Below are 57,671 nucleotides of genomic sequence, written 5' to 3'. Positions count from 1 at the left end.
ACCTTTCAAATGGCGTAAAAAGTGGGAGAAGGTATGGGATGAGGTAAAATACTGTTCTGATAAATGTCGAAATACACAATTGAAATGAGCGTAACGTCAATCACAAAGCTCCCTCGAATGCAAAAAGGGGGCAGCAAGCAAGCGTAGGTCGGGCGCTTCGCCCGACGTTGCATCTAATCTCTCTTCTTTAGTTCATATTAGATAGTTTATCTTATAAAAGTATGGACAAAAGTTTTGATTTCAATGCGCCCAAAGAAATGGAAATGTCGGGCGAAGCGCCCGACCTACGCTTGCTAAGTGATATAATCGAATTATATTTCATAACAGGACTTTATGATGAGTAAAGCTTTTACAAAAGAAGATGAATATACAGAGCCTGAGCGTCCAGACTTGGAGATACCAACCATTAAAAATTATATGACCCCAGTTGGTTTTTCAATGCTGCAAACTGAATTAAGGAATTTAGTGAGTAATGAACGGCCTGAAATTGTGAAAGTAGTCAGTTGGGCGGCAAGTAATGGTGATCGCTCGGAAAATGGGGATTATATCTATGGAAAAAAGCGCTTACGAGAAATCGACAGACGCATTCGTTATTTGACGAAACGATTAGAAAGCGCGGTAATAGTCGACCCTAAACTTCAAGTGGGTCTTACCCAGGTCTTTTTTGGGGCAACTGTTCAATACAGCAATGAAAAAGGGGAAATTCATTCTGTCAAAATTGTAGGTCTTGATGAAGCGGATATAAATGTCGGAAAAATAAGTTGGGTCTCACCGTTAGCGAAGACATTATTGAAAGCCAAAGTAGGGGATAATTTGACCTTGCGCGTTAGTGATGGGGAACATAAATTAACTGTATTAAAAATTTCTTATGAATGAATCACTGTAGTGTTCTTGTTGGGCACATGAAATACTGAGCTACCTTTTTCCTAAATGAAAACTATTTTTGAAATATTATGGATAAGAGATCTAACGCTACTCCCCAAGCCCATAAACTCCCCCCCCGTGCACTGAACATGAATAGAATAATCATGTCTTTTTGCAAGTAGAGAATTGGGTAGACGGAGTGTCGCAACCAGTTATGGATGATAAATTTGGGGGGACTTTACACAAGTTGTTCCCAAAACCGCATCTTATCAAATCGTCAGTAACGCATTACTACATGCTCTTCACCCAAAACATTAACTAAAAGTCCGAGCAACTCATCACTGGGCGTTACATGCCATTGCTGAGCAAGACTTAAATTAGCCCTTGCATGATCATTCGTATATGAAAATTGCACCACACAACAGCCAGAGTGAGCTTTCAAAATGGCTTGGATGGCTGGCAGCACAGACTGATTTGATTGATTCAATCTTAATTCCAGGCAACGGGCAAATTTGGTTCGGGATGATGAAATGCTATGCAGTTGATTTGCCGTCATTTTTACCCCCCCATTATAATCATCATGGGCTACTTCACCCTCTACAACCAGCATGTTTCCTGTAGCCAATGGCTCATTAAAAAGGTCAAATATCTCGCCAAATACAACAACATCCATGCGAGCAGTAGAATCATCCATACCAATGATCACTAATTTCTTGCCCCGTTTAGTAATGATTTTGCGAATAGCTGTAACCTGGGCACAGATGTTCGCCTTTTTATGCATGGAAGGATTCAATTGACTAATAGGAACTATAAAATCTCCAAACTCACGTCGGTACTGATCCGCAGGATGGCCAGTAAGATAAAAGCCCAATACTTCTCGCTCACCTTCCAGTCGATGGGCTTCAGACCATGGCTTGGACTGGATATAATCCTGTTCATCTGCCTTATCATCCAAAAGGGAAAATAAATCAAATTGACCGCTCGACTGATTCTGATGCTCTTTTTCAGCCACTTTTAATGCTTTTTCCAAAGAAGCGGTTAATACTGCCCGCTCAATCTGCCAATCATCAAATGCACCACTTTTAATTAACGCTTCAAGAACTCTCCTGTTAACCTTGCGTAAATCCAGTCGTTGGCAAAAGCTAAATAAATCAGTGTATGATCCACTCAGCGAGCGTTCCTGAGTAATGCAATCAATCGCGGACTCCCCTACTCCTTTTATGGCTCCAAGCCCGTATATAATTGTTGAATCATCACTCACGGTAAAAGGATACATGGAATTATTAATGGATGGCGGTAATACTTTAAGTTTCATATGCGCACATTCATCAATAAAAGTGACTACTTTATCCGTATTATCCATATCAGAAGACATTACAGCTGCCATGAATGCGGCTGGGTAATGGGCTTTTAACCATGCGGTTTGATAGGCCACTAAAGCGTAAGCTGCTGAATGCGATTTATTGAAGCCGTATCCAGCGAATTTTTCCATCAAGTCAAAAATGTGAGTCGCCACCTCTTCGGCTACTCCCCTTTCGGTTGCTCCCTTGGTAAAAATTTCGCGTTGCTTGGCCATCTCCTCCGGTTTTTTCTTACCCATGGCTCGACGTAACATATCCGCGGCGCCCAGGGTATAATTTGCTAATACCTGAGCAATCTGCATGACCTGTTCCTGATATAAAATAACCCCATAAGTTGGTTTTAGAATGGGTTCCAAATCAGGATGAGGATAATCCACCGCAGCTCGACCGTGTTTTCGATCAATAAAATCATCCACCATCCCTGACTGTAAAGGACCGGGACGGAACAAAGCAACCAACGCGATGATTTCTTCAAAACAGTCTGGTTGCAATCGATTGATCAACTCCTTCATACCACGTGATTCAAGCTGAAACACAGCGGTTGTCTTGCACGCTTTCAGCAAATCAAAGGTAATTTTATCATCGGTTGGAATATGGCTGATATCAACTGGTGGCAAACCAGCCAGATCACGTTGCTTATTTACTGTCGCCAATGCCCAATCGATAATAGTAAGAGTTCGCAAGCCCAAAAAGTCAAATTTAACCAGTCCGGCAGCCTCTACGTCATCCTTATCAAATTGACTTACGATTTGGGTCGACCCCTCTTCACAGTAAATAGCTGTAAAATCAGTAAGTTGTGACGGAGCAATTACTACCCCTCCAGCATGTTTGCCCGCGTTTCGTGTGATTCCTTCAAGTTTTAAAGCAAGATCGATTAATTCTTTAACGTCTTCTTCCTCTTCGTAACGACGACGAAGTTCCGGTTCCTGCTCCATTGCTTTGCTTAAGGTAATGCCAATTTCAAACGGAATAAGTTTGGCTAATTTGTCAACAAAACCATAAGGATGACCAAAGACACGCCCCACATCACGTACCACAGCCTTAGCGGCCATTGTACCGAAGGTGATAATTTGCGACACACTTTGTCTGCCGTATTTTTCAGCAACATATTCGATAACTCTGTCGCGGCCTTCCATGCAAAAATCAATATCAAAGTCCGGCATTGAAACCCGTTCTGGATTCAGAAAGCGCTCAAAAAGCAACTCAAATTCCAAGGGATCAAGATCAGTAATCTTTAATGCATAAGCCACGAGCGATCCAGCTCCGGATCCACGGCCAGGACCAACAGGAACACCGTTTTGTTTTGCCCATTGAATAAAATCAGCAACAATTAAAAAATAACCCGCGAAACCCATGTTATTAATTACTTTTAACTCAATTTGCAGACGTTTATCGTATTCATCTCTTGAAGCATTTAATTCTTCTTCGGATTTATTTCTGAACAGATGTTTTAATCGTTCCTCCAGACCCAGTTCTGATAAGTGAGATAAATACTCCTCAACCGTGGATCCTTGAGGTATAGGGAAATTGGGCAGATAATTATTTCCAAGATTCAGTTTGACATTACACCGTTTACTGATTTCCACCGTGTTTGCTATAGCGCTCGGCAAATCAGCAAATAAAGCTTCCATTTCATCTGCAGAGCGTAAATATTGCTGTGAACTGTATTGTTGAACTCGGCGAGGATCTGCCAAAGTATATCCTTCATGAATACACACTCTGGCTTCATGAGCATCGAAATCTTCCCGATCAAGAAAACGTACATCATTAGTTGCCACTATGGGTAACTGCAATTTATCGGCTAAAGCAATGACTTTCTCATTATATAAGTCTTCATCTGCCCTACCCGTACGTTGAATCTCCAGATAAAAACGGTTGGGAAATAAGTTCATCCAGTGTAATGCCCGTTCAGTAGCCAGGGATTCATCATTAGCCAGAAGCGCCTGACCAATATCACCCGACTTGGCTCCTGACAGAGCGATTAATCCATCAGAGTAGTCATCAATCCATTGAAATTGTACTCTGGGTTGGCCATGATATTGGCCTTCCTGATAGGCTTTGGATACAAGACAGGTTAAATTTTTATAACCTTGAGCATCAAGGCATAATAAAACCAAAGAACTGGTTATATCCGGGATTTCGGGGTTATGACAAGGAAGATCACTTCCGATAATGGGTTTGATTCCGGCATCGACACCATTTTTAAAATGCTTTACTGCGGCAAATAAATTACAATAATCAGTCACCGCTACCGCACACATCCCCCTTGCCGGCAACGCTTTCATTAAAGGTTTAACCCGAACCAAACCATCTACCAAAGAAAATTCAGTATGTACACGTAAATGAACAAAACGTTGTTGCATAAGTGGATAAACTCATTAAGCCTAATTAAGGAACTTTAACCTAAATAGCGGGATCGAATCCACTAGCTGTATCAATTTTTCTCTGTACTGCCCAATTTTTTAAAAACGTGTTCCTATCTCCTGGTTTATAAATTGAGTGCTGAGGTATCCCCTCATAATTCTAGTGAGGATAATTATCTACTATTCAGTATAAGCTGTCGTCTTTACGAACGAAGTGAAGTAATCCAGAATAAATATCCAATAAGGCTCCGTTGTGGATTGCTTCGCGTTGCTCGCAAAGACGGGTGTTTAATTGGCCATTAAGACTTAAATAAGTACATTTCCGGCGTTATAAATTATGAGGGGGATACCTCAGAACTGAGTGTACTTCCACTACGCTAAAGATTGATGAGGATCAAATGCATCTCTCACTGCATCGGCAAACAAGTTAATTGCCAGAACCAGAATAAACATAAAAAGAAATGCAGCAAAAATTGGCCACCAGACCAAAGGATCACGAGCTAACTCCAGTCGAGCACCATTGATCATGTTTCCCCAGCTAATAGTCATTGGAGAGACACCAACGCCAACATAAGACAGCACGGCCTCTGCCATGACCAAAAAGCTGAAATCCAGCACCAACGTAATCACCACTATATGCATCACATTAGGCAGCAAGTGTTTACGAATGATCGTAAACCAGCTGCTCCCCAAAGCTCGGGCAGCAATCACATAATCTACTTCACGCAATTTCAAAGCCTCTGCCCGCAACAAACGACATAAACTGGTCCAACTGGTTACGCCAAGGATCAGGCATAATGCCAATAATCGGGCATCAGCGCTTTGCGCCAAAGTAGCGAATTGCTCCGGATGACTGGCAATATAGGTTTGTAACGATAAAACTGAAGCAGTGATTAATAAAACACCTGGAATAGAACTTAAAGTGGTATAAATATATTGAATGATGTCATCCACTACCCCACCAAAATATCCAGCGACTATGCCCAAAAATAAAGCCAAAGGAAGCATGAACAAAGTAGTTAACAATCCAATAATTAATCCTGTTCGAATACTTTTCACACTAAAATAAAAGATATCCTGTCCAATCTGACCGGTTCCAAAGACATGGAATGAACGTGATAACCAATAACTCAAAAGCACGACAAAAGTGAGCAGTCCTACGGTCAATAAAACACTGATGCCTCGAGCGCTTAATTGATACAATCGCTTCGACTGCGTCGCTAATCTAATTAGAAAAACCAGCACCCAACAGGCTAAGGTTATCCCTATACTATACAACAGTGCACGCTCCGCAACAGCTTTTATGACAATCACTTTATCTGCATCTGTGTTGATGGAAGCTGGAGGATACTTTAAGCGAGGATAGACCTGTTTTGTAATCCCATCCACCAGCTCGGTTTCAGTAACAAACATAGTTAAGGCCAAAGGAGCAGAGTAGGTTTTTTCATAAGCAGTATCAAGGGGAGCTAAAATTTTATCCAAAAGGGATTCAGCAATATCAGAGCCACTTTCACCCGATTTAAGATGGATTGAATCCAGCACGCCAATAGTTAAAAACAGCAATAATACAATCGCAGCGCTTAGCGCTATCGGTCGGTGTAATATGATGGAGAAGGATAATCTGATGTGTTGTTTTCGTAAGCTGAATAAAGTGATAATCACCCCTAATACCAACAGGGTAAGAAAACAGGTGTCTGTCCATAGAAATTCAAAGCTCATGATTCAACTCTCGAGTGATATTCAATGCTCATTAAAATAATGTTCCTCATGACAATCGTACACGTGGATCTACCAGCATATATGAGAAATCCGTCATAACCAGTCCAATCATGTAGAGAATCGACCCCAGAAATACCATGGCACGAACGATGGCAAAATCCTGCTGCTGGATTGCGTCTATGATATAACTACCCAAACCGGGCACTCCAAAGAATGACTCCAGTACCAGACTTCCCATAAATAATGAAGGGATAATAACCACGACTCCTGTCAGAATGGGCAGCATGGTATTTTTTAACACGTGTTTAAATAATACCTGTTGATCCGACAAACCTTTGGCTTTAGCCGTTTTAACATAGTCCTTATGTATTTCCTCCAAAAACAAAGTTCTATACCATCTGGCCCCAGCTCCTAATTGACCTAAAACGGCAACCAACACGGGAAGAATAATAAATTTAAGCGCCTCAAAACCCCCATCATAACCAGAGATAGGGAACAAACGCAGTATTTTTCCAAAAAGATACTGACCACCGATGATATAAAAAAGACTGGATATGGACATTAAAATGATACAGATAACCACTCCAGTCAGATCAAGATAAGAGGTCCTGAAAAACGCCATTCCCATTGCAAAAAATATGTTAATTAAAATTCCAAAAATTAAAATAGGAACAGCAATCGCCAAACTTGGCCACATTCTATAGGTAATGTCATGACTGATGTCCCGTCCTGCATCAGATACACCAAAGTTAAAGGTAAACAACAGCAATGATTTCTGATAAAACAAAGTCTGTTCAAAGCGACTCATTCCTTGTTTATTCTGATTGAAAAATAATGGCAAATCATATCCGTGAGCCATCTTCCAATCATCAACCGTACTTTGCTCAACATGCTTGTTCCCCAGATGCATACGCGCAATATCGTCAGGAGTGTTGACCATAAAAAAAAGAACAAAGGTTAACAAATTAATTCCAAACAAAATGGGAATCGCGTAAATTATTCTTCGAAATAAATAAATAAGCATTATAATTTAAACCTCGTTGCAGGTTGCTTCTCTTTTTTCCGATATGCCACTATCAATGGGAGAGTTAATGCCACCAACAAAAGTATAATGACAATCAAAGGCCAAAATACAGGTTGATTCCAGACATCGCGTAATGTATTGCGTTCCTTGGTATTTATAGAAACATATTTTAAAGTACCGAGCGCTATGGCATTAGGTTTTACATTAGAAACCCAACTTTGAGATAAAATAAAATCTTCTGGATGCATACCCCATACCCAGGGCGCATCATACCGGACTAACTCCACCATCTTATCTATATATTTCTGCCTGAGCTCATCATTACTTCGATTTTTCATTAAATCAAATAAACGATCAAACTCAGGGTTATAATAATTCGCTGCATTTTCGCCCCCAAATTTCACTTTTCCATTTTTACTGTAGAGTTGAAACAGGAAGTTTTCAGGATCCGGATAATCCGCATTCCAACCCCAGCTGAAGATTTGCGCATCTCCAGTTCGCATTTTCTCCTGAAATCGGTTATACAAAGTCGCTCTGATGTTCAGATCAATACCGATACTGGCGAATTGCTTTCGCATCCAGTCCAACATGGATTTATCTTCAGGACCACCTTTGGTGGTCACATCGTAATGCAAAATCAGAGCATTGCCAGTTTTGGGATCAATGCCATCAGGATATCCTGCCTGTCTCATCAATTGTTGTGCCTCAACCAATGAACGCCGTTGACGCGCATTATCTGTCCATTGATAAACATAGGGATTAATGCCCTCTTTTCCTTCCTTATAACCGAAAATCCCAGGGGGAATGGGGCCTTGAGCAGGAATACCACGACCATTAAAAAATATGGCTATGTTTTCATCGTAATTCACTGCAATGGATATGGCTTGCCTTAATTTACGTGCCCGTTCGCTTCGTCCGCCGACTACACTATCGAGCATATTAAAGCCCATATAAAAAATATAAGGCTCAAGGGTTTGCGTTAAATGTAATTTTTTATCTACCATTTCCTGGCTTAAAATCGCTTCTCCAAAACGGTTTATATGGATTGCCTGATCAAAACTGTCGGCACTGACCCCAGAAATGTCATAGTATCCTTGCATGAATTTGTTCCAACGAGGAATGGATTCTTTTTCAAGGGTATAAACTGCCTTGGCAATCAAGGGTAACCTTTTGCCTATATTCGTTGTAAATCCTTCTCGTCTATCCCTCTCAGTAGCATCTACTGGAAAATAGACTTCACGATAATTCGGGTTTTTTTCTAAAACCATCTGTCTGTTTGGATTATTTTGAGCCAACATAAACGGGCCCGTACCCACTGGATACCAACCGAAAGATAAGTTTTTATCATCCATACCTTGTTGTGAATAAAACAAATCGGCTTCCCAGGGAACCGGGGAAAAAAAAGGCATAGCCAACCAGAATAAAAATTGTGAGTACTGCCCTTTCAAAGTCAGTTCAAAAGTATAGTCATCAATTTTTTTTATTCCCTGCAAGGGGTATTTTCTCAAATCGATGTAGCGATAATTTGATAAGGGTACCTGGGGAACTGTTTCACCATACTCCTTAAAACCTTCTATATAATGACTCATTAATCCATAGATTGGTGAATTCACCACAGGATTAGCCATCCGTTTAATTTGATAAATATAATCATCAATGACCAGTTCTCTGGTATCTGTATACTTAAAATCAGATAATTGATTAATATCGTGATCATCAAGATAATCTTCTGACAAATGATGGTAGCGATAGGTGCCTTTTTTAGTTCTGGCAAAAGCGGGGTGAGGTTGATAAAAAATTCCTTTCTTAATTTGGATGGTATAAACACTGTACGAGGGGTTAATCTGTTCACCAGACGGAATTGGATTTCGTTTATCATCCAGATACCTAATCTGGGGTAATTGAGTGGCCGTTAACGGAATTAATTGATAAGGTCTTAGATAATAATCGTATTCAAGTAATGGTTCGTAAATCTGGGCAATAAAAACATACTCATTGGCGGAATAGGATTTTGCCGGATCCAGGGTTTTAGGTTGCTCATTAAAAGATGAATAATAAATATTTTCATTGGATTCATTTTCAGGATAAGGATTATTTAACACCCAGGAGCTGGCATTAGCCAAGCCCAGGCTGTAGTGCAATAAAACCAACAACATCACTTTAACAGAAAGTCGCCGCACTTAAATTCCCTGTGCCAAAAATAATAGAATATTCATGAAAGTATATCCTTATCTCGTAACTTCTCAATAACCCCGGAAATTTCGTAATCCTGAACGTAGTAAAGGATCTTCAAATGCAGGCACAGTACCACTATCAGGAGATCCCTCACTGCGTTCGCGGTGACGTTTCCCAGGATATTGAGAAATTACCTTATCTCACACCGATTAGCGAGGGTCATTTTTAAGACGCTGACAGCATCTCTTTAAATTCCTCTTCGTCCAAAACTCTAACGCCTAATTCATTAGCCTTTATCAATTTGGATCCTGCCTCGCTGCCCGCTATGACATAATCTGTTTTAGCAGAAACGCTGCCGCTCACCTTGGCACCCATTGTTAATAACTGAGCTTTTGCTTCTTCCCGCCCCATACTTTCCAAAGTTCCAGTTAATACGACCGTTTTTCCAAAAAATGGATTATCCTGATTAATCTGTTTTTTCTCAGTCTTCGGCCAATGAACCCCAAGCTCCAATAAGCGATTTATAACTTCCAGATTATGAGGTTGAGCAAAAAAATGAACAATGTATGAAGCTCCAACTGGTCCTATATCATGAAGAGACATTAGCTCGTCAACAGAGGCTGATTGAATCATACTAATATCCGAATAGTGTTCTGCTAATACCCGCGCGCTGGACTCCCCTATTTCTCTAATTCCTAAAGCATAAAGAAATCTGTTGAATGTTGTATTCTTACTCTGCTCCAAAGCCAACAGAAGATTTTGCGCAGACTTTTCACCCATTCGGGGTAAATTTGCCAAAGTAGGTAAATCAAGCTCATAAAGATCAGCAAGATGACGCACCAAACCTTCATCAACCAATTGTTCGATTAACACTGACCCTAAACCTTCAATATACATGGCTTTACGCGAAGCAAAATGCCACATCATCCTCTTTAATTGCGCTTTGCAAAACAAACCACCGATACATCGTGCTATAGCTTCTCCCTCTTCACGCACCACATCCGAGCCACACACGGGACAATGTGCAGGAAGCACGATGGCTTCGGTGAGTGCAGGACGTTTGGCTAATACGACAGAAACCACTTCAGGTATGACGTCACCAGCTCGACGCACAATGACCGTATCGCCGATGCGTATATCCTTACGTGCTATTTCATCCATATTATGTAAAGTAGCATTGCTGACTGTAACACCCCCTACACTAACAGGAACCAATCGAGCTACCGGAGTTAAGGCTCCGGTACGACCCACTTGAAAATCTACGGCCAGCAACTGGGTCATTTCTTCGGATGCAGGAAATTTATGCGCACAGGCAAAACGAGGGGCTCGTGATACAAAACCCAATTGCTGTTGCAATGGAATACTATCGATTTTATAAACAACACCATCAATTTCAAAAGGCAATTGTTGCCTCTTCTCTAACATACGATGATAATACTCAAGACAACCGTCCATCCCGATTTCTTTTTTTGACTCAGCAGACACTCTAAAACCAAATGCCTTAAGCAACTGCAACTGCTCCCAATGACTGTCAGGTAATTTATAGCCTTCACATGCACCAATACCATAACAATAAATTGCCAATGGGCGACTGGCAGTCACCGCCGGATTCAATTGCCTTAAACTACCTGCAGCAGCATTTCGAGGATTAACAAAAGTTTTTTCACCTGTTTCCCTGGCCTTCTTGTTATACGCCTCAAAACCCGCCTTGGGAATATACACTTCTCCTCGAATTTCTATCAAACGAGGGGGATTCGCTGTTCTCAGTTTTAAAGGAACGGAACTGATCGTTTTTATGTTCGCGGTAATATTTTCCCCGGTAGCTCCATCACCCCGAGTAGCCGCATGGGTTAATACTCCATGTTCATAAGTCATATTCACCGCTAAACCATCAAGCTTGGGTTCACAGGTAAAAATTAATTGTTGATCGGGTTCATCCAGCTTGTCTGTAGCCCTTTTTATAAAAGCTTGCAACTCTTCATCAGTAAAAACATTGGATAGGGATAACATGGGCTGTTTATGGGACACCGGCATGAACGCATCAGCAGGTGTTCCGCTGACTCGCTGGGTTGGTGAGTCCGGGGTTAAAAATTGAGGGTACTCAGCCTCCAATTGCTGCAATGTCCTGAAATTTCGATCGTATTCAACATCAGGAACCAAAGGTTCATCAAGAACATAATAATGATGATCGTAGGTTTGAATTAAATCTCTGAGAGTTTTAATTTGCTCTTTAATTTCATCATTACTCATTGAAAAGATTCCCGATTTTTAAAAATCCAGTTTATCACTTTTATTCCTACTTTCGAACATCAAAAAAGTACACTTTACACTTCATTTTATACCGCTTGTATCCATGAACCTAATTATGATATAGATACGTTTCTGATTTAATTGGGGTATTTTAGAAATGGACCTTCAACGCAAAATAATAGCTCTCTGTTTGTTTTTATTCTCAACTTTAATCCAGGCTCTTCCAGAAAACACACCCAATCCAGGCATCGCTTTAGTACATGGTACCCGTGATCATAGAGAAGACGCCTATGGTGGTTATTGGAAAACAGATTTTGTTGACAGTATTTCTAAAGCCCTGGCTAAACCGGAAAACCTGTTAGTAGTACATTGCGATTTTAGTCAGTATATGTGGCATGAAGACGCTGCAAACTGCGTCGCAGACCAACTCCTTGAGTTTATTAAAGGAAAAAACATCAGTTCCATGACCGTCTACACCCACTCTGATGGCGCCAATATTATTCGCTGGATACTCTCCAATCCTACTTATGACGGTCGCTATCTGGCACTGAAACACAAAATTAGTCAGGTCATCGCCATAGCACCCTCCAGTTCAGGAACACCATTGGCGGATGAAGTTCTTGGCGGTGGAGTATTTGAAACCAGCCTTGCCTGGTTGCTGGGTTATCTCTCTGATGCAGTCAAACAACAACGTGTAGGCGATATGCTCATTTATAATGAAGAATTACTATTAGGCGGTAAAGGACGCCCTTCTCTGTCAACTCCATTTAAAGTCATTGTGGGGACCGATGTTTATGCCTCTCCCTTTTCTACATCAAGTTATTGCAATGGTTATTTACAAAACAGTGGTTTGAAAATCACTAAACTGTATCTGGACACGTGCGCGGATGGTTTTTTAAATTGCACCTCACAACTGGCTGCTGGAGAACTGTGGTTTTACGACCGGGATAAAACCGAAGATAATGCGCCCTTAAGCCATAACCAAAGCCGTCACTCCTGTTTTGGCTTTGATCAAATTCTGATAAGTGCCTTATCTACAGAAGGAGCTGTACAATGAAAACGACTCAACTCGTACTAATCTCTGCATTGTGTTTTACCCAGGCACATGCACTGACCTTACCAAGACAACCTGTCAAATCCTATGAGTGTGATGTGTGCAGTCAATTATCTCATGAAAATTTGCAGGATAAATGGAGCATATCCAATGAGCCATTGAATCGTACAATCAATAACAGCCAAAAAAGTTATGGCTATAAAGAACGCATCAGCCTGGAACAGCTTCGTGCTGGAGTCCTGATCACCACAACAGCCCCGGGAGCAGTTGTGCGCATTACTCCCATGCAAAATAAACTGATTCCACAGTTAAAAATCAAAACGCCTAAAAATCAATTATTGAGTTTACAGGAAGCCTCAGCCTTATTCAGTCAGGATGAACCTTTTGGTGATAAAACCTTATCGACAAAACATCAAACCATGCTGCAAATAAAGCCTGAGCTAGGTTTTGGAACATTCATTCTTAAAAGCGAAGAGCACTCATCAAATGATGCAGACGCCTATCTGATTAACGTGTATGACAAATTTTCCCCAACCTATCTGGATGTCCAGACGGACTCAATCCATTATCAATATGGCGATAAGTTAACTGCAAAAATAACGTTGGTCGATGATTATATCGATCATGATATTTATGATATTAATGCATCGCTCATTGGACCCGGCGGACAATATGTACCTCTGAAATTAAGCAAGGTTAAAAAAAACCAGTTTGAAGCCACTACAGTATTAAACTCGGAAAGCAATGACCATGGCGAGAATTGGTATCTTGAAACGAACATCCAGTCTGAATATGGACAACAACTGATTCGACGTAGCGGACACACCGCGTTTTCTTATTCTGTTCCCTCTGCCAGTATGATAAGTGTCAAGAAATTATCATCAAAACCCTTAACCTTTGTCGCAACCCTTGATGTAGCTACTGCAAGCCGCTACGCACTACAGAGTGTCTTATATCGAAAAAATGGTAAAGGTGAAGTAACCCCTATTGAGACCTCCCAACGGGCGCAATGGCTTGAACCTGGAAAACAGGTTATTCAATTTACCTTTGACAATTCCAATCAATTAGCAGACGATAGTCTTTATTTAGGTTATTTACGTTTGATAGATTACGGTCAGCTAAAAACTGTTTACCAATATAATCAACCTATCAAGCTTACCCAATTAGTGGAATAATGCATGATATCCTTTTCTTCCTTCACCCTTATTGAGGGCATAGCATGCGCTATTGCCCTGCAAGTGATCCTGACACTCTGGTTTATCAAAAAGCAACATCAACAAAAAGCGCTGAGCGAAAGTATTAACGAAAAAATCCAGCACGCTCTGACCACTCAATTGCACCAGTTGCATATGGATCTGGCTCAATCATATCAAAGCAGCCAAAACAGTATTAATGAGAAAATAGCTCATGGACAACTGATTACTCAACAAATCATCAGTGATACGATTCAAAAACAAATGACTGATGTTCGTGAACAAATGAGTCATAGTTTTCAGCAGCATGCAGGCTCACTCACCTCTCATTTACACCTTCTTACGGAAGAAATACGCAATCATCTGCACAGCCTGACTCAGCAGGTTAACCATAAATTAACCGAAGGTTTTGAAAAGACATCATCAACATTTATTGATGTAGTCAAACGACTGACCATTATTGATGAAGCGCAAAAGAAAATTACCGAACTGTCCAATCATGTGGTCAGTTTACAGGATGTACTGGTGGACAAAAAAGCCCGAGGCGCCTTTGGCGAAGTGCAACTTTCGACATTAATCAGCAATATGATCCCAAGCGCTCATTATCAAATGCAATACACTCTGAGCAATCAAAAACGGGCAGATTGTATTTTATTTTTACCAGAACCTACAGGCAATGTAGTAATCGATGCCAAATTTCCCCTGGAAACCTATCAACGCTTAATCAACACGGATGCCATGTCCGTTGAAAGAAAATCCATCCAACAGCAATTTCGTCAGGACATCCAGAAACACATTAAGGACATTGCAGAAAAATACATCATCCCCAATGAAACCACAGATGGTGCCATGATGTTTATACCTGCTGAATCCATTTTTGCGGAAATTCATGCTAATTACCCAGATCTGATTTCATTATCACAACGATTAAAAGTTTGGCTGGTCTCACCCAGTACCTTAATGGCTGTATTGACTACTGCTAAAGCAGTACTTAAAGATGATGCCACACGAAAACAGGTACACATTATCCAAAAACATTTACACGCTCTTGCAGATGATTTCCAACGTTTTGAAAAACGTATGGATAAGCTGTCCAAACACATTGATTTAGCACATCAGGACGTCAATGAAGTGAATACTTCCGCCAAAAAAATTACTTCGCGCTTCCAAAAAATTGAATCAGTAGAAATTGAGTTGGATGAGCTGGAGCTGGCTAAAGTAGAATTAATCGAAACTGAGTAACCAAGAGGAATTATCCTTGTTAAAACGTGATATCTCAACTATTAATATATTGGTCGCCTCTGCTGGCGGAATGATTGGTTCAGGTTGGCTTTTTAGTCCTTATATCAGCGCCCAGATGGCGGGAAGCAACGCATTGATAAGCTGGATCATTGCCGCTCTGTTCATGCTATTCATCGCTCTTCCCTTATGTGAACTGGGTACTATGTTTCCCGTTTCCGGAGGGATGTCAAATTATCCAACTTATACTCATGGACAGGAAGTAGGTTTTTTATTTGCCTGGACTTCATGGCTTTCATACGTCGTAATGACTCCCATTGAAATACAGGCAATCCTTCAGTATTCCAGTCATTTTTTCCCCACACTGATTGTTGACGATCCGGCAACGCTTAAACTGTCAGGAACAGGCTATATTGTAGCCATCGGCATTATGCTGTTTGTCGTCATTCTCAACTCATACGGCATCAAGTTACTGGCAGAATGTAACAAATATGCCAGCCTCATCAAATTTGCCCTGCCCAGCGTGGCAATCATCGCTCTTCTGCACAGCGCCCCTGACATGGGAAATATTAGTCTGAGTCTGGGCGATAAAAGCAGCTGGGTGAATATTTTTTCCGCACTATCAGCAGGTGGTGTTATTTTTGCGTTTACCGGATTTCAAAATGGCCTGATTCTGGCAGGAGAAGTTAAAAACCCACAACGCAACATTCCAATTGCCATACTGGGTGCTGTTCTGATTGGTTTTCTTCTTTATTTCATGTTGCAACTCAGTTTTATTGCAGCCATGCCGCAAAAATACTTGACCCACGGATGGAGTGCATTAAGTTATCCTGGTGATAGCGGTCCCTTGGTTGGACTGACTTTATTGCTGGGTCTTGGAGTCGTCGCTACTCTGTTGATGATTGATGCCGCCTTCTCTCCTTTTGGAACTACCCTTGTATATACCGCCGCAACGTCAAGAATTGTTTACGGCATGGCTTTGAATAATCATTTACCCAAATTATTTTTAAAAGTAAATCGTCACAAGATCCCTTATGTAACCCTTTATGCCAATTTTTTGGTTGGTATTTTTTCCTTTTTACCCTTTCCCGGTTGGCAGAAACTGGTGGCGTTCCTATCGTCGGCAAGTATACTCTCTTATAGCATTGGGCCTATTTGTCTTTTGGCAATGCGCAAATTGCAACCCAATACACACAGACCCTTTAAACTGTCAGGCAGTCTGGTGTGTTCTCATCTCGCATTTTATTTTTGTAATTTAATGCTGTATTGGTGTGGATTCTCTATTTTATGGAAACTTGATGTCGCTTTATTGATCGGTCTATTAATCAGTTTTGCCTACCATCGTAAGAGTTTTATCCTTCATAACTACTCCTTATATTGGTTTATATTCTATATGTTTTCACTGCTTTTGGTTTCGTACCTTGGATCTTTTGGCGGAATTGGTGTCCTTAAATTTCCAGTAGATCTCATGTGCCTGCTGCCTTTAAGCATCATTATTCTCTATATGTCTCAAATCGTATTAAATCCTGAGGAGCATAAAGAAATAACCTTTGAACTGGAGTCCATGCCGACTTAGGGACTAATCCTCTTTGCGATGTTATTCCCCTCTGCAAATCCTTAGTAGCCTGTATTAGCGAAGCGTAATACAGGATCGATTTGGCAACAAACTCCATTGTTTCCCCGTATTACGCTTCGCTAATACGGGCTACGAGCGGAATTGGTGTCCTTAAATTTCCAGTAGATCTCATGTGCCTGCTGCCTTTAAGCATCACCATTCTTTATATGTCTCAAATCGTATTAAATCCTGAAGAGCATAAAGAAATAACCTTTGAACTGGAGTCCATGCCGACTTAGGGACTAAGCCGCTTTGCGACGCTTTTACCCCTCGGCAAAGCCTAAGTAGCCTGTATTAGCGAAGCGTAATACAGGATCGATAGAGCAACAAACTCCATAGTTTCCCCGTATTACGCTTCGCTAATACGGGCTACGAAATGAGCCAATCTACAATAAATAATCCTTAACTTAATGGCAACAACCTAGTTCGAAAATTAGACACGTTTACCCTGATGTGTGTCTTTTAGGATGCAGAATAGAAAATATACAGGTATAATAACCCTCTTTTCGGTTTTGACTGCTTTATAATCCCATGGTTACAGAAACACTGCTTTACCATCCAACAAAAAATAAACAAATTTGGGGGCAACTATACGGTAGCAGTCTGGCTCTTGCCTTGGCTGAATATTGCCAGGAAACACCTGGAATTAAATTACTGATTGCGCAAGACAATCTTAGTGCAAGCCAGTTACAGGACGAACTGCTGTTTTTCCTGAACCCACAAAAAAAACAACAAGAACTGTTATTTTTTCCTGATTGGGAAACATTACCCTATGATCAGTTCTCACCACATCAAGACATTATTTCAGAACGACTTTATACCTTAAGCCGTATGCAACAGGTAAAGGATGCTGTAGTAATTACTTCAGCCAGCACGTTAATGCACAGACTCTGCCCTCCCGAGTTTTTAAATCACTACGCATTGATGTTGAAAGAAGGTCAAAAACTTGATCTGAATACGTTTAGAAATCAATTACAGCAAGCAGGCTATCACTGTGTCAACAAGGTTCTGGAACATGGAGAATTTGCCTTACGTGGCTCCATAATAGATGTTTATCCAATGGGAAGCGGACTTCCTTTTCGAATTGAACTGTTTGATGATGAAATCGAAAGCTTAAGACAATTCGATACAGAAACACAACGAACCATAGAAAAAATTTCAGAAATCAATGTATTGCCGGCACGTGAGTTTCCTTTAAATGAACAGAGTCAAACCCTCTTCAGGAGATCCTTCAGAGAACTTTTCCCAGGAAATCCCAGTCAATGCCCTATCTACGAATCCATTTCTAATGGTCAGTTTCCTTCAGGTATAGAATATTATCTTCCCCTGTTCTTTGATAAAACCGTAACCTTTTTTGATTACCTCCCTGAAGACTCCAGAGTATGTCTTATTGAAGACATACAGGAAAACGCAGAACAATTCTGGCAAGAATTAAATGAACGATACGATCAAAGACGTTATGATGTAAGCCGCCCAATTCTAACTCCAGGTGCATGCTTCATCAATCCTACTGAATTACTAACCTATGCTAATACGTACGAACAATTGCGCGTATTCCATAAACCCTCAGAGAAAAAAGGTGCAGTGGTAAATTTTGATATTTCCAAAGCGCCTCAGTTACCTATAGACAGAAAAAATCAGGAACCTTTACTGCAATTGCGCCAGTACTGCTCGATAACTTCTTCCCGATACTTAATCGTTGTTGAAAGCGCCGGGCGACGTGAAGTACTACTGGATCTTCTTAAAGCGAGTGGGATATTCCCAACGGTACAAAATACCTGGGTTGATTTTATTAATGATAATTCTCCAGTCAGTATTACCACAGGACCACTGATTTACGGCTGTGAATTAAATAATAAAAATATTATCTTAATTGTAGAATCCCAGTTATTTGGTGAACAAAGTACGCCACAGCGCAGAGCGACGCAAAAAACGGTAGATCCTGATTTAATCATACGTGATATGGCTGAATTAAGACTGGGCGCTCCGGTAGTCCACCTGCAATTTGGCGTAGGAAGATATCAAGGGTTGCAATACATCACCACTAATGATACTTCCAGCGAATTCCTGGTACTGGCCTATGCTGGTGATGATAAAATATACGTCCCCGTCACCTCGCTTCATTTGATCAGCCGTTATACAGGTGTTGACAGTGACCATGCTCCACTGCATAAACTCGGTACGGATCAATGGCAAAAAGAAAGAAAAAAAGCAGCTGAAAAAATTCATGATGTGGCTATTGAGTTACTGGATCTGTACGCCAAAAGAGAAGCACAACCAGGACATCAGTATGAGTTTAATCACAGCGAATATATAAAATTTGCCAGTGCCTTTCCATTTACTGAAACGGTAGACCAACTACAGGCCATAGACCAGATCATTAAAGACATGCAATCCCCAAGGCCGATGGATAGATTAATCTGTGGTGATGTAGGTTTTGGTAAAACTGAAGTTGCCATGCGGGCAGCATTTGTGGCCGTACAAAATGGAAAGCAAGTGTGTGTTCTGGTACCTACTACCCTTCTGGCTGGTCAACATTTCGAGTCATTCAGAGATCGCTTCGCGGATTTCCCTATCAATATTGAACTCTTATCCCGCTTTCGCAGCGCTAAAGAATCAGAGTCGGTGCTCCAGTCATTAACATCAGGCAAAGTTGATATCGTTATTGGAACTCATAAATTATTCCAAAGTAACATTAATTTTAAGAATCTGGGCCTATTGATCATTGATGAAGAACATCGATTTGGCGTAAAACAAAAAGAACACATGAAATCGTTACGAACTCATGTAGATATTTTATCCATGACCGCAACTCCAATTCCCAGAACGCTCAACATGGCCATGGCCGGAATCAGGGACATTTCGTTGATAGCAACGCCACCGGCAAAACGGCTGGCGATAAAAACCTTCTGGCAGGAAAAGAAAGACATCGTAGTGCGAGAAGCCTTGCTTCGGGAAATTCTTAGAGGTGGACAAGTATTTTTCCTGCATAATAATGTACAGACCATCGATAGAGTATGCCAGGATTTACAAACGTTGGTACCCGAAGCAAAAATTCGTAGTGCTCATGGACAAATGCGTGAACGAGAACTGGAACGGGTGATGTCTGACTTTTACCATCATCGTTTTAATGTATTAGTCTGTACAACAATTATAGAAACCGGGATAGACATACCTACCGCCAATACCATCATCATTGATAGAGCAGACAAATTCGGTCTGGCGCAATTACACCAGCTCCGTGGACGCGTAGGACGCTCCCATCATCAAGCATATGCTTATTTGTTAACACCTGAAGAAAAATCATTAACCCCTGATGCCGTAAAACGCCTGGAAGCCATAGTGTCTCTTGAAGACCTGGGGGCAGGCTTTACTCTGGCAACTCATGATCTTGAAATTAGAGGAGCAGGTGAGTTACTCGGAGAAGATCAAAGTGGAAATATGCAGGCCATAGGCTTTAATTTGTTTATGGAAATGCTGGATAGAGCAGTGCATGATTTAAAAGCTGGAAAAATTCCGGAATTATCTGCGCCCATGTACCAGGGGCCAGAAATTGATATGCGCATCAGCGCGATTATTCCTGAGGATTATATAGCAGATATTCATAATCGTTTAATCATGTATAAAAGGATATCCAATGCTAAAAGCAATCAACAGATTCACGATTTACAAATAGAACTAATCGACAGGTTCGGTTTATTACCTCAACCTGTTAAACATTTACTACTGATTACTGAACTGAAATTAAAGGCCGCAGAGTTAGGCATTCAAAAGATCAGTGCCAGTGGACAACAGGGAAAATTGGATTTTAACGAAAAACCATCAATAGACCCAGGCGCATTAATTAGTCTGATTCAAGTACATGCAAAACGTTATCAAATGGAAGGTCCACAGCGCCTGCGCTTCACTTTGGATAGCACAGCCCCCGATGAACGCATCTTTGAAATAAGCTCTTTGTTAAGTAAATTAGCTTATAAATAAGTTCGCGTTACTGAGTAATCACCCATTTTGGCACTATGTACTGATGGCAATTTTTAACTATTTTTTACAGGGTTCGAGTATGATGCTCCATCACAGTCGAATTCTATTGAATAAAACCAGAATCACTGCATCCCAAAACAGCGTCGCTGTATTGGGATGGTTAATCACTATTTTAAGTTCCCTGATTGTATTCGATATTACGCAGAATTACGCCATCAGCCTGACTTATTCCAAATTCTCAATCATTCTGGTCGCTGCACTGGTCATGTGGATCTTTAGGCTGGTACCTGAATACATCCCTTCCTTAATAATTATGATTACTGCTATGTTGCTTCACATCGCCCCTGGCACCTTAATATTATCCGGATTTAATTCTGATAGTTTTTATTTTGCAGTAAGTGTTTTTAGTATTGGCGCTCTATTAACCAAGTCAAGGCTCTTTTATCGATTGTCCTTGATCATGTTAATTAAACTGCCATTTAAACAAGCAGTATTGCAAAAATGCTTGTTTTTTCTTGGGGCATTTATGACACCGATGATGAGCGTCCAAAGTTCCAGAGTCGCACTCATAGCTCCATTATTGAATGATATTATGGAAAGCAGTCGCATAAAACCACGCAGTAGTTCGGCAAATGCATTAGCTAATTCTGCATTTAACGGCTGCATACTGCTCTCCACTATTTTTCTTACAGGAAAATCAAGTAATTTTATTATCTATGGATTACTTTCCGAACAACATCAATGGCAAGGCAATTGGTTCAGTTGGCTATGGTTAGCATCATTCCCGGGACTGATGCTTATTGCTGTATTTTTTATTCTGCAATCCCTGCTGTTCAAACCCAATAACACTCTGAATATCAATCGCTATAAGCTTAAAAAAGAACTGTGTTCTATGGGAAAAACCTCGTTAATCGAGCAAGTGGCGATAATAAGTTTCATTGTTTTTTTTGCGGGAACAATTCTATCTACCTGGTGCAATATATCGGGTCTCTGGACTTGCCTGATCATCTTTATCATTCTGTATGTTACCGGTGCTTTAACTTCAAAAGAAATACACCATAAAATAAACTGGGGCTTCCTGTTCTATTTTGGTGCCATTATTGGGGTAATGCGTACCATTCAAAGCCTCGGTGTTGATCTCTGGTTAATTAATCATTTCCAGTGGCTGACTCATCTCGCTCAAAGTAATGTAGCCTGTTTCATTGCCCTGATTTACGCCATCAGCTGGGTTGGCGGTTTGGTTTTAGGAACAATGATTGCTCCTGCTATATTATTTACCGCCATTATCCCCTTCGCTCTGCAAAGTCCCGTTTGCAACTGGATAGTCGCTTTTGTCATTTTATTGGCTACAGAAGCCTGGATATTTCCCTATCAATCCAGTTACTTTCTATGTTTTGAAGAACTACTTAAACGCAAAAATAATTTTCTGCTCAAACCACTGTTAAAGTTAAATGCCTGGTTCACTTTTTTAAAATTATTCGTCATTCTGGCGTCTATACCTTTTTGGTACAGCCTGGGAGTTTTGTACTAATCTCAATTACTCCCAGACCACAGTTTGATGTTTTGTTAAAACTTCCTGAATCAACTTATCGTAGTTTTTTTCAACTACTTTGCGTTTTACCTTGAGAGTAGGCGTTAACATATCGTTATTTGTAGACCAAGTATCCTTTACAACAATGATATGGCTGACTTTTTCGTATTTCATCAGCTTGGCATTTACCTTATGCAAACTCTCTTGCAATGATTGGTTTATCTCATCCTTGTTTTTGCTCAACCGAGCTCCTTCACTTAAGGTGACTAATAACACATTAGTTGGTAATCCCCGTCCAACCAGACATAATTGTTCAATCTTGCTATTCGAAGCAAATCGCTTTTCTATAGGGGAAGGAGCAACGAATTCACCGGTCTGATTTTTAAAGTTTTCTGAAAGTCGTCCCAATATTTTAACTCGATCCAGGGAATCCAACTCCACGACATCTCCCGTACGTAACCAACCCTCAGAAGTAAAGGCATTTTTTGTGGCTTGTTTGTCTTTATAATATCCGGACATGAGACAGGGTGAGTTGATCAATAACTCAGAGTCCTCACCCATTTTAACTGCTACATCCAACCGTGGAGTACCGACATACCCAGCTCTTCTTTCGTTTAACATAGATAAAGTCGCATATGCCAGATTTTCAGTTTGACCGTAACCTTCTTGTATGTTGATGCCAATTTTCTCAAAAAATTCAATAATGGGAATGGGTAAATGCGACGCTCCCGAAAAGGAATTGACACAATCGTTCAGACCAAGACCATGAATTATCTTCTTTTTTACTAGTGAAGAAATAAACGGTATTTTTAATAAAAAATTCAGTTTGGCTGGTGGTACTTTTTGCTCAATTTTTTGTTTAAATACCCCCCAGATTCGAGGTACTGCGGTAAAAAATGTAGGTTGAATTTCCCGTAAATTTTCGGCGAACTTATCCAGGCTTTCAACAAAAGAGACATCACAATGAATCGTCACGCTTGCTAACTGGATGGCAGAACGTTCATAAACATGGGCCAGAGGTAGATAGGAAATTAATTTATAATGGCTCAAATCCCTGACTCTAAGAATGTCTTTGGGAAATAAAGTAAGATAATTCGCTATCACTTTATTCGTATACATAGCCCCTTTAGGAGAGCCAGAAGTACCAGACGAATAAATAATGGTGTATAAATCATCAAGGCCTGGTTCGTTCAAATCGACTAAAGGATTACTTGCCATTACATCAGCCCATTTGTAATTGACCTTTAAATCGTGGTGATAGTTAAAATCGACAGTAATATAATTATCAGGGATGAATTGACGAACGAGCTGGTGATCATCCAACTTGCCTATAAATACCAGTTTCACATCCGCATGTTCCAATACAAAACGAGCACTTTCTGCATTCTGATTTGAAAATAACGGAACATTTACCATACCGGCTAGATGAATACCAAAATCTGTAATAAACCATTCAGCACAATTTTTAGAAATAATGGAAATATGACTTCCCTTTTTAATTTTTAATTGATGCAAAAATCCAGCTACTTTACGGGCTTGAAGCATGACTTCTGCCCAGGTGTATTCATGCCATACTCCATTTTTAGGCTGTCTTAAATAGACTCGATCAGCTGATTCTTTTTCATTTTTTAAAAGCAACTGAAACAATGAATTAGTGGTAGTTTCATTTTGCATGACTTATCCTTAAGCGATTGGTTCTATTAAATTACTATAATACTAGTCTAGACCAACTAATTGTAAAATATTAGTTTTCTCTCTAAATACACAGGCCTCCCCTTCTTTTATTGCTTCTTCGGCTCGATGAAAATCATGTAAAGCAATCTGAGACAACTGAGGAATAAGGGTTAAATCAGCAGGATCACCGACAGCCCTGGCACGAGTGATTCGATCTTGCATTATTTTAATACTTTTTGTTAATACATCGTAATAACCTGGTCCTTCACTATACCCAAAAATTCGTTTTAATAATTTATCAAAGCGAAGACTAAAAGAAGAAAATAATCCCGATTGTTCAATTGGACTAGGAGCTATGCGTAATAATTCGTGATTAAGATTTACTGCAATGACTACTTCTGCACCCATAGCTCGACATAAAGAAATAGGAACGGGATTAACCAATCCACCGTCTACCAGCCAACGATCTTCATGACCTAAAGGTGTAAATAAACCAGGTAATGATATTGAAGATCGAATCGCGGGGACCAATGACCCTTTGTTCAACCAAATTTCGCGACCCGTATTCAGATCAGTAGCCACTGCGCAAAATGGAATTTTAAGATCCTCAATGTTATTTTCCAGGCCAAATTCTTTAAAAAAATTCATTAATCTACTGCCCGAGATCAGACCTCCTCCCGTGAAATTCAAATCAATAAGTTTGCTCATTTTTCTTCTGTCAAGTTTTAACACCCACTGCTCAAATGCATCAAGTGTTCCACAGGCATAGATAGCCCCTACCAATGAACCAATGGAACAACCGGCAACACAATCAATACAAACACCCAGTTGCGTTAATGCCTTGATCACCCCGATGTGAGACCAACCACGAGCGGACCCACTACCCAAGGCCAAACCAATTTTAAGTCGTTTCGTCATCAAGGAGACACCTTTTTAGAAATCAGTGTTTAGTTAATATAATAGTAGAGAACGAGTTACAAGTTAAACTTCCTAATATTCTCTTCAACTAATCCGCTTTATTAATCTGCCCATATCCCTAACAGGAATTATAACTACAGTGTTGCAAGGGCATTAAGATTACTCATAGCAATCATGAATAAACACTCAGCAAAATTAATGTTCAATTAATCTCCAAATGCCAAAATGAAACTTAGAAAAGCTAAATCATCAGTTTATGTACATTAGGAGTGACATCATGAAACACGATACATCTTTAATGACTAAAGATAATAATAAGACGAATACGCGCGTTGCAGCCACCAGTCATCCAGCAGAACAATCCCCTATAAGACATTATCCATTAACGGAGGAATCATGGGAGATACTCAATACCGATCAATTCAAAACAAAATTATCCGCAATAAATCCTGACGAACCAAATCCTTATAGAGATGCGATGAAATCAGTAACAACAGGATACGATAAACCATTTTGCGACTATCCACATAGTTCATTAGCACTGATTCAAGACTATCTGAGACTGTATACCACTGAACACTCAACTGTTCCTGAAGGAAAATTGGGCACTGTAATTGAACCTAATGGACATGGCAGAGAGTTCTACGGTGTTCTGTTTAATCAAAATAAAAATCTGTTAGCAGTGTGTCCTGGCGGAAAAGGGAGTGCTGCAATCATCCTGTTTGAAAAGATGCCTAATGGAATAATAAATACTATCGATTTATCTGTTGGACGGTATTCAACAAATGCAAATAATATAATCCCCTTTGCATATGCTTCTTATTATTGCGCAACCATTGTCCCTAACTTCCAATTCACAAATTCAGAAGTGATTGAATTCAATAAACAATTAATCGAAATTAAAAAATTAATATCAGCAGCCGTTGATGGCACTCTTGCTCCTGAAAAAAGCCTGATTGAACAATTAACTGCTCATATACAAACACATAATCTAGGTTTCACTACAACCCAATTCGCCGAGCCGATAAGACCAAGCCTATTCAACTACCTGGAGAATGCTCATAAACTCACATTCCATATTTTAGATCGGCTGATTAGCAATGGTGCCGCTCTTGAAGAAAGAAATGCGAAAGGTTTTACTCCTCTTCAGGCAGCAATCTATCAACATTCCAACCCTGATTTAATTGATTTTCTGCTCCAAAAAGGTGCCAAACCAATTAGTACAAAAGAACTTGTGGATGCGATCAAAAACCAAAAATCTGTTTTTGATATCACCTTGTTATTACGAGGAGCTGGCCGGTCTCATGAAGCAGTTGAAGCGGCGTTAAGAACAGCTATCGAACACAAACAGATTCACATCGCATTATTTCTCATTGAAGAATACAGCTATAAACTTAAATCACCAGAAGACATAATCGCTTTGATAGTAACAAAAACAACAAACGATGATCATGTCAAAGTTTTGGACGCGTTATTATCCAAAGCAAGCAAAATTTCATGGAATCACGCGGCGATAATAACCGCAATCGAGCAGTTATCAAAAAATAATAATCCGAAATCATTTCAACAATTAAACCAGGCCAAATTAAAAGAATTGTGTGAAGAAGCAGTGAAAAATACTAATCGAGATGCTGTGCAGGAATATCTCAGACAAATAACGGATAGGAACTATCTGGAACAATTAGTTCGTCGTGCCCTATGTACTGACAATATCCTCAATGAAAAGGACTTCAAGGTAATACATCAAAAAGGAATTAAACCGAATTTAGACTCAATTTATATATATTTTAATCCACAATCCAGTAATCCGTTTCCATGGAGGCCTGCTAAAGTACAACCTAAAATGTCAATTACTGAACAAATTCTTAATAGGTACATCATAGCAGGGCTTGATATAAATCAATTTGATGAGCGAATTGGTACAGACAGAAACACCTTTTTAATGAAGGCAATTCTTGCCAATGATTACGATGCGGTTCAATTGCTTATTGCTAAAAATGCATCCGTTAATTTACAAATGTCAAATGGCAACTCTGCCCTAATGCTTGCGGTAATGAAAAGTGATACAGATGACACCACCAAGATCATCAAGGCATTGATTAACGCAGGAGCAGATCTTACTTTACAACGAAAAGATGGCAAACAAGCTCATGATCTTCTACCGACGTCAAATGATCCTGAAGTTCAAGCGCGATTGGATGAGATCGCTCACCTGCTTCACATCAATTACCCCAAATCCGTAAATCCTGATGAAGATAAAAGTGATGCGCTAAGCACAAGTAATGATTTATTAATAAAAACCATTAAAAACAAAAAAGATATAATTGAACGAAGTGCACATGAACGAATACAAGCAATAGAGCGTGCGGAAGCAATAGTTCAACCGAATCAAATTGAAGAGCTATCTCAGCCTCAATTAAAAAAACAAGGTGCCAATGAAATCGAGCTCCAGGATCTGAATAAAGAACATGAGATCGATAACTCGGTCACAAGTCGCTTTGAAAAACCTCTTGAAAAAGCATCAGAAGAAACATCACGTGAAAGTTCGATAAACCCAATATCAGAAGATGTTAAAACAAAATTAATCAATATCGTTTCAATCCTAATCAAAAATATTAGTGAAGGAGCTGGAGGACGATATACTTCAAGTACAGATCATAAAAAAGTAACTGATTTAAAATCCATACTGAAAACACTTAGAAACGATGATGAATCAGGTAAAATTCAAAATGAGTGTGTTGGCAAGATCATGGATGTGTGCAAAATAAAACGTAACTCGTTACATTTCTGGGCGCTACCCCATAGTGTTAATGAATATAAAGCGTTACTAAAAGACAATAACATCATGTTACCTGCTGATCATCGATCGTGCACGATAAGATAAAATTATCAGGTTATCTTGTAACTTACATTATGGGAAGGCCTGGCTTTTTGCTCTTAGTACATCACAGCAGCAAAAGCTAAGGCCTGCCCCAATGCCCCCCGCATTCAGCTTTTTTTCTAACAAACCAAAAGTTAATTAATTAGTACCGCCAACAGTCAAAGCATCAATTTTAAGAGTTGGCTGTCCCACACCAACAGGTACTGATTGTCCATCCTTGCCACAAACACCAATCCCTCGATCAAGCGCCAAATCATTACCTATCATGCTGATTTTTTTCATTACATCAGGACCATTACCAATTAAAGTCGCGCCTTTTACGGGTTGAGTCACTTTACCGTTTTCGATTAAATAAGCCTCACTTGCAGAAAAGACAAATTGACCCGAAGTAATATCGACCTGTCCACCCCCAAAGTTAACGGCATACAATCCATAGTGCACTGAACGAATTATTTCTTCAGGATCATGTTGTCCTGCCAACATATACGTATTCGTCATTCTGGGCATGGGAATGTGGGCATAAGACTCGCGACGACAGTTACCTGTTGATTGCATCCCCATCAATTTTGCATTTAATTTATCCTGCATGTAATTCACCAGGATTCCATTATCAATCAAGGTGGTACATTGAGAAGGAGTTCCTTCATCATCAATCGTTAACGAGCCACGTCTATCTGCCAAGGTTCCATCGTCCACTACCGTTACTCCTGCAGCAGCAACCTGTTGACCTAATCGACCTGAAAACGCAGAAAGCCCCTTACGATTAAAATCGCCTTCTAAACCATGCCCCACTGCTTCATGTAACAACACCCCAGGCCAACCCGGGCCTAATACAACAGGCATAGTACCTGCTGGAGCAGGTTTTGCTTCTAAATTAATCAAAGCCTCTCGGACTGCTTCTCTGGCATAACTTAATGCATTCTCTTTCTCTGTGAAATAGGAATAAGCGACCCTGCCACCTCCCCCGGTTCGTGCTGCCTCACGTCTCCCTTGTTTGTCTTCAACAATAACACTGACATTGACACTGACTAAAGGTCGAACATCGGCGATCATTTGACCATTCATTCCAGCGACCATAACGACCTCATAACAGCCGCTTAATGAAGCATTCACCTGAATCACTCTGGGATCAATGCTTCGTGCTTCTTTATCAATGGCTTCCAATAAAGCAATTTTTTCCTGTTTGCTCATTCCTTCTATAGGATTAAGTCCTTGATAACGGCTGACTGGAGAACTGCTGACATGAATGGGCTGAACTACTTTTGAACCGGTGAGCGCAATGGAACGTGCAGCATCTGCAGCGCGCAGCATGGAAGGTAATAAGATATCATCACAATAGGCAAAGCCTGTTTTATCACCGCTCACTGCTCGTATTCCAACACCTTTATCCAAAGAATAACTGCCGCTTTTTACCTCAGAATCTTCTAAATACCAGGATTCATAGCTGCAGCTTTGAAAATACAAATCAGCATCATCAATATGACGATTCATCATTGTTTTAAATAGCTTTTCGATACCTGACTCATCCAAAGAAGCAGGAGCCAGTAACATTTTTTTTGCTATCGCAAGAGCTTGTGTCATTTCGTTACCTATAAAATTAGTATTCAGGATTAAGCTAAAACATGATGATCTACACAGGGAAAATGCCTTCTTAGTTGCTCTAATCGCTGCAAATCAATATCGGCTGTAATCATGCCAGCACCAATCTGTTTTTGCGACAGAATTTTACCCCAAGGTTCTATCACCATGCTATGACCATAAGTGTGTCGTCCATTTTCATGCTGCCCGCCTTGATTAGGGGCTAATACATAACATAAATTTTCAATTGCTCTTGCCCTGAGCAGAACTTCCCAATGCGCAAGCCCTGTTACTGCGGTAAAAGCAGATGGCACAGTAAATAGTTCTGCGCCTTTAAGCAATAATTGTTGATACAATTCTGGAAATCGCAAATCATAACAAACAGTCAGTCCAATTTTACCTACAGGAGTTTCAACTACGACCACGTTATGTCCACGTTCTATCGTTGACGACTCTTGATGAGCCTCTTGTTCAGAAACACGCACATCAAATAAATGAATTTTATCATAACGCGCGACATGCTGACCTTGATCATCAAAAACAATGCAACTTGCTCTGACTTTTGTACCGTTTCCTTTTATTGGAATAGTACCAGCGACAACCCATAGTCCTGTTTTTTTTGCTAATTGACTGATTTTTTGCTGAATTGGTCCTTCACCATAGGATTCTGCAATGCTCAATTTATCCGTTTCTTTTAGCCCCATAAATGCAAAATTTTCAGGCAATACTACCAATTCGGCGCGCTCGTTCCGAGCCTGCAACATAAACTGTTCTATATGCTGCAAATTCTCATCCACACTGGATGAAGACACCATTTGTACCAGAGCAACCCGTTTCATAGTATTCCCCGAATTAAATTTTTATTGTTCTTCATCTTACTATATCTTGAGTATATAGCACTATAGAACCGATAGTGCACAAGGGACTAAAAAAACAAAATTGACAGGAAACTGTTTTCAACTTAATAATAACGTGTCAGCTTTTATCTAAATTGGATGGTTTACCCTGAAAATTTCAAGTAAAGCCCTTGAAAACAGGAAACTTGACCATAGATATGCTAGACTAAATATAAATAACTGGAGTTCTAAAGATGAACCGAAACGATGTTACAATCCTTACTCAACGTAGTGAGTCTGTACTTGCTACTAATAAAGTATTGCGTAATACCTACTTGTTACTGAGCTTAACATTTATATTCAGTGCCTTTACAGCCTACATGTCTTATGCCAGTGGTGCGGCTCCAATGAATCCGCTGCTTATGATAGTTGGCGTATACGGTTTAATGTTTTTAACTCAAGCTTTGAGAAACAGCGTTTGGGGTCTGGTCAGCGTTTTTGCTTTTACCGGCTTTCTGGGATACACCCTGGGCCCATTGCTTAATTACTATATGACCGGATTTTCTAATGGTCCACAACTTATTGCCACAGCTTTAGGTGGTACTGGTATGATATTCTTCGCTTTGTCAGGCTATGCATTAACAACCAGAAAAGATTTCAGCTTCCTTGGCGGATTTCTTTTTGTGGGCGTAATGGTTGCTTTACTGGCAATGGTAGCTGGAATATTTATTCAGATACCCGCTCTGCAGCTAGCAATTTCCGCAGCTTTTGTCCTAATTTCATCTGGATTGATTCTGTTACAAACCAGCGCAATTATTCATAGTGGCGAAACAAACTATATTTCAGCAACGGTAGGCCTCTTTGTGTCAATATACAATCTGTTCGTTAGCCTGCTTAACCTGCTTAGTGCATTTTCAGGTCGTGACTGATAACGTCTCCTCTACCTGAGTCCCGGCTTTAGCCGGGATTTTTTTATCTGCATCCCCATTGATGCACATCCCTTTTAAACAACTCCATCACTGAATAATCAAACCGCTGTGGCAATTTCAGAGGGTTTCATCAGTTCGGTACTGATTTTTTTCGAGATGAAATAGAGCAATATCGCTCCTGATAGTGACAAAATACCTAATTGTTTGAATACCAGGTGAAAATCATTGTTGGTTATCAGGGGATCAGTGATTTCTGATGTGACCATAGCATTTGAGAAATACTGGGAAAAAGACGCAGCAATTCCAGAGACCAACATCCAGGTGCCCATTAAAATACCCTGAAATTGGGGAGGGGCAATACGCCCTATCATGGCATAACCTACGGGCGCTAACATTAATTCAGCCATTCCTTGCAGGATAATATAACCTAAAACCCAAAATAGATGAGAATAGCCCTGTGGGTTTGCATAACTAATGCCCCAGGATAGAAAAAAGAAAGAGCCGGCTAGGAGCACAAATGCACAGACAAACTGCATGGACACCGAAACATAATAACCTTTAGAATTTAATTTATTCAGAACGATAGCGATAATGGGCGCACCAATGATGATAACTATTGGATTTATGTTTCTAATCCATTGAGTTGCCAACTCAACTCCCAAAAAGCTTTTATCTACATTATGTTTAATAAAAAGAGTCACCCCCATAGGGCCTGTCAGATAAATCATCCAAAAAAACAAAGTGCTCACCGCAAGGATGAGATAAACCATAATTCTGTGTTTATCGACAGGAGATTTTTGTTTTATTCCGATGATCAGAATGACACAGAGCATCATAATACTTAGCACAGCAATTACGGTATTACTTAAATTCGTCGAATGAAAACACAAAAACATCATAGGTATTAGAAACAATGTAATCGTGAAGCCGATACTCTTTTTCAATAACTGATAATGCGAGTCTCCTCCCTGCATCAAGGGAGTATTTATATCTCTAAGAACAGACCAAAATTTTATTATTAAACACAGGGTAATGGTATTGGTGATGATGCAGGCATAAAATAATCTCTGATATTGATTGGAAAAATCAAAAAATCCACTAGCACAATATCCGGCACAAAATCCCAGATTCATTGCCGCATAATTAAAAAAGAAAGCGGTTTCCCGACGATCATCACTTTGTTGAAATCGTTGCGTTAACATGCTATTAAAACTGGTCGTATTTAATCCACAACCAACAAGAAACAAACTCAATCCCAGATAGAGTAAAGAAGACTGAGCCAATGCCAGGACTAATAAACCGATACTCTGGATTATAATAGTGATAAAAAATAATACTCTATTACTTAATAATCGTCCGCCAATCAATCCACCGGTTAATTGCAAAATATAATTGAAGGCGATGAATAAACCCACAATGCTGTTAGAAAGAACATTGGATAAACCGAGTTGCTTAGTACTATATAGTGCTAATGACGAGTACAGGACGGCAAATGAGAACGTTGAAAATCCTTGGATGCAATACAAAGGAATTACACCACCAGGCATCTTGGGTATCAATTTAGACATGCTTCTCTCGAGATCCTCTAATATATGACTCTAACATTATAAAGCCCACAAATTAAATTGTTTTATTCAAGAAAACAGGCATCAACACGTGAAACACTGGTTCAAATATCCCGGATAGGACAGGATGATCCCACACAAACATTATGATATAATATTGAACAATTATGAATGAATACTCAAAATCCATTCCTTAACCCAACATGAGAACTCTTGCATAAGCTATAGATTTTATCTGTAAAGCAAGATACTGGTTATGCAAGAGGTCTATTGAGTTAATGACTTAAAGGAACATGACGAACATGCCTAATTTTTATGAGCATCTTGACCAGATAGAAGCATTATTAGAGAACAATCTCACCATTAATGAATTAGGTAATGGTCTATTAACTGTCAATGATCATCTTATCGATACGAACCAGCAATTTGAAATGTTATCTCCGGATTTTTTTTTCGGTTCTGCATCGGATAACCCCACGGTAAAAGCTTATCAATTATTTTTTCAGAAGATGGGGATACTACCACTAACGACACCCGAAATCCCCCTCATTCGTGATATACCCCTGCGAATGAAGACTCACTCCAATCTATCCTCACAACAGGCAATTTGCGCACGTTTTCTTGAAGATACAATTCTGGCTAATAATTTAAGCATGCTCTTTAGAGATGAATACCAGGAATTATATCAGGAAATTTCCCTATGTATGCGCAACAAACGTCATCCAATAGAGAGAAAAAAAATAACTACTGATGATGAAGGTAACTCATTAGATTCTGGAGGTTATTTTGTAGAATTACATCAGATTAATGGATTGAATTTATGGTTAAGAACCGCGAATAGCACCGAAAATACCGATATAGAATCTGCAATTAAAAACTCTCTTCAGGATTCAATTAATACTGATCGAATTGTAGCATCCTTAAAATTCAAATTATTGGAAAAAAACCGAGTGGCATTTAACGTTCGGGGCGTATCAAAACTACTCGAATCCACAAATGACTTGCGTAATCTTGGTGGTGGTCATCAACACTTCTTAATATTGGACAGAAACACCAAAACAATTTATGCCATTAATAATACTATTGGGGCTACAGATGAAGATCCGCTCTCTTTTAAACATCAAATAGAACTGTTCTTGAAATCGCTTGGCGATCATACTGAATACACATTTCGATTTATTCAAGGCAAATCAAGACAGCCTGATTCTCAATCCTATCTGAGTCAGGTATGTAATATCAGTCAATTTTGCCATTATGCCGCTATTTTATCAGGTATACAGATTAACCAACTGCGCGATACTGTGCCACCCAAAGTTACAACGCTCATGTATTTATTGCAGTATGCAGTCATCAATCAGGATAAGGAATTATCAACTATTCTGGATGGCGTTATCAAGACGATTAACCCTCACCCCATTGAGCAATTGACTGCACATCAGGATGAACCAAACATCGTTCAAACAAGAGAGCAAACGATTAATCCCCAATCAATGTCCCGTCAGTTGGATAGCCAATCGGTTCGTAATGATCAACTGCAACAGGATTCTGCCAGCAGCAATCCTGAGCAAGATAAGCTGATTAAAATAATTGACATTCTGATAAATAACATTCATCACCAGCGCAATGGCCGTCAAACTTCACGAAACAGTCATTGGAAAACATCCCTGTTTGAAAAAATAAAGCAAGAATTGCAAAAAGAAACAGCGTTATCCAATGATAAAGTGCCGCACTGGATCAATGAGATTCATAAAGTATGCTCCCAAAAACGAAATTCATTACATTTTTGGGCTACACCCCATAGCGTCAAAGAGTTTGAACGTTTGTTAGTTGAACAAAAAATCGATGCAGATTGTTGCGACGCAGGTATAAAAGTTAAATGAGCGCGTTAGAACCTGTTCCAAAAATCAACTTAAAACCGGAGGTTCACTGTGAATCTCCTCAAGCTCTACTATGTTGTTATCATTCTTTTTAGCAGGAAAAAATCGATGATACAGCGTAGTAACCTGGTTAGTGCATCGTTCTGCATTAACCAGAAAATAATAGCATCCAACAAAAGTGGTCAGCGCCAACCCAAAAGTCAGGAGTGTAGGATAGGAATCCTTATTATCATTGGCGTTTTCCAAAAAGCCTGCAACAGCTAATAAAATCATACCGACCATACTGATTATTTTAACTCCCAAAAAAGTTCGGTTCCTTTTATATGCCTCTTCCAGCTGCTCCTGCATCCATTGATCTTTGATTATGTGTTTTGAATTTACCGAGTCTAATTTGTGGGTTAATTCTTCAATTGACGGTGGATTTTCAGTAGTACTTATTAATTGATTTTTAAATAAATTGGTAATTAAATTTGCCTCAATTGGATTTCCATTAATATGGGCCTTACAGCGCGTTCGTATCTCTTTTACTAACTGTTTAGTATCAAGGTCATTAGCCAAAGCATATTTATATGCCTTTAGTTTTTCCTCCAGCCAGGTTGGAAAATAGGATTCTCGGTAAATTTTTTGAAAATCTATGGAGGCGCACACCACATCAGCCACCATGCCAATTGCAAATGCAGTACCGGCCAGTGCAATACCTCCTTTTAATTTCAATGCCGCATTTAAGGGTGGATTATAAGAGAAAACAAATAATTCAACTCCTTCAAATACATTGAGTATCCCTTTTACTACATTGTATCTATAACGATAATCCGTTGTATCAGCAAACAAACTGGTAGCAAACATAAAATTAAAGAGTGCATCGATGTAATTCCACCCTACAATTATTTTGGTAATCGTTGCAGGGGATAGCTGCGTACTGCTTGCGCTGTTTTTTAAATTGGTTAAATCAGTAATAGTTGTTCCGACAATGTAATCAAGCTCAGGCCCATGTTCACCAAAATAAAGAAAAATCTTATTCTTGAAAATCTTTAAAAGCATTGTTATCCCTCACAATAAGTACATACAGATCATCTATATGATTTATGAATAGTGTAAATTGATGAAAAATCCATTGGTGCATGGTGAGATAAATAAGGATTAAGTCCTCAAAAAACCTTAACTTTGTTGCCAGCTTGCCTTAGCCCTGTATAAGGCCGGCAAATCATTGATTGATTTTTTAATCTCTTGAGGCAAAGAGAACAATTCTCTGGTTTTTTGATAGTACACCCCTAAAGGAACAGGATAAGCTGGAAAGGTTAATTGAGCCAGGCGCATCGCATCAATCAAATGAGCTGAATCATGAGTGTATAGACCATTCGCATCTGATCCTGCACGCTCAAATTGCCCATCGTTCAAATTTAAAGCATATTCCTTCTCAGCTCCAAACACTAATGGCTTGCCCTCTTCCAATAATATGGTGTTATTTGCCCGGTTGCTTTTAACAGCAAATTCATCAAAGGCCCCATGGTTGAAAATATTACAATCCTGATAAATTTCAACAAATGAACAGCCTTGATGTTCGTATGCTTTTTTCAAAATGGAGCCCAGGTGCGCCGGATCTTTATCCACCGCGCGAGCAACAAAACTGGCTCCGGCAGCCAAAGCAATCATCAGTGGATTAATAGGCTCATTAGTTACTCCCTGAGGAGAGGTTTTCGTAACTTGCCCCTTTTGAGAGGTAGGTGAAAACTGCCCTTTGGTCAGACCGTATACTTGATTGTTAAATAATAAAATATTCACATTCACATTACGTCTTAAAATATGGATCAAATGATTGCCACCAATACTCAGAGCATCACCATCTCCGGTAATTACCCATACGGTTAAATCATCCCGCATGGTTTTTAAACCAGTTGCGACAGCTGTTGCCCTGCCATGAATAGTATGGAATCCATAGGTATTCATGTAATAAGGTAATCGGCCTGCGCAGCCTATTCCTGAAACGAATACGTGTTGTTCAGGTGCCAGTCCCAGTTCCGGCAACACTTTTTGCAGCGCTGCCAAAATCGCGTAATCACCGCAGCCCGGACACCAACGAACTTCTGTAGCATTAGTAAAGTCTTCACGCTTATAATTGTTGTTCATAATTGGCTTCCGCTTTAATGGCGTTGACTAAATGGGTTACGCTAAATGGCTGACCATTACACTGATTAATTGATTGAGCATCAACCAGATAAGCTCCTCTAATAATCTGACATAATTGACCCGAATTCAATTCAGCGACAAATACTTTATCAAAAGACTTCAATAGTGCTGCAAAATCATCAGGCAAAGGATTAAGATGACGCAAATGAATATAGGCGACCGCTATACCCTGCTCACAACATTGAGCTACCGCTGATTTTAAACTGCCATAAGTACTCCCCCAACCGACTACTAATATCGAAGCAGAAACGTCCCCTTCAATAACTGTTTTAGAGTAGGTTCGCGCAATACCTTTAATTTTATTAATACGCAAATTCACCATTTTTTGATGATTTTCCGCATCATAACTTACTCGTCCTTCATCCCCTTGTTTTTCCAAACCGCCTAGTTGATGAATAAATCCGGGAGTACCAGGAATATTCCAACTTCTGCTTAAGGATTCATCACGCTGAAATGATTTAGCAAAACGATTGTATTCAACAGTGGGCAGAGTTAATGATTCAACTGCCGGAATTTCCCAGGGTTCAGCCGCGTTAGCCAGATAAGCATCCAGCAATACAATGACCGGGGTCATGTACTTGATGGCAATATGAAAGGCTTCAAGTACTGTATAAAAACAATCTGATGGTGATTGAGCAGCAAGTACAGGCAAAGGAGCTTCGCCATGACGACCATATAAAGCCTGCCGTAAATCACTTTGACTTGTTTTAGTTGGCAATCCTGTTGAAGCGCCTGCTCTTTGTACGTCGATTAAAACTAAAGGTAATTCAGTAACAACTGCCAGTCCCAAACTTTCACTTTTCAGATCAAGACCAGGACCTGAAGTACAGCTTAATGCCAGTCGTCCGCCAAATGCGGCACCGATACAACAACATAGGGCAGCAATTTCATCTTCAGCCTGAATTAACTGAATGCCATAATCAGAAAGTCGGGCACACTCATGTAAAATAGCCGATGCAGGAGTTATGGGATATCCAGATACCAGCATAGGCGTTTTAGTGTGAGTCGCAAGAGTAGCGAGAGCTAAACCAACAGCCTCAACTCCGGTTATCTGCCGATACTCCCCAGCGTGTCGGTTGACTTCGCCCAGCATGTATTCACGACGGGACAACTCAAGAGTCATGGCATAATTGTACCCTGCTAATAACGCCAGTTCATTGGCTTTGGCTACTTCGGGCTTAGCTTTAAATTTCTTACTGATAAAAGACTGGCAGGTTGTAGTGGGTAAATCGAACAACCATAAAACCAATCCTAAAATATAAAAATTCTTGGTTTTTGATGCTTGTGGTTTTGTCAAGGCTATAGAATCTACTGCTTGCAATGTCTGAGTAATTAAAGGAAAAGAGACAACCTGATATTGTTCAGCGCAATGATCCAGGAAGCTCCTGTCCATACCTGCTTTTTGCCAGTCCTTATCGGTATAACTGTCTTCATTGATAATCAATAAACCGCCTTGATTAAGGTGTTGAAGAGAGTTTTTCAAGGCCGCTGGATTCAAAGCCACTAAAACATCAAGGGATTCGCCGGCTGTGAAAATGGCTCGTTCGGCCATAGCAAGCTGAAAACCCGAAACACCAGCAACAGTTCCTGCAGGTGCTCTGATTTCAGCTGGAAAATCTGGAAGTGTCCGTACATCACGCCCTGTAAGTGCGGCGCTAATGGTCAGCTGCTCCCCCACCAACTGTACTCCGTCACCAGAGTCTCCAGTAATTCGGATAACAATCACGTCAGTCATTGACATAAAGTCTCGCTTCTTGCATTAGTTGGCGCATGTGCCGCACTGCCTCCTTTAACCCACAAAACAAGGCTCGGGAAACAATGGCATGACCAATGTTAAGTTCAAGTAATTCTTTTATTGCGGCAATGGGTTTCACATTATGGTAATGAAGCCCATGACCTGCATTTACAATAAGATTCAAACTGGATGCATATTCTGCTGCCCGCTTGATTCGCTCCAGTTCATAACTTTGCTGTTCAACATTAGTTGCATCAGCATAACATCCGGTATGCAACTCGATAACAGGCGCGCCAATTTCAGCGGCCGCTTTTATTTGTTTCTTGTCCGGATCGATAAACAAGGACACTTCACTTCCAATTCGCTCCAAACGTCGAACCGCATGTTCTACAGCCTTCTGATGAGTCACTACATCGAGACCACCCTCTGTAGTTAATTCTTCACGTTTTTCCGGAACTAAACAAGTATGTTCTGGTGAAATTTCTTCCGCAAAATCCAGCATAGCATCTGTAACTGCTAATTCAAGATTCATTCGGGTTTGTAATACCTGTTTAATTAAACGAACATCCCGAGCCTGAATATGTCGTAAATCTTCCCTCATATGCAAAGTAATGCCATCAGCCCCTGCTTCCTCAGCATCCATAGCTGCCTGAACTGGATCGGGGTAACGTGTTCCACGGGCCTGACGTAACGTTGCAATATGATCGATATTAACACCTAACAATAGCTCTTTATTCATTCTGCACCACAAAAACTTAAAATGGAAAGTATAATAGACTTCGTTCCAAACTGCTATTGATGTGCTTCATGTCAAAATTGTCCGGGGTCAGCATCAAATGGTACTTACTTAAGGGATTTGCCCAAGATTCGAATTACCGCGGCTTGCCCCTGAGAGTTCCTCACTTTTTAAAATTGCACATTAATTAATCTTAATTTGCAATTTTTATAAGATCGTCATCCTCGCGTAGGCGGGGATCCATTCTAAAATTTAGCACAATGCCACATTGTTGCGTGGATCCCCGCCTTCGCGAGGATGACGTATAAAAAAGTGAGGATCGTTCAGGGCTTGACCTCGATATCTAGAAATCTCGCTCTGTGCCTAGATCTCTGGGTACCGTGGTCAAGCCGCGGTAATTCGAAATGAATAAAATTTAGCTAAAAATCTCTTAAGTAAGTGCCATTTGGGTCAGCATCTGAATGCAATAGCGTTAAATTAAGAATTATTTCATATAGATAAACTCTTTTCGTAGCCCGTATTAGCAAAGCGTAATACGGGGAAACAATCGAGCTTGTTGCCTCTTCAATCCTGTATTACGCTTTGCTAATACAGGCTACTCAGGCTTAACTTAACGCCTTTGCATATGAATATTGATTAACTGCTGCTGTATAAAGCCCTTGCCTTAATTTCACGCCCGCCTAAAAGATGATCTATTGCCTGACGCATAATAAGCTTCGCTGATTTTAGATAGGATGCTTCATCCAGTTTATCTTCCGCCAAAGCAAGAATATGCTCACCTGGAATACCTTTATCAGAAGCAACAAATCCTTCACCGGCAATAAATTGATAACACTGATCGGCGCGAACCAGATCCCCGGTTCGCGCCTCATCAATCCATGAAAAGGAATGACCGCAAGAGTTAAGCAAAGCCCATTCAAAACGGCGTAAAATGGATTCGATCAGCAATCGATTATCTGTCGATGCCAATCCATTTAATGTCATTAAATAAGCATCAAATAGCTCTGCATCTGGATATATTGGACGCAAAGCGTGATACAACAGTTCATTAATGTATAAACCGGAAAAAAGAGAATTACCTTCAAGATGTAACATGGGAGAAATGCTTTCCATAGAACGGGCATAATACCGATCATGGCGTTCATCAACACTAATCCATAAGGGAGTGAATGGCTGTAACAAAGATTGTTTTTTAGGGGTTCTACCCCCCTTGCAGAGACAATTAACCAGTCCTGACTCACGAGAAAAAAAATTCACTCTGGCACTGGTATCTCCAGACCATTGTTTATGAATAACCCATGCCTGCAGAGATTTAGTTGTCATAGCCCAATTGTTTTAGCATACGCTCGTCATCAGCCCAACCGGACTTTACTTTACACCAGCATTGTAAAAATACTTTTTTATCAAGCATTTTTTCCATATCCAAACGGGCGCTCGTCGCCATTTCTTTTAATTTTTGACCCTTATCTCCAATCACCATGCGTTTGTGATTGTCTTTTTCAACCCAAATCAAGGCATGGATACGAACCAGATTGCCTTCATCTTTATAAGATTCAATTTCCACAGAAACCGAATACGGTATCTCCTGACCGCAGAAGCGAAATATTTTTTCCCGCAACAACTCTGCGCATAAAAATTTAATTGATCTATCCGTAAATTGATCATCGGGAAATAAATGAGGGCCTTCAGGTAAAAAGGGAATTAAACGGGTCTCTAATTCCTCAACCTGCACCCCTGTTTTAGCCGATAGAGGAATGATTGCGGCAAAATCATGGCGCTGACTCATGTGTTCAATCCAGGGCAGCAGCTGATCTTTTTCACTAATTTTATCTACTTTATTAATTACAAGAATACAAGGAACCTGTGCCTGCTTTATCAAGCCAAGAACATACTCATCTTCTTCTTCCCAATGAGTTCCATCCACCAGGAAAGCAACTACATCAACATCTCGTAACACACTAATGGCTGTTTTATTCATCAGGCGATTCATCGCTTTTTTGTTACCCTGATGAATTCCTGGCGTGTCGACATAAACGAATTGATACTCGCCCTCGGAGCGAATTCCCAAAATACTATGACGCGTTGTTTGTGGTTTTTTAGAAGTAATACTTAATTTTTGTTGCAAAATACGATTAAGCAAGGTTGATTTGCCTACATTAGGTCTTCCGACCAAAGCGATATATCCACAATAACTAGCCATTCAAATTGGTTCCTGTTTATTTTTAAATCATTTTAGCAGTCGAGCTGTAAAACATCCAGCTTTTAACACCGTAGATCCAAGTATATAAGGTGGAAATAAAAATTGTAGCTTTTCTACTTGCTATTTTCCCTCAAAACCCATTAATCTGTATACGATATGTGCAAAATACGGATTTTATGCCTGAGTTCCTGACTACGGATGGTCATACACAAGTAATTGTTCCATTACGTATAAAACCCTACAACCATAAAGAAATGCCTACGATAACTGGCAATGCGTTCAGTCATGAGGCAGGTACTGTACTTTATGGAAATTACACTATGGAGTATCTCCTTCAGGATGGAGACAGACTTCGACTCATAGCCAATCATAATAAAAAAACAGTGCAATTGATGCTGTTTACTCATAGTACGGACCTGTTAAAATTGCTTCCAGGTGACCGCCCCTCTTCTCTGGTTGCTAATATTATAAGTAAAATTCATCGCTACCGAATTCGTTCAGAAAGTTATAAACAATCGCTTAGTCCTGAACAACAGACCAAATTGCGATTAGTCAATGAATGCATCAGCTCATTAAGCACTCTGCTCAGAGAGGAACGTCACATAAAAGCCCGTGATTCCACTGGACAGGAGCAATTAAGAAGAACAATTCTGGCTATCATAAAAACATGCGAAGATGGCAACCGAAGAGTTTCTAACAATCCAGTAATCTCTGAAGGATCTTTAGGTTATTTACTTTATGACGCACACATTGCAGCGCAACGCCATCAATTCAATCGTGTTTTTTCGGTCTCACGTCAAGATCAAATGGATTTTTCTAAAATCCACAAAACCCTCGACTCCAGACAAAAACCTCTTTGTTTTATCTGGGACAGCGAACTGCATATTGGACATGATAATCGTGATCTTGATGATGCCTTGAGGGTCATTTGCACCCATTATAATTTGATACCAGCATCTCATCTTAACGACGTACCAGCAAACCGATTCTCAAAATTTGAAATGTTTCTACGCTCCCTATGGAATGATGGCCAGGATTGGTTAAATTATTTATCAATAGAAGAAAAACCAACCCATAGGACGAAAATAAAACAAAGACCCGATGGAGTTACAATAACTAAAATAAAGCCTTACTATACCCTTAAAGGGCTACCCCAACAGGGATATTCCAGTTTAAACGAATTAGTATTCCATTTAACAAACAGTTCATTTGAACCAATTCAGGCAAAATCGCTCAGAAAAGCAAAAAAGTACCTTGGCGAACTCCCCAATGGCAATTGGGTGATTGTAGCTCAAAAAAATCAAATCATCCTGCGCCTGGAAAACAAACTGTTGGCTCTGAATTATTTCATAAAAGACGCACAGTTCTACCCTCTTCCGGAAGGACAGGATCTCTATACTCTAAGTCAGGTGAGCAAACGTCATCTCTATTTACCTGAACGTCTCAGTTTAAGAATACAAGGATTTATTTCACGTATTCCAACCTTCTTCCAAAATTTCTATGAACGGCTGAGCCATTTTATAATTCATGATTTACATGAAGATTTTATGGGTCATGTCCATGCGACTCATACGCAAAAACAGGAAACCGTACCTCAGGAAACCAAACCTCGATCAGCAGTTCTAAAACGAAGCTCTCTCCACGATGCGCTTGAAAATAAAGGCTTACTAGCCAATGGCCAAACCCTGGAAGAATTTATTAAAGAACAAATCAGCAGTTCTCCTTATGTTATCGCTCGCGCAAATCATCCGCCCAGCCCACCCCCCTATGATAATCCTCTGCACCGAATTTTAGGAGTATTGAGGCATCTGGGCAGTTTTTTCATTGATACCAGTGAACGAAATCCCATGGTGGGCACTCTGGCCATGGCTGCTTATTTATATGGTGCAGGTGCGGTACTCGCTCCCAAAGCCTTGGAATCCGTTTTAACCAAACTCTATTTAAGTGGCCTGATATCAGGAATTGAACCCACTCAGAAACTGGCACGATTAATGAACCATGGCACCATATCCGAAGCTATTTCAGCCTCGGTTACTTTATGGCAAGGGATGATTACCGTTGGTAATCTGGATAAATTCTTTGTCGAAGCCGTTTCAATTCTCAAGGAAGATCCGGGTGAAATCGCCATTATAGCTGCTTTAGCGCTTAGTCTTGGCTATGGCTTAACCAAAGCAATCCCTTCATTACAAAATGAAATGGGCGATTTTCCTTATACCAATTATGCAGCACTGGGTGGTAAAGGCGGAGCTGCACTGTATGATACGATTATGCATCCCGGAGATGATTGGTTATTAGGTACCTGTAAATGGATTTGTAAAAACATTATTACTCTTGCAAAAATAGGTTTAGCACCTTTTGTCGAATGGTATTTTTACGGCTATAACAACGGATTTATCAATGGCCTGAAAAAGAGCGGCGCCCAAATTCTTCGATCAGGAAAACACTTTACTGCTGCCATTACTGATTTCTTCCTTGCGATTCTGACGGTTCCCTTAATTGAAGGAAGTGCATTGTTAATTCATGTACCATTCAGAGGGATAACCAATATAATACGTAAATTATGCGCAACTCTCGGAAATATTGGGGCTATAGGACGGTTACTAATTGAAATTGCAGAAAGACCTTCCCTAAATAATTTTATTGCCGAATTTCAATTTTCACGACTTTATGGCTTCAGCTTTCCAATAAAGCATTGTTCCGATACCCTGATCATTAATATAGGTATCAATGCTTTACGAGTACTTTTTATACCACCACTTCAGCTCATCAAGAATATACTCATTCTGCCTTTTCTTGATGCATTTTCATTGGGGTTACGTATCTCTTTAACCATTATTAATCCAATCAGTCGAATACTGGCCTATTCAACAGGTACTGTTTTAAGTGAGATTGGAACTTATTGGGATAACTCAATTGGCATGGTATTTTCAATCAGCGCTACCATTCTTACGGAGCTATGCAATTGGTTGGATAACACAGCTGGAGAAGCTAAGCAGTATGCTCTATCCCAAATAGAAATCACCCGTAGTAACTTATTCAGTTGGGCATTTCATGAGGAAGATATTCTTTTACATACAATTCTGAATGACCAACAATACTATTCCAGTGAACCAAGACGTTCAGAATTAGTCCCTCATACAGAAAGTCATTGTTTAATACGTAATCTGCTCGACAGTGGACAACAGAACACTCCAGCAGAAATTCCCGATTCTCAGCCGGCTTACTCCAATTTATTTCGTCAATCAGAACACAAGAATCAAAACGAAAATCAGGAACAACCCATGATGAATATATAAGAAGCATAATGATTGTTATGTATGCTTCATCACATTTATTTGCAAAATCAATACGTTATACCTAAGATTAAGTATCAAAAATGAATGATAGAACAATTGCCTTTATCAAACCGCATTATACCAAGGCAAAAATGGCTGCCAGTACGTTGACACTAAGCAGATTCCGTAGAAAACTGATGCTTATTTGTTCATATTTGTGTATAATTAACATAACTGGGTGTAAAAAGGATCATATTTATGGCTATTGATAAACAATCAAACACATTTGAAGTTGAAAAAAAAATTGTTGAACAAACTAACATGGCTGGTTTAAGCACTAGTCCATCAAATGTACCCAGTCCGCTATCAGAAAATCTATTCGGTAAAGCACCTCAATCATTAGACGCATGGGTTGACTCTATTTTTGCAAAAGATGCAACATCCAATGAAGATTACAGACCAACAATAAATCTTGGTCGTTTTGGATTAAAAACTCCGGAAGATGTAAAGAAATTTCTACATTCCCCTGCTGGAGAGGCGGTTATTGGAGAGATAGGCGCTGAAATCGCTCTGGAAAAAGCAATTGAAGAAGAACGACAATTTGAACAACAACAACAACGACTCTTAATGAGCAGGATACAAGCACTATTGTTTCTATGGTTTCTGGATAAGAAAGCACACGCTTCAGATAAAATCAAAGAAATAGTAATGCAGCAAAATGAACAAGCTATAGAGCGAGCAAAAACCCCAGTCCCTGAAACTAAAAGCGCAGCCATTGATAAATCCATTAAAAGTGTTGATACTAGCTTGGCCAATTATTCTTCCGCATTAGAGAAAATTGAAGCCAAAGAAAAAGTCCTTGATCAAAAAATGGAACAATTAGAAGCTGAAAAATCTCTTATGGAAGAGAAATATAATATATTCGATTACAATATGAATATATTTGAACAGTCACTGGATGACAACCCTGATTTATCTCCAGAAGAAATCCAACAAAAATTAATAGATCTGGACGCTCAAGCAATTGCACTAGATGACGAAATTCAAAAATTAATTGAAATGGATAGAGATGAGGAAGCTTATGCTTTAAGGGAAGTTTGGAAGGGTCTATCCTCTCAGGTTGGTGCCTACAATGACATGCTTGATGTACATCGAAACGAGAAATATTATGTGAATGCAGATGGAGATACAGTCAGTTCACCTAAAGAAGCAGAGTTAACATTAAACGCCAATCAAAAACTGGTTAAAGATGAAAATGGTCAGCTGCATCTTATAAAATCAACAGATGATTGGGAAAAAATAAAAGAGGATCCCGAAGCAAAAGCTGCAGCTCGTAAAGGCTACGAAGCTATAAAACAAAATCCCGATGCGATGTCAGTCAAAAAATTAATCCAGCATAATAAAGGACTCGAAAATGACTTTCACAGTCAACGGGTTCAAGAAGTCGTAGCACTGAAACAAGAAACCCAGGCTCAAAAAACATTAATTAATAACGAGATTTCCCAACTTACGGCAGTCCGTGGCAATTTGCTGAATCAAGCAAATCAAGCGAATCAGACGAATCAATCCACTGTATCAATGGGGCAACTCCCTTCATCACCAGTACCTACTCCTGTACCTACACCTAAGTCAGGAGGAAGTGTTGCTACTCCAAAATCCAGTCAGGCATCACCTATAGATCTTTACAAAAACCGTATGGCAGAATTGCAACAAGCAAAAGAGATCTCACGTGAAGATTTGTTTAATCTGGCAAGTCTAGCTCCTGCAAACAACAAAACTGCAGCAAATGCCTATTTACAAATGATGTTTGTTAATATGCCGAGAACAGGAAATATTCCCTTCCAGACCATGCAGTCCATGCTTAAAAATATGGAACGATTTGGTGTTGATGCAACAAAAGAATCAGTAACCAACCTTAAAAACCCTTCAGAATTGATGCAATTAAATGATGATAAAAAGAACGAAATGAAACAAACAAGCTCAAAGGAAAGTACGCAAGAAGTGGCAAAAGAGGAAGAAGAACAATATTCATCACCAACACCTTTGAGCACCAGTCCTAAGTAATATCTATTGCAATAACCCGCTCCAAGCATCCAGGCTTGTAGCGGGTTATTCTGTTAGTACGATTTAATTGAACAGATCCCCAAATTAAACACTTTATAAGTTGTTCCAACCATTTTTATGGTCAATTTACTTGCCAACTTAAATCAAGTCTTCTAACATTGAAAAATAATGCAGCACTTGCGGAAATAAAACATGATCATCGATAAATTAATGGTAAACCAGCCTGTTATTGTATCACTGGATGTTGATAATTTATTATTTGAGCGAGTAGAACAGATAAAAGAAGCCGGTTTTACAACGATTGAAATTAACTCTACAGATCCGCAGTTATTAACTCAGATTATTAAACAATGCCCTACGATCAAAATAGGTGCTTGCGGCATAATTAACACGCAACAACTGGAACAATGTTATAACGCAGGCGTTCATTTTGCCTCAAGCCCTGGTTTTTTACCTGCAATTGCACAAACTGCGAACGTGTATTCAATGAACTATCTGCCAGGTGTGGCAACTATTTCCGAAGCCATGGCGGCATTACATCTGGGCTACCAACAAGTCTGTCCTTTTCCAGCAAGTTTAGCTTTTTGCACTCTGTTAAATAAATGTTTACCTAACCTTCATTTATTTCCAGCTGAAATAGAGTGGGAAGAAGCAGAACATTTCCTTAATCTGCCCGCAGTTGCTGCTGTAGGTATTCATAACCCTGATAAAAAACAACTGGGCGCTCTATCCTCAGGGATCCTGGTTTAATATGCTTCGAGAAGAGTACCAGATGAGTCTCATCAAAGTTTTGCGAGATCTCGCTAGAATCGCCTTCTCCCTTCGGGCTGAGGGAGAAGGTGCCGACAGGCGGATGAGGGGATCAAACATCATTCTTTGAAATGATACATTAAACATTTTGCCTAGAACAACTTAAGGTGAATTGAAAGCACGCTCTATTCTCTATGTATTAACAAATCCAAAACTAAAATTGCAGCTCCTATACATATAGCACTATCAGCAATATTAAAAGTGGCAAAATGGTGATATTTATAGTAAACATCTATGAAGTCAATGACAAAGCCATGTAATCCTCTGTCAATAAGATTACCTAGCGCGCCTCCTAATATAAGGCTGATTCCTGCAGATTGCATGCGTGCATTATCAGGAGTTCGCCATAACCATATCACTAAAATAATACTGACCAGAAGACTGAAACCAGCAAAAAACCATCTGTGCCAATCACCCGCACCACTTAAAAAACTGAAAGCAGCCCCGGTGTTATAAGCTAAAGTTATATTTAGCATTGGCATTACAGGCATTGGTTTATAAGGAGTTAATAAAACACCAATCCAGTATTTACTTGTTTGGTCGCAGATAATTACAAAAATACTGAGTAAAAACCAATACCATTTCTTCATATGAAAAGCCTCACCTCATCTTGACCACTGATATTGCCCACGCAACGCAAACAAAGCTCTGGATGCTCCTTATTTTGTCCTATATCAGGTCTTCTATGCCAACAACGCGCACACTTCTCATGAGAGCTTGCAGTAACTTCAATCGCTACTCCATATTCTGTTGCGTTCAACCCAGCGGGAGCATTACTCATCGGCAAAACATTCGCGCCTGAAGTCATTAACAAGAAACGCAGCTCTTCTCCCAAACGAGTCAGTTTTGGCACTACCTCGGGTTTTGCATACAGGTTAACTTCAGCAGCCAATGCGGAACCAATCGCACCTTTCTGCCTTGTTTCCTCTAAAGACTTATTTACTTCATCACGAATCTGATGCAATTGCTCCCAATCATCCATATTCACGGCATCAATTGCAGGCCAGGCATCATACCAGCGTTCAATGAAAATAGACTCGCCCTGGTACCCGGGAATGGATTGCCAAATCTCTTCTGCAGTGAATGATAATATAGGCGCAAGCCAAAGAGTAAAGGCCTTTACTATATGATACATAGCGGTTTGACAGGAACGTCTTGCTTTGCTGTCTTTTGCTGTAGTGTATTGCCGATCTTTAATCAGATCCAGGTAAAAACTGCCCATATCTACTGCGCAGAAATTATGAATTTTCTGATATATTACATGGAATTGATATGCCTCATAAGCTGCTACAATTTCATCCTGCAAGATTTGACAACGCTTTAATGCCCATTTATCTAATTCCAATAAGTCTTGCGGCTCTACGCAATCCTTAGTTGGATCGAAATCAAACAGATTAGCCAGTAAAAAACGACTGGTATTACGAATTCTTCGGTATGCATCTGCATTACGTTTAATTATTTCATCTGAAATACTGACTTCATTTCTATAATCAGTAGAAGCAACCCACAAACGTAATATGTCTGCTCCATGCTGATTCACTAATTTATCCAGTGCTACATAATTGCCTTTGGATTTTGATAATTTCTTACCTTCTGCATCAACTGTATAACCGTGGGTTAATACCGTCTTATAGGGCGCTACTCCGTTCATGGCCACTGAAGTAGTCAGTGACGAATTAAACCAGCCACGGTGTTGATCAGAACCTTCAAAATAAACATCTGCAGGAAAATCCAAATCTTTATTTTGTTTCAATACACTAAAATGAGATACACCAGAGTCAAGCCAGACATCCATAGTATCGGATATTTTATCGTAATTTTTGGCGTCATCACCAATTAATTCAGCCGCGTCTAACTCGAACCAGACATCAATTCCTGATTTTTCTATCATTAAGGCTACTTGTTCCAAGAGTTCCAAAGTATTTGGATGAAGCTCCCGTGTGGTGTTATGAACAAATAATGGCATAGGCGTACCCCAGGCTCTTTGCCTTGAAATACACCAGTCCGGTCTGTTTTCAACCATATTACTAATGCGCGCTTTCCCCCAGTCAGGAACCCAGTTGACTTTATCAATTTCTCTTATTATTGCTTGTCTTAAATTGGATTTATCCATAGAAATAAACCACTGAGGAGTAGCCAGAAAAATCATCGGTGACTTATGTCTCCAGCAATGAGGATAACTGTGTCTAATGGATTCTTTGGCTAATAGCGCCCCATTTTCGGATAATTTATCCAGAATAGCATCGTTTGCTTTTAATACAGAAATACCCGCAAAAAACTCAACATCGTCAGCAAAGCAACCATTAGACTTTACTGGATTGAATAAAGGCAGATTATAAGCTTTACCCACCATGTAATCATCTGGGCCGTGCGCAGGTGCGGTATGTACACAACCAGTTCCAGAATCGGTAGTAACATGTTCACCAAGAACTACTGGCACCTGACGATCATTAAATGGATGCTTTAATTTGAGATATTCAAATACAGCCCCTTTAACTGAACTGCAGATCGTGTATTCGCTCACTCCGTAACGCGCCATGACTGACTCAACCAAGTCGGTAGCTACTATATAATAAGCAGTTCCTGCATCAATTAACGAATAATCAATCTCGGGATGCAAACAAACCGCTTCATTGGCTGGCAGAGTCCATGGTGTGGTTGTCCAGATAGGAAGAATCAAAGGTTTATTTTCTGATGTAATGTTGAATTTATTAATAAAATCCGCCGAATCAACAGCAACAAATGCCACATCAATTGAAGGAGAGGTTTTTTCCTCATACTCGACTTCTGCTTCAGCAAGAGCTGAGCTACAATCAATACACCAGTGCACGGGCTTGAAGCCTTGTTGCAAATGTCCATTTTTAATCATCAATCCCAACGCCCTGACTATGTTGGCTTCATAGCGAAAATCCATAGTCACATAAGGATTATACCAATCGCCAAATACTCCCAAACGTTGAAATTCATCACGCTGAATATCAATTTGACTGGCTGCATATTCACGGCATTTAACACGAAACTCTCTGGGTGAAATTTTTACCCCGGCTTTTCCTACTTTCTTTTCTACATTCAGCTCTATAGGTAATCCATGACAATCCCATCCAGGTACAAAAGGAGCATCATAGCCACTAAACGATTTGGATTTTATAATAATATCTTTAAGAATTTTATTCAGCGCATGACCGCAATGAAGATGTCCATTTGCATAAGGAGGACCATCATGCAGAATAAATTTTTTACTTCCACTTCGGTTTTTACGAATTTTTTCATACACCCCTTTGGCGTTCCAATCGGCCAGCATTTGCGGTTCTCTTGTTGCAAGACTTGCCTTCATTGGAAAAGAAGTATTAGGAAGGTTTAATGTATCTTTATATTCTGCCATTGCTGCCTACTCTGCGAAATCGTTAAGTTTTGACGGTATTATGTACAGCTCAATCTACTACTGCACTTCAAGTTAAAAAATGCTTTTGCCGCCGCAATATCATTTTGAATCTGCGTAATCAAGGCATCCACTGTTGTGAATTTAACCTCATCACGTAATTTGTGCAAGAAAAACACTTGCAATAACTCACCATAAATTGAATCATTAAAATTCAATAAATGTATTTCCAATATGTTTTTAGTTCCATCTACTGTTGGGCGTTTTCCAATATTGGCAACACCTTCAACATATTTAGAACCCATACGAACTTGAACTACGTAAACACCCGTTAATGGGAGCGCTAATCGATGTAAACTTAGGTTAGCTGTAGGAATCCCCCACTGTCGTCCGCGACCATCTCCTCGGATCACTCTACCACATAAGCTATAAGTTCTTCCTAAATATCGAGCAGCCAGACCTAGATCACCCTGCTGCAATGCATTTCTTATTTTTGTTGAACTGACCTTTTCATTTTCAATTAAAAAATCAGAACAGGTTTCTACCTGACATGAGTATTGTGCACCTAAAGCTTTCAGCATGAACACATCTCCGGACCTGTTCATGCCAAATCGAAAATCTTCACCTACAAGCAGGTATTTTACTTTTAATGCGTGAAAAAGATATTGAGTCGCAAAATCCACAGCAGTAGTTTCAGCCATGGATCGATCAAATTTAATACAATAAATATAATCCACTTGACATGACTTCAGCATTTCCAATTTTTCCCTTAAACTGGAAAGTCTGGCAGGTGCAGCTTCTTGTTGAAAATACTCTCTGGGTTGGGGTTCAAATAGAACCAGCACCAAAGGCAGTTTCATGCTATTCGCTTTATCTTTTAAGGATTTAATCAGATTCTGATGGCCTAAATGAATGCCATCAAAATTACCAATCGTAGCGACTACGCCCTTTTCAATTTCAGCAAGATGTTGAACACCACGCAACAGTTTCATTAATCAACTAAATCGTACGAATTAAAGTACTATAGTATACTGGTTTTATTGCCTATTGAGAAATAGAGTATTCATTATATTTTCGATTTCAACAGATACCTGATAATTCAGGGATATCAAAATACAACGTAGGCTTAGTAAAACATTTTAATAGGGGAGCATCGATACGCTCAATGACCAAATAACACCACAGCAAGTTTTTAAATTGAGCAATCAACCCGTTACTTTTGACGAAAATATCGCCATAATGATACAATTCAACCCAACAAATCCAGTATTAGGGAATTTCCCATGCCAGGCAACCTCACGCAGGCAATCATTAAAAGCGCTCAGGACGCACAGAGCACGCACAACACAGTGACCTCGAATGCAGCGGCCATACTCGCCATCCGACTGGCTTCACGGTATCTGTTGCAAAAAGTTGATATCGAAGCGCCAGCTCAACCCGCTTCATCTCCTGCTGCAACCTCTTCATCAGTTGTTGTACCCACCTCAACGATGACTATTGAAATTACCGGTAATTACAAAGCACAAGAGCGGATGAGTCATGTCAAAAAGAGGTATGAAGAACGAGTCAAATCTTCTCAGCTGGAACCGCTTACTAAAGCCTGGCTGGCAGAAACGCTGAGTTCACGTACTTTGAGCAGAGAACTTGACCGGGTCACCCTGGTTGAGGAGCACAACGGGCATCGGATTTCTACTGAATGGTACCTGCCACTTCCCGAGGTCTATGCAGTCGTTCTCTCGGCACTGATTGATAAGGATGAAAGGCGATGGCCAGTACCGCCTCGCAGTACCGCCCAAAAAGAGCGGCTGCTGCGCCTTCAGGAATTTGACCGTATCAACAATGCGCTGGCGAAAGCCACACCGCGCGTCTGCGCTACAGGCATTCGCCATGCCTGGCTCATGGCACTTGATGGCTATGATGGCAAGCGCCTGCCTTTAAATGCAGAGGATGTCCTCATGCAGGGGTTGTTCGATTTCATGGTGCGTGAAGTGCTTGGAAAGCAAAAGAAAATCCATCTTCCCGACGGGCGTGACCCGGTGGGCGATGAACGCGCCACATTTCATGCTCATTTTCAGTCCCTGTTTTTGCCTTGGGCATACGGCACCATGCCGGGTACTGTCCGGGATGCCATCAAGAATGCCGGAGGCTCAGACGCGGCGCGGGAATACGTGCTTGAGCGTTTTCGCACAATAGGGATAGTGCCAGATGAGCTGATGATGCAGAAAATCAACGGGTATTGCAGCAAGATAGGGTTACAATCCATCCCCTGTAATTTCATCCCCATCCTTGCTGCCCTTGAAAGTCATGCCAAACGCCAGACTCTGGCCACAAGTTCTGGCAGCATCACAGCAACCGGTCTGCGATCGCTTGCTGACGACACACTCGTCTGGCTTCAGGGAGCAGACTTCAGTCCGGAGTCGCTTGTGAACTCTGCAAACGAAAAAGACCCGTTCAGTATCCTGTACCTAGTCTTAAGGTTTCACGATACGCTTTATCAGTACAAAGACTATAAAAATCTGCTAGACGTCTGCGACATGCCGGATGACAACAAAGACGCCTGGGTGAATGTGCTTCATTTTCATAGTCAATGCCTTCATAACCCTGACCTTTCTCTTGCTCCATTGCTTGAAGATACCGCTACGATGGAAGAACGCCTGCGCACCTTTGAGCGCGGTTTTGGAGTATGGCGAACCAGCGCCTATCATGACTTCATCAGTATTTATACGGCAACCTGGTTTGCGGCAAGTGGTGATGACAGAGCCTTTACTTACGCCAGCCTCTTTACCAAACTATGTGACCTGTTCTTTAAGGAAAATACCGAGGGGAACAACTGCAATCCTGTCATCCGAGTACAGGATGCGATGCTTGCCGAATGGATAGCCAGGACAGAAGAAGACGGCGTACTGGAAGTAACGCCCTATCAGATAAACCGCATCCTGCTTCATGCCCTATGTTATCCTGCTGACAACTGGTCTCTCCTGTTTCAACAGTGCCTTCCCATCCTGCTCAAATTCATCCGCAACCGATGCAATCAGACGGAGAATTCTGCAGGTGATGCGCTTGCACGAGACTCCTGGCCCGAAGCACTGCTTGCTCAGATTGAACGCCTGAATGCCCCTGCCCCGGAAGGAGAAACTCCCTTTCCGGTGATGATCACACCCGGCTATATCACGCCCGAATTTAGCCCGGAAATCGCAGGACTTATTGCACTGTCTACCGATTTGCCCGAAGCCATAGTTCGTCAAATTGTTGCTCATCCGGGTTTTGATCCCAATGCTACCGACAACAAAAGTTTAACTCCGTTTTATATTGCTGCATCCTTCGGACATACAGAATTAGCTGCCGCCCTGATTGACAAAGGAGCAAACTATAGGGTGAAATACAAAGGCCGCTTCCCTCCCCTTCAAGAAGCCATCGAGAACCAACACCTTTCTTTTATTCAATGGTTTCTGCAGACATTACCAGAGCATCAAAGGGTTGATGTGGTGATAGATAAAAACTACTGTGGCATTAGTATGCTGCACCTTGCCGTAGATTATCCCAATACTTTGAAACTGCTTCTGAACTACCTGCCGAAAGAAGAAAGAGCAAGTGCCCTGATAACAAAGAATTATATTGGCTATACCGTGATGCACCTGGCCAGAAATGACTCGAAAATCTTGAAACTACTTATGAAAACGCTGCCCGAGAAGGATAGGGCTGAAGTCTTGATGACGAAAAACAACAAAGGGGATACAGTACTTCATACCCTGGAAGATAGCCCAAAAACCATAAGACTGCTTCTGGACTATTTACCTAAAACGGCAAGGGCGGAAGTTTTGATGGCAACCGATGCTGATGGCAATACCGCATTGCATCGGATTGCAAAAAATGCCCCCAAATACCTGAAACAGCTTCTGGACTGCCTACCCAAAGCCGCAAGAGCAGCCGCTTTGATGGTAACTAACGAAGATGGCAATACAGTGCTGCACGAGGTAGAAACAACCCGTCCTGCGATTTTGAAACCGCTTGTGAATAGACTGTCTGAGGAGACAAGAGCTGGGGCATTGATGATATGTAACAAGTATGGAAACTCAGTGCTGCATCTAACCGCAGCAAAACACCCTAAAATCCTGAAAAAGCTTCTGGATTGCCTGCCCAAAGCAGCAAGGGCGGAAGCCGTGATGGTAAAGAGCCTTTATGGCAATACCTTGCTGCACGTTGCCGCAGCAAGACAAATCCAATCTCTGAATTGGCTTCTGGATTATCTGCCTGAGACAGCAAGAGCAGATGCCATAATGGTAAAGAACTGCGATGGCATTACCATTTTGGATCTGGTTAAACGCGCAAGGTGTTCTAAATCCTTGCATCTTCTTAAATCGCTACAAGAGCAAGCAAAGAAACAGACAACCACTCCAACTACCGTGGATTCCACCATACCCAACCACGATTCAGGCTCTGCTCTATTACTCACCGCGTCTTCATCAGAGACCGATACTTCTACCCTTCTTAGCTCTCATTCAATGTTCAGTCAGGGGTCAGTAGCTCCACCAGATCCAGTCAGTCCTGGCAAACTAAGAGCATTAAAGAGATGAGTCTTGTGAACAGGATAGTAATGTCGGGCACTTTGCCAATTAGCCGACAGGCTAAGGAAGTCAAATCCGCTCTCCCCCACGTTGCGCGTGGTGGAGAGCGGATATCGAGCCAGATAGGGTAGGTTTAAAAAATGCTGAGATTCACTCGGCATATCTCAAAGCGTAGGTATTAATTAATGGCTTATCAACACACCCTGAATTTAATTGCAATCGCAAGCAGTTCTCATTCAATTAATGATCGATTTTAGGCCGGACAATCAATACGTCACATTCAGCGCCATGCAGTATTGCATTAGCAGTAGACCCTAATAATAAAGACAAGCCATGTTTACCATGACTACCTGTTACGATTAAATCAATTTTATGTTCTTTAGCTACTCTTAATATCTCATTTTTAGTAGAACCAAATTCAATAAATCGGTGCTTCGCATCAACGCCCAATTTATTCGCTAGCTCATCCAGTTCTTTCTCAGCTTGTTCACGAATGGATAACTCGACTTCAGCAAAACCTGCAAATCCAGGATATGCATAGGCCGGTATAGGTTCAACAACATGAACCAGAATCAAATCAGCACCATTTTCATCTGAAATTTTCTTTGCTTTCTCGGCAGCCCTGACCCCTACTTCATCAAAGTCCGTAGCAAATAATACCCTCTTATACATCATTTTCTCCTTAAAAATCCGATGTCTGAGTTAAGATTAGCAGATCCCGGCTAAATTTCCCATAATTGGATTTAATTGATTCCTTTAAACTTGAGCATTTTGTCTCATTCTGATTGTTAATATTATGCAAATTATGGTATAGATCTCTCACTTATAATTGCACTAAACATAATCGTTTGGGAATATGTTTCGGCATTTATCACGGTACCCTCTATGCTATTTGATTTATTAGGTGCTTTAGCCTCCCTGCTATCAACCTATTTTTTTATTCGTCTGAATAATAAAGCCTGGCCTCTGGGGATATTAGCAACTATCCTGAATGGATGGCTTTATTGGCATAAAGGAATTTATGCCGACATGATGTTGGAAATTTTTTACTTCCTCAGCATGTGTTATGGCTGGTCAATATGGTATAGACAATCATTAATTGAAGAAACGGCTATAGAAAATCCTTTAAAAACTCTTGGCCTGACCCAATGGCTATTACTGTCACTCACGCTTGGAGCAGTTTTTCTCTTCATTTATTATATATTACATACACTAACCCACTCTACTGTCGCGATTCTTGATGCAGCAACCACTTCGCTGAGTCTTGTAGCACAATGGTTAATGTGCCACAAAATAATCGCAACCTGGGTTTTATGGTTTATAACAGATGCTTTATATGCTGTGATGTATCTAAATAAAAGTCTACCCTTCCACTGCGGATTAATGATGATTTATACCGGTTTGGCAATTGCTGGATATTTAGTATGGGCAAGAAAGTCCAAAGTATTTTCTAATAATGACAGCAATTATAAAGAACACTTTTTCTCAGTTTAAACTCATAACATCAAAATGATTCTTTTAAGACGTGTAAATTCAGGATGGCGTGTGCATTCAGAATGACGAATATGAAACCGTCATCCCGAGTGAAACGAGGGATCTCCTGGTGGTGGCTGAAAATCGAGTGCGGTGCCACTTGAAGGGAGATCCTTCACTGCGTTCAGGATGACGTGTAAATTTAGGATGACGTGTGCATTCAGAATGACGAATAAGAAACCGTCATCCCGAGTGAAACGAGGGATCTCCTGAATGTGGCTGGAAGTTGAGTGCGGTGCCACTTGAAGGGAGATCCTTCACTGCGTTCAGGATGACGTGTACATTTAGGATGACGTGTACATTTAGGATGGCGTATGCATTCAGGATGACGAATAAGAAACCGTCATCCCGAGTGAAACGAGGGATCTCCTGGATGTGGCTGGAAGTCGAGTGCAGTGCCACTTGAAGGGAGATCCTTCACTGCGTTCAGGATGACGTGTAAATTTAGGATGACGTGTACATTTAGGATGGCGTATGCATTCAGGATGACGAATAAGAAACCGTCATCCCGAGTGAAGCGAGGGATCTCCTGGATGTGGCTGGAAGTCGAGTGAGGTGCT

At 40.4% G+C, this 57,671-nt stretch carries 37 protein-coding genes (1 of these 37 cut by a window edge); 17 read left to right on the top strand and 20 right to left on the bottom strand.

Annotated features, from left to right (window positions below; all coding sequences use genetic code 11):
• Together Lqua_RS18940 and greB are read left to right on the top strand one after the other, a co-directional pair.
• Positions 1-88, top strand: the 3' portion of a protein-coding gene (locus Lqua_RS18940; protein ID WP_081675632.1) for a DUF2256 domain-containing protein. 59 nt of this gene lie to the left of the window's left edge; the window shows 88 of its 147 coding nt (coding positions 60-147); its start codon lies off the left edge, out of view; it ends in the stop codon at positions 86-88.
• Positions 89-333: 245 nt separating this feature from the next.
• Positions 334-876 (top strand): transcription elongation factor GreB, encoded by a 543-nt coding sequence (greB, locus tag Lqua_RS09260; RefSeq protein WP_238585556.1) that lies wholly within the window; start codon positions 334-336, stop codon positions 874-876.
• A 265-nt stretch (positions 877-1,141) separates the two neighbouring features.
• On the opposite strand, the gene dnaE is transcribed toward greB, so the two are convergent.
• From dnaE to ligA, 5 genes are all read right to left on the bottom strand, one after another.
• Positions 1,142-4,588 carry a DNA polymerase III subunit alpha gene (gene dnaE, locus Lqua_RS09255; protein ID WP_058474007.1) on the bottom strand — a complete coding sequence of 1,149 codons (3,447 nt, stop codon included), beginning with the start codon at positions 4,586-4,588 and terminating at the stop codon, positions 1,142-1,144.
• Positions 4,589-4,960: 372 nt separating this feature from the next.
• Positions 4,961-6,307 carry an ABC transporter permease gene (locus Lqua_RS09250; protein ID WP_058474006.1) on the bottom strand — a complete coding sequence of 449 codons (1,347 nt, stop codon included), beginning with the start codon at positions 6,305-6,307 and terminating at the stop codon, positions 4,961-4,963.
• Positions 6,308-6,353: 46 nt separating this feature from the next.
• On the bottom strand, positions 6,354-7,331 hold the full coding sequence (locus tag Lqua_RS09245) for an ABC transporter permease (protein ID WP_058474005.1): 978 nt from the start codon (positions 7,329-7,331) through the stop codon (positions 6,354-6,356).
• Positions 7,331-9,487: an ABC transporter substrate-binding protein gene (locus Lqua_RS09240; RefSeq protein WP_115148747.1), complete on the bottom strand. Its 2,157-nt coding sequence runs from the start codon at positions 9,485-9,487 to the stop codon at positions 7,331-7,333. The genes Lqua_RS09245 and Lqua_RS09240 overlap by 1 nt, the downstream gene beginning before the upstream one ends.
• Positions 9,488-9,731: 244 nt before the next feature.
• On the bottom strand, positions 9,732-11,756 hold the full coding sequence (gene ligA / locus Lqua_RS09235; protein WP_058474003.1) for an NAD-dependent DNA ligase LigA: 2,025 nt from the start codon (positions 11,754-11,756) through the stop codon (positions 9,732-9,734).
• Between the two features lie 157 nt (positions 11,757-11,913).
• Between ligA and Lqua_RS09230 the strand changes: the two genes are divergently transcribed.
• The 7 genes from Lqua_RS09230 to Lqua_RS09205 all read left to right on the top strand — a co-directional run bounded on the left by Lqua_RS09230 (position 11,914) and on the right by Lqua_RS09205 (position 22,369).
• Complete coding sequence (locus Lqua_RS09230; RefSeq protein WP_058474002.1) at positions 11,914-12,813, top strand: hypothetical protein; 900 nt, start codon at positions 11,914-11,916, stop codon at positions 12,811-12,813.
• On the top strand, positions 12,810-13,985 hold the full coding sequence (locus tag Lqua_RS09225) for a DUF4785 domain-containing protein (protein ID WP_058474001.1): 1,176 nt from the start codon (positions 12,810-12,812) through the stop codon (positions 13,983-13,985). Before Lqua_RS09230 ends, Lqua_RS09225 begins: the two co-directional genes overlap by 4 nt.
• 3 nt (positions 13,986-13,988) lie before the next feature.
• Positions 13,989-15,245: a DNA recombination protein RmuC gene (locus Lqua_RS09220; protein WP_058474000.1), complete on the top strand. Its 1,257-nt coding sequence runs from the start codon at positions 13,989-13,991 to the stop codon at positions 15,243-15,245.
• 16 nt (positions 15,246-15,261) lie between these two features.
• Positions 15,262-16,818: an APC family permease gene (locus Lqua_RS09215; RefSeq protein WP_058473999.1), complete on the top strand. Its 1,557-nt coding sequence runs from the start codon at positions 15,262-15,264 to the stop codon at positions 16,816-16,818.
• 80 nt (positions 16,819-16,898) lie between these two features.
• A complete protein-coding gene (locus Lqua_RS18200; RefSeq protein WP_115148748.1) occupies positions 16,899-17,096 on the top strand; it encodes a hypothetical protein in 198 nt (65 codons plus the stop codon).
• A gap of 292 nt (positions 17,097-17,388) precedes the next feature.
• Complete coding sequence (gene mfd / locus Lqua_RS09210; protein WP_058473998.1) at positions 17,389-20,838, top strand: transcription-repair coupling factor; 3,450 nt, start codon at positions 17,389-17,391, stop codon at positions 20,836-20,838.
• Positions 20,839-20,917: 79 nt separating this feature from the next.
• Positions 20,918-22,369: an SLC13 family permease gene (locus tag Lqua_RS09205; protein WP_058473997.1), complete on the top strand. Its 1,452-nt coding sequence runs from the start codon at positions 20,918-20,920 to the stop codon at positions 22,367-22,369.
• Between the two features lie 6 nt (positions 22,370-22,375).
• Here the strand turns inward: Lqua_RS09205 and Lqua_RS09200 are convergent, their stop codons facing one another.
• Positions 22,376-24,043, bottom strand: a complete 1,668-nt coding sequence (locus Lqua_RS09200) for an AMP-binding protein (protein ID WP_058473996.1) — start codon at positions 24,041-24,043, stop codon at positions 22,376-22,378.
• A 42-nt stretch (positions 24,044-24,085) separates the two neighbouring features.
• A complete protein-coding gene (gene rssA / locus Lqua_RS09195) occupies positions 24,086-24,961 on the bottom strand; it encodes a patatin-like phospholipase RssA (protein WP_058473995.1) in 876 nt (291 codons plus the stop codon).
• 277 nt (positions 24,962-25,238) lie between these two features.
• Between rssA and Lqua_RS09190 the strand changes: the two genes are divergently transcribed.
• Entirely contained in the window at positions 25,239-27,845 is a 2,607-nt protein-coding gene (locus Lqua_RS09190; protein WP_058473994.1) for an ankyrin repeat domain-containing protein, read from the top strand.
• Positions 27,846-27,980: 135 nt separating this feature from the next.
• Here Lqua_RS09190 and tldD read toward each other — a convergent pair whose 3' ends face one another.
• The gene (tldD, locus tag Lqua_RS09185; RefSeq protein ID WP_058473993.1) at positions 27,981-29,423 is read right to left on the bottom strand and encodes a metalloprotease TldD; all 1,443 of its coding nucleotides are present in this window, start codon (positions 29,421-29,423) and stop codon (positions 27,981-27,983) included.
• 29 nt (positions 29,424-29,452) lie between these two features.
• Positions 29,453-30,259 (bottom strand): carbon-nitrogen hydrolase family protein, encoded by an 807-nt coding sequence (locus Lqua_RS09180; RefSeq protein WP_058473992.1) that lies wholly within the window; start codon positions 30,257-30,259, stop codon positions 29,453-29,455.
• A 251-nt stretch (positions 30,260-30,510) separates the two neighbouring features.
• On the opposite strand from Lqua_RS09180, the gene Lqua_RS09175 reads away from it, so the two are divergent.
• Positions 30,511-31,185 carry a Bax inhibitor-1/YccA family protein gene (locus tag Lqua_RS09175; RefSeq protein ID WP_058473991.1) on the top strand — a complete coding sequence of 225 codons (675 nt, stop codon included), beginning with the start codon at positions 30,511-30,513 and terminating at the stop codon, positions 31,183-31,185.
• Between the two features lie 98 nt (positions 31,186-31,283).
• Here Lqua_RS09175 and Lqua_RS09170 read toward each other — a convergent pair whose 3' ends face one another.
• Positions 31,284-32,753 (bottom strand): peptide MFS transporter, encoded by a 1,470-nt coding sequence (locus Lqua_RS09170; RefSeq protein ID WP_058473990.1) that lies wholly within the window; start codon positions 32,751-32,753, stop codon positions 31,284-31,286.
• A 299-nt stretch (positions 32,754-33,052) separates the two neighbouring features.
• On the opposite strand from Lqua_RS09170, the gene Lqua_RS09165 reads away from it, so the two are divergent.
• A complete protein-coding gene (locus Lqua_RS09165; RefSeq protein WP_058473989.1) occupies positions 33,053-34,630 on the top strand; it encodes a hypothetical protein in 1,578 nt (525 codons plus the stop codon).
• 24 nt (positions 34,631-34,654) lie between these two features.
• Here Lqua_RS09165 and Lqua_RS09160 read toward each other — a convergent pair whose 3' ends face one another.
• From Lqua_RS09160 to era, 6 genes are all read right to left on the bottom strand, one after another.
• Positions 34,655-35,668, bottom strand: coding sequence for an Ntn hydrolase family protein (locus Lqua_RS09160; RefSeq protein ID WP_058473988.1), 1,014 nt, complete (start codon positions 35,666-35,668; stop codon positions 34,655-34,657).
• 117 nt (positions 35,669-35,785) lie between these two features.
• Positions 35,786-36,754 (bottom strand): 2-oxoacid:ferredoxin oxidoreductase subunit beta, encoded by a 969-nt coding sequence (locus Lqua_RS09155; protein ID WP_058473987.1) that lies wholly within the window; start codon positions 36,752-36,754, stop codon positions 35,786-35,788.
• Positions 36,738-38,555: a 2-oxoacid:acceptor oxidoreductase subunit alpha gene (locus tag Lqua_RS09150; RefSeq protein ID WP_058473986.1), complete on the bottom strand. Its 1,818-nt coding sequence runs from the start codon at positions 38,553-38,555 to the stop codon at positions 36,738-36,740. The genes Lqua_RS09155 and Lqua_RS09150 overlap by 17 nt, the downstream gene beginning before the upstream one ends.
• A complete protein-coding gene (pdxJ, locus tag Lqua_RS09145; RefSeq protein ID WP_058473985.1) occupies positions 38,542-39,288 on the bottom strand; it encodes a pyridoxine 5'-phosphate synthase in 747 nt (248 codons plus the stop codon). Before pdxJ ends, Lqua_RS09150 begins: the two co-directional genes overlap by 14 nt.
• A 633-nt stretch (positions 39,289-39,921) precedes the next feature.
• Positions 39,922-40,608 (bottom strand): DNA repair protein RecO, encoded by a 687-nt coding sequence (recO, locus tag Lqua_RS09140; protein ID WP_058473984.1) that lies wholly within the window; start codon positions 40,606-40,608, stop codon positions 39,922-39,924.
• Positions 40,598-41,485, bottom strand: coding sequence for a GTPase Era (era, locus tag Lqua_RS09135; RefSeq protein WP_058473983.1), 888 nt, complete (start codon positions 41,483-41,485; stop codon positions 40,598-40,600). The genes recO and era overlap by 11 nt, the downstream gene beginning before the upstream one ends.
• Positions 41,486-41,661: 176 nt before the next feature.
• Here era and Lqua_RS09130 point away from each other — a divergent pair, with 176 nt between their 5' ends.
• From Lqua_RS09130 to Lqua_RS09120, 3 genes are all read left to right on the top strand, one after another.
• A complete protein-coding gene (locus Lqua_RS09130; protein WP_058473982.1) occupies positions 41,662-44,781 on the top strand; it encodes a hypothetical protein in 3,120 nt (1,039 codons plus the stop codon).
• A 237-nt stretch (positions 44,782-45,018) separates the two neighbouring features.
• Positions 45,019-46,824 carry a hypothetical protein gene (locus Lqua_RS09125; protein WP_058473981.1) on the top strand — a complete coding sequence of 602 codons (1,806 nt, stop codon included), beginning with the start codon at positions 45,019-45,021 and terminating at the stop codon, positions 46,822-46,824.
• A gap of 192 nt (positions 46,825-47,016) precedes the next feature.
• The gene (locus tag Lqua_RS09120; protein ID WP_058473980.1) at positions 47,017-47,574 is read left to right on the top strand and encodes a multidrug DMT transporter permease; all 558 of its coding nucleotides are present in this window, start codon (positions 47,017-47,019) and stop codon (positions 47,572-47,574) included.
• 185 nt (positions 47,575-47,759) lie between these two features.
• On the opposite strand, the gene lspA is transcribed toward Lqua_RS09120, so the two are convergent.
• From lspA to ribF, 3 genes are read right to left on the bottom strand one after another with little or no spacing between them, the layout of a single operon-like run.
• The gene (lspA, locus tag Lqua_RS09115) at positions 47,760-48,224 is read right to left on the bottom strand and encodes a signal peptidase II (protein ID WP_058473979.1); all 465 of its coding nucleotides are present in this window, start codon (positions 48,222-48,224) and stop codon (positions 47,760-47,762) included.
• Positions 48,221-51,016, bottom strand: a complete 2,796-nt coding sequence (ileS, locus tag Lqua_RS09110) for an isoleucine--tRNA ligase (RefSeq protein ID WP_058473978.1) — start codon at positions 51,014-51,016, stop codon at positions 48,221-48,223. The genes lspA and ileS overlap by 4 nt, the downstream gene beginning before the upstream one ends.
• A gap of 38 nt (positions 51,017-51,054) precedes the next feature.
• Positions 51,055-52,005 carry a bifunctional riboflavin kinase/FAD synthetase gene (gene ribF / locus Lqua_RS09105; protein ID WP_058473977.1) on the bottom strand — a complete coding sequence of 317 codons (951 nt, stop codon included), beginning with the start codon at positions 52,003-52,005 and terminating at the stop codon, positions 51,055-51,057.
• A 291-nt stretch (positions 52,006-52,296) separates the two neighbouring features.
• Between ribF and Lqua_RS09100 the strand changes: the two genes are divergently transcribed.
• Positions 52,297-55,587 carry an ankyrin repeat domain-containing protein gene (locus tag Lqua_RS09100; protein WP_058473976.1) on the top strand — a complete coding sequence of 1,097 codons (3,291 nt, stop codon included), beginning with the start codon at positions 52,297-52,299 and terminating at the stop codon, positions 55,585-55,587.
• Between the two features lie 231 nt (positions 55,588-55,818).
• Here Lqua_RS09100 and Lqua_RS09095 read toward each other — a convergent pair whose 3' ends face one another.
• On the bottom strand, positions 55,819-56,250 hold the full coding sequence (locus Lqua_RS09095) for a universal stress protein (RefSeq protein WP_058473975.1): 432 nt from the start codon (positions 56,248-56,250) through the stop codon (positions 55,819-55,821).
• Between the two features lie 213 nt (positions 56,251-56,463).
• On the opposite strand from Lqua_RS09095, the gene pnuC reads away from it, so the two are divergent.
• The gene (pnuC, locus tag Lqua_RS09090; RefSeq protein WP_058473974.1) at positions 56,464-57,072 is read left to right on the top strand and encodes a nicotinamide riboside transporter PnuC; all 609 of its coding nucleotides are present in this window, start codon (positions 56,464-56,466) and stop codon (positions 57,070-57,072) included.
• The last annotated feature ends 599 nt before the right edge of the window (positions 57,073-57,671 follow it).

It is taken from the genome of Legionella quateirensis (assembly GCF_001467955.1).
GTDB classification, from domain to species: Bacteria; Pseudomonadota; Gammaproteobacteria; order Legionellales; family Legionellaceae; genus Legionella; species Legionella quateirensis.
The sequence above is the reverse complement of the archived record's forward strand: the minus strand, read 5'-3'. Positions and strand labels throughout refer to the sequence as shown.

Bases quoted from the DNA above. Each gene is read 5' to 3' on its own strand.
- greB (WP_238585556.1), top strand. From the start codon at position 334: ATGATGAGTAAAGCTTTTACAAAAGAAGATGAATATACAGAGCCTGAG.
- dnaE (WP_058474007.1), bottom strand. From the start codon at position 4,588: ATGCAACAACGTTTTGTTCATTTACGTGTACATACTGAATTTTCTTTG.
- Lqua_RS09250 (WP_058474006.1), bottom strand. From the start codon at position 6,307: ATGAGCTTTGAATTTCTATGGACAGACACCTGTTTTCTTACCCTGTTG.
- Lqua_RS09245 (WP_058474005.1), bottom strand. From the start codon at position 7,331: ATGCTTATTTATTTATTTCGAAGAATAATTTACGCGATTCCCATTTTG.
- Lqua_RS09240 (WP_115148747.1), bottom strand. From the start codon at position 9,487: ATGTTGTTGGTTTTATTGCACTACAGCCTGGGCTTGGCTAATGCCAGC.
- ligA (WP_058474003.1), bottom strand. From the start codon at position 11,756: ATGAGTAATGATGAAATTAAAGAGCAAATTAAAACTCTCAGAGATTTA.
- Lqua_RS09230 (WP_058474002.1), top strand. From the start codon at position 11,914: ATGGACCTTCAACGCAAAATAATAGCTCTCTGTTTGTTTTTATTCTCA.
- Lqua_RS09225 (WP_058474001.1), top strand. From the start codon at position 12,810: ATGAAAACGACTCAACTCGTACTAATCTCTGCATTGTGTTTTACCCAG.
- Lqua_RS09220 (WP_058474000.1), top strand. From the start codon at position 13,989: ATGATATCCTTTTCTTCCTTCACCCTTATTGAGGGCATAGCATGCGCT.
- mfd (WP_058473998.1), top strand. From the start codon at position 17,389: ATGGTTACAGAAACACTGCTTTACCATCCAACAAAAAATAAACAAATT.
- Lqua_RS09205 (WP_058473997.1), top strand. From the start codon at position 20,918: ATGATGCTCCATCACAGTCGAATTCTATTGAATAAAACCAGAATCACT.
- Lqua_RS09200 (WP_058473996.1), bottom strand. From the start codon at position 24,043: ATGCAAAATGAAACTACCACTAATTCATTGTTTCAGTTGCTTTTAAAA.
- rssA (WP_058473995.1), bottom strand. From the start codon at position 24,961: ATGACGAAACGACTTAAAATTGGTTTGGCCTTGGGTAGTGGGTCCGCT.
- Lqua_RS09190 (WP_058473994.1), top strand. From the start codon at position 25,239: ATGAAACACGATACATCTTTAATGACTAAAGATAATAATAAGACGAAT.
- tldD (WP_058473993.1), bottom strand. From the start codon at position 29,423: ATGACACAAGCTCTTGCGATAGCAAAAAAAATGTTACTGGCTCCTGCT.
- Lqua_RS09180 (WP_058473992.1), bottom strand. From the start codon at position 30,259: ATGAAACGGGTTGCTCTGGTACAAATGGTGTCTTCATCCAGTGTGGAT.
- Lqua_RS09175 (WP_058473991.1), top strand. From the start codon at position 30,511: ATGAACCGAAACGATGTTACAATCCTTACTCAACGTAGTGAGTCTGTA.
- Lqua_RS09170 (WP_058473990.1), bottom strand. From the start codon at position 32,753: ATGTCTAAATTGATACCCAAGATGCCTGGTGGTGTAATTCCTTTGTAT.
- Lqua_RS09165 (WP_058473989.1), top strand. From the start codon at position 33,053: ATGCCTAATTTTTATGAGCATCTTGACCAGATAGAAGCATTATTAGAG.
- Lqua_RS09160 (WP_058473988.1), bottom strand. From the start codon at position 35,668: ATGCTTTTAAAGATTTTCAAGAATAAGATTTTTCTTTATTTTGGTGAA.
- Lqua_RS09155 (WP_058473987.1), bottom strand. From the start codon at position 36,754: ATGAACAACAATTATAAGCGTGAAGACTTTACTAATGCTACAGAAGTT.
- Lqua_RS09150 (WP_058473986.1), bottom strand. From the start codon at position 38,555: ATGTCAATGACTGACGTGATTGTTATCCGAATTACTGGAGACTCTGGT.
- pdxJ (WP_058473985.1), bottom strand. From the start codon at position 39,288: ATGAATAAAGAGCTATTGTTAGGTGTTAATATCGATCATATTGCAACG.
- recO (WP_058473984.1), bottom strand. From the start codon at position 40,608: ATGACAACTAAATCTCTGCAGGCATGGGTTATTCATAAACAATGGTCT.
- era (WP_058473983.1), bottom strand. From the start codon at position 41,485: ATGGCTAGTTATTGTGGATATATCGCTTTGGTCGGAAGACCTAATGTA.
- Lqua_RS09130 (WP_058473982.1), top strand. From the start codon at position 41,662: ATGCCTGAGTTCCTGACTACGGATGGTCATACACAAGTAATTGTTCCA.
- Lqua_RS09125 (WP_058473981.1), top strand. From the start codon at position 45,019: ATGGCTATTGATAAACAATCAAACACATTTGAAGTTGAAAAAAAAATT.
- Lqua_RS09120 (WP_058473980.1), top strand. From the start codon at position 47,017: ATGATCATCGATAAATTAATGGTAAACCAGCCTGTTATTGTATCACTG.
- lspA (WP_058473979.1), bottom strand. From the start codon at position 48,224: ATGAAGAAATGGTATTGGTTTTTACTCAGTATTTTTGTAATTATCTGC.
- ileS (WP_058473978.1), bottom strand. From the start codon at position 51,016: ATGGCAGAATATAAAGATACATTAAACCTTCCTAATACTTCTTTTCCA.
- ribF (WP_058473977.1), bottom strand. From the start codon at position 52,005: ATGAAACTGTTGCGTGGTGTTCAACATCTTGCTGAAATTGAAAAGGGC.
- Lqua_RS09100 (WP_058473976.1), top strand. From the start codon at position 52,297: ATGCCAGGCAACCTCACGCAGGCAATCATTAAAAGCGCTCAGGACGCA.
- Lqua_RS09095 (WP_058473975.1), bottom strand. From the start codon at position 56,250: ATGTATAAGAGGGTATTATTTGCTACGGACTTTGATGAAGTAGGGGTC.
- pnuC (WP_058473974.1), top strand. From the start codon at position 56,464: ATGCTATTTGATTTATTAGGTGCTTTAGCCTCCCTGCTATCAACCTAT.